The following is a 51,279-nucleotide window of genomic DNA, read 5'->3' as shown; positions in this document are numbered from 1 at the left end:
GGATTTCTCCAACCATGAGATGTACTGCGCGGGTCATTTCTTTGAGGCTGTTGATGCATATACCCGTTACAGAGAAGGAATCGGCAAGCCGGATTATAGCCTCTATGTAGCTGGTAAGAGATTTGCGGATGAAATTGTATCACTCTTTGGACCAGATGGAGAGCGTCATGAAGTACCGGGACATGAAGAAGTGGAACTCGGTCTGATTAAGATTGCTAAGCTGGTTGAAGAATATGAAGGCGAAGGAGCTGGCGACAAGTATGTGGAGACGGCACAGCTTTTCATCGACAGACGTGGAGAAAACTCTTCGCTCCGTGACAGCGGATACTATGGCGGTACATATTCTCAGGACAGGACGGCATTTGCAAACGAGACAAGTGCAGTTGGGCATTCCGTACGTGCAATGTATTTCTATACAGGAGCAACGGATGTAGCAGCGCTTCTTCCGGATGACAATGAGACCAAACAAACCTATATGAACACCCTCAGTACCATCTGGGATGCGGTAGAAAACCGCAAGACTTATATTACAGGCGGTATTGGTACGACAGCTCCAAGTTCAGACTCCGAAGGCTTTGGCGATGACTACGTTCTTCCGAACGATCAGTCCTACTGTGAGATCTGTGCAGCAATCGGTTCTGCAAACTGGAACCAGAGAATGAACCTTCTGTACGAAGATGCAAAATATGCAGATGTGGTAGAAAGAAACCTTTACAACTCTATCCTGGTTGGAACGAACCTGGATGGTAACCGGTTCTATTATTCCACACTTCTGGAAGTTGAAAGCGGAAATGCAAGAAGTGAATGGTTTGGATGTGCATGCTGCCCACCGAACCTGATGAGAACGATTGCAAAATTAAGCGAATATATGTATACCGTACATGGGGATAAACTGTATGTGAACCAGTATATCGGAAGCGACGGTTCTGTCAATGTGGATGGCACAGAGGTTGCGATCACACAGGAAACAAACTATCCATGGGAAGGCTCTGTAAAGATGACGGTAGATCCGGCAGCGGATAAGGCATTTGCAATGAAGATTCGTATCCCGGGATGGATTGATGAGCAGGAGAATAAGACTGTTACAATTAAGGTAAATGATACGGAAGTAACAGGCGAAAAAGAAAATGGTTATGTGACGGTCGACCGTACCTGGAAAAAAGGTGATGTTGTGACAATCGAGATGCCGATGGAAGTACGTAAGACAGAGGCAGATCCGCATGTAACAACGAATGAAGGACGGATCGTATTAGAGCGCGGACCAATCGTATATTGTATGGAAAAAGCAGGCAATGCACAGATGAATGAAGACATTGAGGAGTTCAGCCCTCTGAACTTCGTAATTCCGAGAGCATCTGAGCTGAAAGCTGAGTACAAGGAAGACCTTCTGGACGGTGTTGTAGAGATTACCGGCGACGTGATGTATGACGACGGAAGTGTGAATGGAAAGCTTGCGAAACTCCAGGCAGTTCCATACTATGCATGGAATAACCGTGGAGATGACGGCGTAGAGGGGCAGAACAGTTCCAGCCAGATGTTAATCTGGACAACAGCGACGGATGAAGAAATTTCAGATCTGATGATTACCGGCGGTATGCCGATTACCCCGAAAGAGAAGACAACCTTAACAGCGGAGCTTACTTCCGGAGAAGCGAAGTCCTATCAGTGGGAAATCGTATCCGGTGACAGCCTTGAAATTGTCAGTGGTGCAGACGCTGCCACAGTAACAATCAAAGGTCTTGCAGTTGGAAAAACTACTCTTAAGGTTACGGTAACAACGGCAGATGGCAAAACTCTGACAGATGAAACGGAGTTTGAAGTAGAAGAGAAGAAAGATCCGCGAGAGAATAATGTGGCTCCGAAGGCAACTCCTTCTGCAACATTTGTGAATCCGTATCTGGATCGGAATACAGCACCAAAGAAGGTGATTGACGGTACGCTGGCAGATGGACCTTCCATGACATGGAATACCTACTCAATGAGTGGCGATACCGATACGATTACGCTGACATGGGATCAGGAATACGATCTTTACGGAATGCGTGTAATGTGGTGGTCTGACAACGGCGGCGTGAAATTCCCGCAATCCTGTAAAGCAGAGTACTATGATGCTGAGACGGATTCCTGGGTTGAGCTTACCGATATGACAGATGAAACCGGTGCGGCAATTACATCTGTAGGCGTAAAATATGGTACAGAGACAGAGACTTCCAATAATGAGTCCAGCTTTATCAATGGAAATAACCGTTACTGGAATGTTGCAACATTTACAGAGCCAATTAAAACGACGAAAATTCGACTGACTCCTACCAGAAATGGTTCAGGTTCCACCGGTTTTGGTATTGGCGAGTGGGAAGTATTTGGCGAAGTGTCTGGCTCTGTTGATGAGGCGGAATTAGAATCCATTACGGTTACACCTCCGACAAAGACGGAGTATACGGTGGGTGAAGAACTTGTTCTTGACGGAATGAAGGTGACCGCTAACTATAGCGACGACACAACAAAGGACGTTGCAGTTGCGGATTGTAAAGTAAGCGGCTATGACAAGACCAAGGTTGGCGATCAGACAGTAACAGTAACATATGAAGGAAAGACAGCAACCTTTAAGGTTACAGTGAAGGAAGCAGCGAAACCAGATGATACAGACAAGAAGGAACTTGAGACGGCAGTTAAAAATGCAATTCCGGATACGGAGAAAGCTAAGTATTCAGCAGAAAGCTGGGCAGCTTATGAAGAAGCTTTGAAGAAGGCAGAAGAAGTATTAGCGAAAGAAGATGCAACACAGCAAGAAATCGATGATGCAGTTGCTGCACTTGACAAAGCATCAAAGGCTCTTCAGGCAAAAGGACTTCCATACGAAGACGTGGTAGAAAGTGACTGGTTCTACGATGAAGTGGCTTACAACTACTACGAAGAGATTATGACAGGTATGGATCCGACGCATTTTGGACCATACGTTGTTCTTCCACGTGCACAGTTTGCAACGATTCTCCACAGAATTGAAGGAAAACCGGCTGCAGAGTATACGAACAGATTTCCGGATGTACCGGATGAACAGTTCTATTCAACGGCAGTTCTTTGGGCGGCAGATGCGAAGATCATTACCGGTTACACAGATTCCGGTTACTTTGGAACGAATGATCCGATTACCCGTGAGCAGATGGTAACCATGATGTACCGTTATGCGGAATACAAGGGATATGAATCCAAAGACCCGACCGATATCAGTGCATTTACAGACGCCGATAAAGTAACAGAATTTGCGGAAAAGGCAATGAAGTGGGCAGTAGCCAACGGAATTATTGCCGGCAAAGAAAATGAAGACGGATCCTATCGTCTTGACCCACAGGGCGATACAAGCCGTGCAGAATGTGCGATTATTATCGAGAGATTTATGAAGACATTCGAAGAGTAAATAGAATGTACGAAAGACCAGTATTCAGGAGCGGGATAATCCCGCTCCTGAATATTTTAGTATGGGAAAAGGATGCAGTAAAACAAAAAAATTATAGTGGAAGATTTTATTGGAATGTGATATAATATTTAAGATTGTGAGCAGGAATAGTATATCCGAGACCACTGAAATGTGTATTTGCCGGAAAATATATGTTTCAGTAGTTTCGGGGGGATTCCTGCGGCGCAGGAATGAATTTATTAAGAAGGAGAAAGCTATGTATAAAAAGTATGAGATGGAATTAGCCGGAAGAACTCTTCGTGTAGATGTTGGAAGAGTTGCGAAACAGGCAAATGGAGCTGTTCTTATGCATTATGGCGACACGACTGTGCTCTGTACTGCAACAGCATCGGAAAAACCGAGGGAAGGAATTGATTTCTTCCCGTTAAGTGTAGAATATAATGAAAGATTATATGCAGTCGGAAAGATTCCGGGAGGATTTAATAAGCGGGAAGGAAAGGCATCTGAGAATGCAATTCTTACGGATCGGGTAATCGACCGTCCGATGCGTCCGCTGTTCCCGAAGGATTACCGCAATGATGTTACCTTGGAAAATCTGGTTCTTTCTGTGGATCAGGATTGTTCACCGGAACTTACGGCTATGCTGGGTTCTGCGATTGCTACGTGTATTTCAGATATTCCGTTTGATGGTCCGATTTCTACAACGCAGGTAGGCCTGGTAGAAGGAGAATTTGTATTTAATCCGACAGCGGCACAGAAAGAAGCATCTGACCTTGCCCTGACGGTTGCTTCCACCAGAGAGAAGGTTATTATGATTGAGGCAGGGGCGAATGAAGTACCGGAGGCACAGATGATAGATGCGATTTTCGCTGCTCATGAAGTGAATCAGAAGGTAATCGAATTTATTGATACTATTGTTGCAGAGTGTGGTAAAAAGAAACATGAATATATCAGCTTTGCGGTTCCGGAAGAGTTGTTTGATGCAATCAAGGAGATTGTTCCTCCTGCGGAGATGGAAGAAGCCGTATTTACAGATGAGAAGCAGGTGCGTGAAGAAAATATCCGTAAGATTACAGAAAGGCTTGAAGAGGCATTTGCAGACAAGGAAGAGTGGCTTGAGAAGCTTGGAGAGGCAGTATATCAATATCAGAAGAAGACGGTGCGTAAGATGATTCTTAAGGATCACAAACGTCCGGATGGAAGGGCAATCGATCAGATTCGTCCGTTGGCGGCGGAAGTTGATCTGATTCCGAGAGTTCATGGTTCTGCAATGTTTACCCGTGGACAGACGCAGATTTGTAATATTGCGACGCTGGCTCCGCTGGCTGAGGCGCAGAAGCTTGATGGACTGGATGAATCAGAGACATCCAAGAGATATATGCACCACTATAATTTCCCGTCCTATTCCGTAGGGGAGACGAGACCGTCCAGAGGACCGGGACGCCGTGAAATCGGGCATGGAGCTTTGGCTGAGAGAGCTTTGGTTCCGGTTCTTCCGAGTGAAGCAGAGTTCCCGTATGCAATCCGTACAGTATCTGAGACTTTTGAGTCCAATGGTTCTACTTCTCAGGCAAGTGTTTGTGCATCTTCTATGTCATTGATGGCTGCAGGTGTGCCGATTAAGGCGGCAGTTGCAGGTATTTCCGCTGGCCTGGTGACAGGGGAGACGGACGATGATTATCTGGTACTTACAGATATTCAGGGATTGGAAGATTTCTTTGGAGATATGGATTTTAAAGTAGCAGGTACGCACAAAGGAATTACGGCAATCCAGATGGATATTAAGATCCACGGTCTTACGCGGCCGATTATTGAAGAAGCAATTGCAGCAACCAAGAAGGCAAGAACTTACATTTTGGACGAGGTTATGGCGAAGGCGATCGCAGAGCCGAGACCGGAAGTCGGACCGTACGCACCGAAGATTATTCAGATGCAGATTGATCCACAGAAGATTGGCGATGTTGTTGGACAGCGTGGAAAGACAATCAATGCCATCATCGAGGAGACGGGTGTGAAAATTGACATTACTGACGATGGGGCAGTCTCCATCTGCGGCGTGGAAGCAGAGAGCATGGAGCGCGCAAAGAAATTGATTCAGATTATCGTGACAGACTTTGAAGCAGGCATGGTTCTGGAAGGTAAGGTTGTAAGTATTAAGGAATTCGGAGCTTTCCTTGAATTTGCTCCGGGTAAAGAGGGAATGGTACACATTTCCAAGATTTCCAGGCAGAGAATTAAGCAGGTGGAGGATGTTCTGACACTGGGTGATGTTGTGAAGGTTGTCTGCCTTGGCAAGGACAAAATGGGACGTCTGTCATTCAGCATGAAGGATGTAGCAGAATAGAAAGCACGGCCGGATACAGAGCAAAATGCAGTTGTGTATATTGTGAAAGTAAATCAGGGATGTAGGAAAGTATTGCTTTGCTACGTCCCTTTTTAATGCATATTTTTCTATCTGTTACATACATATGTTTTAAGAGGTGGACAAAGATGGAAAGAAATAAGGTTTTGAAAGTGCTGCCGGGTTCTGTCCGGCTGTTGATTGAGAAAGAAAATCTTCAGTATGAGTATTTGCAGGAGATTAAGCTCCGTACAGGGCAGCCGCTGATTTTGAAGTATAAGGGGAATGAAATTATACCCGGGAAGGCAAAGGAACGTCCTTACATTGTTTCAGCAGCAGATGTCAGGGAAACGATGGATTATGTCAGCAATTATTCGTTGTATGCGTATGAAGAAGAAATGCGTCAGGGGTTTATTACGATTGAAGGCGGACACAGGGTAGGGATGACGGGGCAGGCGATACTGGAGGAGGGAAAGGTGAAAAATTTAAAGTATGTTTCGTCTTTGAATATCCGTATGGCTCATGAAGTGCTTGGGTGTGCAGATGGTGTTTTTCCCTACATTACTTACAACAGGCAGCTTGCCCATACACTAATTATTTCACCGCCCGGTTGTGGGAAAACAACGCTTTTAAGGGACATGGTGCGCCAGATTTCCAACGGGAATGATTGGATCAGCGGAATGTCGGTCGGGGTGGTAGATGAACGCTCGGAGATTGGAGGAAGTTATATGGGGGTGTCCCAGAATCATCTGGGGATGCGGACAGATGTGCTGGATTGCTGCCCGAAAGCGGAAGGAATGATTATGCTGATCCGTTCTATGGGCCCCCAAGTAGTAGCAGTGGATGAAATTGGCGCATCAGAAGATGTACATGCCATTGAATATGCAATGTACTGTGGCTGCAAGTTGCTTGCCACTGCGCATGGAGCGTCTCTGGAAGAGATAAAGAAGAAACCACACCTCGGGCGTATGGTGGAGGAGCGAAGGTTTGAGAGATACATTGTGCTTGGAAATGTGGGGCAGGTAGGAGAAATACGGGGAATTTATGACGAAGCAGGCAGAGAGATAAGAAAATGACGAAGATAATAGGCAGTATCATGATTATTGCGGCGGCTTCACTGCTGGGATGGAAAAAGGCGGCAGATGTGGACAGAACTTATGAAGAATTGCAGTATATCCAAAGACTTTTGTATCTTTTGCAGAGTGAGGTTTCGTACTCCAGAGCCTTTCTTGCAGAAGCATTTTTCAATCTTTCACACAACGCAAGAGAACCATATCAGGCGTGGATGAGACAACTTTCCTATTGTATGGAAAGCCGCAGCGAAGGGGAGTTTGAAGCAATCTGGAACCGGACAATCAGCCAGTATCTGCAGGGAAGTTATCTGCCGGAACGGGAAATAGAGCATTTACGAGAATTGGGGAAGTATCTTGGAAATGCGGATATCAGAACACAGGTAAGGCATATCGAACTACTGGAAGAGCAGATAGGGATAGCAATGAAAGAAATGCAGGAAGAATTGCGGACGAAGAAAAAGCTATATTATTGTCTGGGAGTTACGGGCGGTATTTTCCTCGCAATTATTCTGATATAAGAATGTAAGGAGGTAGCATGAGTGTTAATCTGATTTTTAAAATAGCGGCGGTGGGAATTCTTGTATCGGTGCTTAGCCAGGTTCTAAAGCATAGCGGAAGAGAAGAACAGGCTTTTCTTACAAGCTTTGCAGGCCTTCTTTTAGTGTTGTTCTGGATTGTTCCATACATTTATGAGTTGTTTGATTCTATCAGACAATTATTTTCTTTGTAGACGGAAAAGAGGGGTGCAGGTTGAGCGTAATGCAAATCGGACTGTTGGGAATTGCCGGAGTGCTCATGGCAGTACAGTTCAAAAGTGGAAAATCAGAATATGGAATTTATATCAGTATTGGGTTAAGTCTGCTTGTATTCTTTTCCATTGTCAGCAAGTTAAAGGTTATTTTGGATGTTGTAAGGCAGATTGGGGAAACCATTCATTTGAATACTGCTTATGTGGGGATGCTGATGAAGATGTTGGGGATTGCATATGTGGCAGAATTTTCTTCGGGGATTTGTAAGGATGCCGGATATCAGACCATAGCTTCCCAGATAGAAATATTCAGTAAGCTGGCAATCCTGGTAATGGGAATGCCTGTGATTTTGGCACTTTTGGAAATGATAGGAGAATTTCTTTCATGAGAAGAAAAAGAGTATTGTCTGCGACAATGATGATTCTTGGAATTTGGCTGTTGGCAGGGTTATGTGCGGCGGCGTCAGACTCAGAAGAAGAACCTGGTTATATGGAAAATATAGAAGAATCTCTTATGGAAGAATTTGATTTTCAGGAAATTGAAGAAGTGCTGGATGAGCTGTTCCCGGAGGAAAAGCTGAGCTTTCGCGAGACAGTACTTACCTTTATGAATGGAGACATACAGGAAGGATTGGATATGGCGAAACGCCTGATAAAAGATCAGTTTACTTATGCTTTTCGGGTAAATAAAAACAATTTGATACATATCCTATTAATTGTGGTTGTAGCGGCAGTGTTTACGAATTTTTCCAGTGTGTTTCAGAATAAGCAGATATCGGAAATCAGTTTTTATGTATTATATCTGCTATTGATTGCCCTCTGTCTCCGCTCTTTTCAGGCCTCCGTAGACTGGGTAAGTGATGGAATTGGTGCCCTCATCGATTTTATGAAAGTATTGGGTCCGGTTTACTTTGTGGCAGTCGCAATCGCAAAAGGCAGTGTGACATCTGCAGCATTTTACAATCTTATGCTGTTGGTAATTTTTGTGGCAGAGTTATTTGTCCTGAAGTTTCTGGTGCCCTGTGTACATGTTTATATTATGGTGAAGGTACTGAATTTCTTGTCCGGGGAAGATTATTTATCGAAGTTTGCCGAACTGATTGAAATGGTAATTACCTGGACTTTGAAGACAATGCTGGCATGTATGGCCGGGCTTCAGTTTATCCAGGGGTTGATTGCTCCGGCCATTGATGCGGTCAAACGAAGTGTACTGACAAAAGGAGTGGAAGCGATACCGGGAGTCGGTGATGCAATCGGCGGGGTGACGGAGGTAGTACTGGGGACAGCAGTGCTTGTGAAGAACAGTATTGGCGTTGCAGGAATGTTAATCTGTGTTTTGCTTTGTGTAGGACCGGTGATCCAGATGGCGGTTATGGCACTCATGTATAAGCTGTCGGCAGCGTTGGCGCAGCCTGTTTCTGACAAAAGGCTGGTGAACTGTATGGAAAGTGTGGGAGAAGGCTGTCGGCTGCTTCTGCGGATGTTATTTACAGTGGGAGTTCTTTTCCTGCTTACGATTGCCATAGCGGCTGCCGCCGCGGGAAAGGGATAAAGATGTTTGATTATATTTATGAATGGGTGAGAAACATTGCCTGTTATATGGTGCTGGTGACTGCATTTATTCAGATTGTGCCGGGAAATGATTATAAGAAATATATCCGCTTTTTTACGGGAATCATATTGATAATTCTTCTTATGACGCCGGTTCTTAAGCTTTTGGGGATGGGGAGTGGGTTCTGGGATATTTATGAGGGAAAGGCATATGAAGAACAGCGACGGGAAATGGAAGAAGCAGCAGAATTATGGAATAATCTGGAAATATCAGAATATGTAGCAGATCCGGAAAAATTTACGGAAGAAGACGATATACAGATTGAGGTGGGGGAAATCAGCATTGGACATTAAATGGAATCCGAAAACGGGGAAGAAGATGATAGAGAAAATCATGGCAAAGGATCGCCTGGTAATTCTTCTGCTGGCAGGGATTCTGCTGGTGGTGATAGCCCTTCCCTCTGGCAGAAAAAATGATGACGGCACAGAGGATGCCATTGATGAGACGGCACAGGAGATATCTGTTTCGGAGCAGGGAGATGTATATGCGGCGTATATGGAAAGACATCTGGCAAATGTGCTGTCCAAGGTGGAGGGAGTAGGGAATGTAAAGGTTATGATTACATTTAAAACTTCTGCAGAGAAAGTGGTGGAAAAAGATAGGGAGACAAGTGGCGAATCGGTGAAGGAAGAGGACAGCCAGGGTGGAAGCCGTACCACTGTCAATAATTCTTCCAGTGAATCAACGGTATATGTAGGGGAGAATGGCAGTATGTCAGAGAGCAGCACGGGACAGAATCCCTATGTCATTAAGGAAATAAGTCCGAAAATAGAGGGCGTGGTGGTGATTGCAGAAGGTGGGGATAATCCTGTGGTGATTCAGGATATTAGTGAGGCAGTTCAAGCATTATTTGATGTAGACACGCATAAAATTAAAATAATGAAATTGAATCAAAAATAGGCAGGAGGATGAACAGTGAAACGTATATTTCGGAAGAACCAGGTGATTATTGGAGCATTGGCCGTTATGATAGCGGTGGCGGGGTACTTAAACTACTCAGGACGAATATTTGGAAGCAGCGATGATGCTGCGCAGACCAGCGGAGAACTGGCAAATAAGGAACTTTTGGACATATCGGAAGATGATCTGACGGAAACATCCGGTGATATAGTGAGTCAGGATAGTGAAGCGGCGGATGGCACAGTGGAAGGGACACCGGGAGAGGCAGTGCTTACCAGCGGGGATGCCAGCGCGGTAGTTGCGGAGGCGAAGGTGACGAGGGAACAGGTGCGGGCGAAGAACAAGGAATCCCTGATGGAAATCATTGATAATGAAAATTTAAGTGATGCGCAGAAAGAAGATGCGGTAAACCAGATGATAGCCATGACAGATCTGGCAGAAAAGGAAGCGGCGGCAGAGACCCTGCTCTCATCAAAAGGATTCTCGGAGACGGTGGTAAGTCTGACGGCGGACAGCGCGGATGTGGTAGTCAATGCATCGGAGCTTAGCGATGCGAACCGGGCGCAGATTGAAGATATTATTTCCAGGAAAACGGGGATTGCGGCAGAAAATATAGTGATTACTCCGGTATATGCAGAAGAAAAATAAGATAAAACCGTAAGATAAAAGAAGAACAGTTTGAATAGCTGTTCTTTTTTTGTTATAATAAATTGATTATGCGTAAGAATAGAAGATGCAGGAGTGTTTGATTATGTCAGAGATAACGAAGGAAATAAAAGAACAGATCAATAAAAGAAGGACGTTTGCAATCATATCTCATCCTGATGCAGGTAAGACTACCCTGACGGAAAAGTTCCTTCTGTATGGCGGGGCAATTAACCAGGCAGGAAGTGTAAAAGGAAAAGCTACCGCCAGACATGCGGTGTCAGACTGGATGGAGATTGAGAAGGAAAGAGGAATTTCCGTAACATCCTCTGTGCTGCAGTTTAACTATGGGGGTTATTGTATTAATATCCTGGATACGCCGGGACATCAGGATTTTTCGGAGGATACCTACCGCACACTTATGGCGGCGGATTCTGCTGTGATGGTAATTGATGCGTCAAAAGGAGTAGAGGCGCAGACCCGGAAACTGTTTAAAGTATGTACCATGCGGCATATCCCGATTTTTACTTTTATTAATAAGATGGACCGGGAGGCAATGGATACTTTTGAACTTCTGGATGATATTGAAAATGAGCTGGGGATTGCTACTTGTCCGGTCAACTGGCCGATTGGTTCCGGTAAGAACTTTAAAGGAGTGTACGACAGAGCGACAAAGGAAATCGAACTGTTTTCCGATACGAAAAAGGGGACTACCCAAGGACAGGTTAAGAAGGTTCCGCTTGGTGATCCGGAAGTGACGTGGCTGATTGATGAATCCCAGAGACTGCAGTTGATGGAAGAAATCGAATTGCAGGACGGAGCCGGAGCTGAGTTTGACCAGGAATTGGTAAGCAAGGGAGAGTTGTCTCCGGTCTTTTTTGGTTCTGCTCTTACCAATTTTGGGGTGGAGACTTTTCTGGAGCATTTCCTGAAAATGACGACATCTCCTCTTCCAAGAATTTCTGACCAGGGAGAAATTGACCCCATGAAAGAGGAAGCGTTTTCTGCTTTTGTATTTAAGATTCAGGCAAATATGAATAAGGCGCATCGTGACCGGATTGCGTTTATGCGAATTTGTTCAGGTGCTTTTGAGGCGGGGATGGAAGTGTTCCATATCCAAGGAGGCAAGAAGGTCCGGCTGTCGCAGCCGCAGCAGATGATGGCGAGTGAGCGCAAGATGATTGACAGAGCTTATGGAGGCGATATTATTGGTGTGTTTGATCCGGGGATTTTTTCTATAGGAGATACCCTTACTACATCGGCGAAAAAATATGCCTATGAAGGCATACCGACATTTGCGCCGGAGCATTTTGCAAGGGTACGCCAGGTAGATACGATGAAGAGAAAGCAGTTCATCAAGGGGATTAACCAGATTGCACAGGAGGGCGCAATTCAGATTTTCCAGGAATACAATACCGGTATGGAAGAGATTATCGTGGGCGTTGTAGGAGTACTGCAGTTTGACGTGCTCAAGTACCGTCTGGAGAATGAATACAATGTGGAAATCCGTATGGACAGCCTGCCTTATGAGCATATCCGATGGATTGAGAATGAAGAAATCAATCTGGATAAGCTGGTGGGGACTTCCGATATGAAGAAGATTAAGGATTTAAAAGGAAGACCGCTTCTGCTCTTTGTAAATGACTGGAGTGTCCGTATGACGCTGGAGAGGAATGAAGGACTCATTCTGTCAGAGTTCGGAAAGGCATAAAAGGCTTTGCAATCGTATATAAATTTGGTATAATAGTCGAAAAGAGCAGAAAGAATAATCGAGAAAAGCGAGGTTAAGATTATGGGAAAAGAAGAAAGAAATACTTATACAATAAAAGCAGATGAAAATCTCGGTGAAGTGAAGATTGCAGATGAAGTAGTTGCGATCATCGCAGGCCTTGCAGCTATGGAGGTGGATGGTGTCGCTTCTATGTCAGGGAATACCACACGGGAGATTATCGGAAAGCTGGGCATGAAGAATTTGTCAAAAGGAGTAAAGGTAGACGTTCTGGAAGGGATTGTGACAGTGTCTCTGAAGCTGACCCTGAAATATGGATACAGCATTGTTGAAGTATCCGGCAAAGTACAGGAGAAGGTGAAGGCAGCAATTGAGAATATGACCGGACTTACGGTTGCAGACGTGAATATCCGGGTTGCCGGAGTGGACGTACCGGAGGAAGCATAAGTGAAGAGATCAGAATTAAGAGAACATATCTTTAAGGTGTTGTTTGGATTGGAATTTGTTTCGCCGGAAGAGATGCCCGGGCAGCTCCAGCTTTATTTTGGACAACTCGAAGATATAAAAGAGAAGGACAGAGCGTACATTCAGACGAAAGCGCTGGCAGTGGCAGAACATTTGGAGGATATAGACGCGCTTCTGAATGCCAGTACGACTGGATGGAAGACAGGAAGGATGAACAAAGTAGACCTTACGATTTTAAGGCTTGCAGTTTATGAGATGAAATGGGATGACGATGTGCCGGTTTCAGTAGCCATCAATGAAGCAGTTGTGCTGGCAAAGCAATTTGGCGGCGATGACAGCTCTGCTTTTGTAAATGGCGTGCTGGCGAAAATCGTGTAATAGGCGAAGAAAAGGTAAGGATTTGGGTATGGCAGGCAATGTATATACCGTCGGACAGGTGAATGCTTATATTAAAAATATGTTTGCACAGGACTTCATGATGAACCATATCTATGTGAAGGGTGAAGTCTCTAACTGCAAATACCATACATCAGGACATATATATTTTTCACTGAAGGATGAGTCTGGATTGATTGCCTGCGTGATGTTCGCGGGGCAGCGAGGCGGACTCTCTTTTCGTATGTGTGAAGGACAGCAGGTTATTGTGTTCGGCACGGTAGGCGTCTATGAACGGGGCGGATCCTACCAGCTTTATGCAAAAGAGATCCGTTTAGACGGGGAAGGTGTGCTCTATGAACGGTTTCAGGCGCTGAAAAGGGAGCTGGAAGAGATGGGAATGTTTGCTCCCGAATATAAAAAGCCGATTCCGCAGTTCGCACGACGGGTAGGCGTGGTGACGGCTCCCACGGGCGCTGCCGTCCGTGATATTATGAACATCAGCAGGAGAAGAAATCCTTTCGTGCAGTTAATCCTTTATCCGGCGCAGGTGCAGGGCGAAGGCGCGAAAGAAAGTATTGTCCGCGGAATCCGTATGCTGGAGCAGCAGCAAGTGGATGTTATCATTGTAGGAAGAGGCGGCGGTTCTATTGAGGATCTGTGGGTGTTTAATGAAGAAGCGGTGGCGAGGGCTATATTTGAGTGTCAGATTCCGGTTATTTCAGCGGTTGGCCATGAGACGGATACGACTATTGCAGACTTTGTGGCGGATCTGCGTGCTCCGACGCCTTCGGCGGCAGCAGAGCTTGCAGTTTGGGATTATCAAATTGTTCGCAGTACGATGCAGGAATACCGGCGAAAGCTGGGACAGAGAATGCAGCAGAAGCTTCAGATAGAAAGGATGCGTCTCGCAGGATATCAGACGAAACTGAAATATCTGCATCCCGGCAATAAGGTCAGGGAGCAGAGACAGCGGACAGTGGAGCTGGAGGATGCTCTGCGCCAGCTTATGGATCAGAAGATCCTTGTGGCAAGACACAGATTGGCGCTTGACATGGAGAAGATGAAAGGCCTTTCTCCCATCGGGAAGCTGAACCGGGGATATTCCTATGTAGAAGGCGGAAATGACGGTGAAAAGCATGTGATTAAAAGTATCGGGCAGGTGCAGAAGGAAGAAATTCTGTCTGTCTATGTGACGGATGGAATTATCTATGCAGCGGTGACTGGAGTGAAGGAGGAACGGCATGGAAGAGAAGAATAGCCTGAATGATAAAGAACAGTCTCTGGATGAAGCATTTGGGGAACTGGAGCAAGTGATTTCCAGAATGGAAGGAGAAGTATCATTGGAGGAATCCTTTCGCCTTTACCATAAGGGAATGGATATGCTGAAAGTATGTAATGAAAAGATAGATAAAGTAGAAAAAAAGATGCTGGTGATGGATGAGGAAGGAGAATTGCATGAATTCTAGAGATAGTTATGCGGTTTTGCGTGAGAAAAAAACGGCAGAGATAGAAGCAGTTTTAAGAAATTACCTTCCCCAAAAAGAAGGCTGCCAAAAGATTATAATGGAGGCGATGGAATATAGCCTGATGGCGGGAGGGAAGAGACTGCGTCCCATGTTGATGGGGGAGACTTACCGTCTGTTTGGAGGAGAAGGGAAGATAATTGAGCCATTTATGGCGGCGATTGAGATGATACATACCTATTCTCTTGTGCACGATGATCTTCCGGCTATGGATAATGATGATTACCGGAGAGGCAGAAAGACGACCCATGTTGTGTATGGGGAAGATATGGGAATCCTCGCCGGGGACGCTCTTCTTAACTATGCTTTTGAGACAGTGTCAAAAGCATTTGAACTTTACCCGGAGAAAAGTGCGGCTGCCGGAAAAGCATTTGGTATATTGGCGCGCAAGGCGGGAATCTATGGTATGATTGGCGGACAGGTTGTGGATGTGAAAGAGACAGGCCATAGAATTGGAAAAGAGATTCTGGATTTTATCTATGATCTAAAGACAGGGGCGCTGATAGAGTCTGCGATGATGACAGGAGCCGTGCTTGCGGAAGCTTCGGATGAAGATGTCAGGAAGGTGGAACAGATTGCGAAGAAAATAGGACTGGCATTCCAGATTCAGGATGATATTTTGGATGTTACCAGTACTGCGGAAGTTCTGGGAAAACCAATCCACAGTGATGAAAAGAATGAGAAGACAACGTATGTGACTTTACTTGGAATTGAAGAATCGGAGAAAATCGTAGAGCGGGAATCAGAAGAAGCAATTGCGCTGCTTAAGAGCCTGCCGGGGGAAAATGATTATCTGGAATGGCTGGTTAAGGAGCTGATTCACAGGAAAAAATAAGGAGTCCTTATTATGTTGGAACGGATACAGAAGGCGAATGATATCAAAGAACTGAATTATGATGAGATGGAAGTCCTGGCGGGGGAAATCCGGGAGTTCCTGATAGAGAAAATCAGCAGGACCGGAGGCCATCTTGCTTCTAATCTTGGAGTTGTGGAGCTTACTATGGCGATGCATAAAGTATTTACCCTGCCCCAGGACAGAATTATCTGGGATGTGGGACATCAGGCCTATACCCATAAGCTTCTGACAGGAAGGAAAGAAGGATTTGACGGTCTGCGCAAATATGGCGGAATGAGTGGTTTTCCAAAGCGTGCAGAAAGTGAATGCGATGCATTTGATACCGGTCACAGCTCCACCTCCATTTCTGCCGGGCTTGGATATGTACAGGCGAGAGAATTGCGGGGGGAGGATTATAATGTCGTTTCCGTAATCGGGGATGGCTCCCTGACTGGCGGCATGGCGTATGAAGCTTTGAATAATGCGGCTCCGCTGAAAGCAAATTTTATTATTGTGCTGAATGACAATCATATGTCTATTTCTGAAAATGTAGGCGGAATGTCAAAATACCTTGCTAAGCTCAGAACGGCAGATGTTTATACGGGACTGAAAAAAGGCGTTACCTATGCCCTTCATCAGATTCCGGTAGCAGGAGACAGGATAATTGAACAGATCCGTAAGACGAAGAGCAGCATTAAGCAGCTGGTGGTTCCGGGGATGTTTTTTGAAGATATGGGGATTACCTATCTGGGACCGGTCAAGGGGCATGACATCCGGATGCTGTGCCGGGCGTTTGAAGAGGCAAAGAAGGTAGAAGGTCCGGTTCTTCTGCATGTGTTGACGAAAAAAGGAAAGGGTTATAAGCCTGCAGAGAGGGAGCCGGCAAAATTTCATGGGACAGGTCCTTTCCATATTGCCACAGGAGAAGCAAAAGCCGGAAGCGGCAAGGATACTTATACGGATGTGTTTTCAAAGGTAATTTGTGATATTGGAAGGAAAGATCATGAAGTAGCAGTGATTACAGCGGCAATGGCAGATGGAACCGGGCTTGCTGAATTTAAGAAGCATTATCCGGCAAGGTTTTTTGACGTGGGAATCGCAGAAGCCCATGGAGTGACATTTGCGGCGGGACTTGCGGCAGGCGGAATGAAGCCTGTCTTTGCGGTATATTCCTCTTTTCTGCAGCGTGGATATGACCAGATTATCCATGATGTGGCGCTTCAGAAACTTCCGGTAGTATTTGCCATTGACCGGGCAGGACTGGTGGGAAGCGACGGAGAGACCCACCAGGGTGTTTTTGATTTGTCTTATATGGGAAGTGTGCCCAATATGACGGTGATGTCGCCCAAGAATCGGTGGGAGCTTGCGGATATGCTGCGTTTTGCGGTGGGATTTAATGGTCCTGTCGCCCTTCGTTATCCAAGGGGAGAGGCATATGACGGTTTTGAAGAATATCGTGCTCCTGTTGTTTATGGGAAGAGTGAAATCATTTATGAAGAGGAAGATATTGCAATTTTAGTTGTAGGCCATATGTTTGAGGAGGCTGTGAAGGTCAGGCGTGCTTTGAAAGAAACGGGCTATAACTGCAGTCTGATTAATGCAAGATTTGTTAAGCCGGTTGATACAAAGATGCTGGAAGAACTGGCAAAGAATCATAAGTTGTTTGTGACAGTAGAGGAAAATGTACGGTGCGGCGGTTTTGGTGAGCGGGTGCAGGGATATGTGTCTGAAAAGAGGCTTCCTGTTTCTGTCCTTAGTCTGGCACTGCCGGATGACTATATTGAACACGGAAGCGTGGAAGTACTCAGAAGAGAAGTCCTGCTGGATGCTGCGTCCATGACGAAGCAGATTATTGCAAGATATACAATGTTATAGGAGTGGATATGAAAGAACGGTTAGATGTATTGTTGGTGAAAAGAAACCTGGCGGAATCCAGAGAGAAGGCGAAGGCAATTATTATGTCCGGCTGTGTGTTTGTAGAAGGGCAGAGGGAAGATAAGGCGGGAACCACATTTTCTGATGAAGTGTCTATTGAGATTAAGGGACATACCCTTCCTTACGTCAGCAGAGGAGGCCTGAAACTGGAGAAGGCAATGGATAAATTTGAGGTGGATGTAAAAGACAAGGTCTGTACGGATGTAGGAGCATCCACAGGCGGATTTACTGACTGTATGCTTCAGAATGGGGCGAAAAAAGTCTATGCGATTGATGTGGGAAGGGGACAGCTTGCATGGAAACTCCGTCAGGATGAAAGAGTCATCTGTATGGAAAAGACGAATATCCGTTATGTGACGCCGGAAGATCTGGGTGAGCCGATTGATTTTTCGTCCATTGATGTATCCTTTATTTCACTGACAAAGGTGTTAGAGCCCATACGAAATTACCTGAGAGAACAGGGGCAGGTTGTGGCGCTGATTAAGCCTCAATTCGAGGCAGGGCGCGAAAAGGTCGGCAAGAAAGGCGTAGTGCGTGAAGAAAGTACCCATGTGGAGGTAATTGAGAAAGTAAAGGATTATGCCTGTTCGATTGGATTTAAAATCCTGGATCTGTCTTTTTCGCCGGTCAAAGGACCGGAAGGCAATATAGAATATTTAATACATCTGGAAAAGTGTGATCCGAAAGAGCGGTTTATCAGCGAAAAGATCCAAGTCAGGCAGACGGTAAGGGAAGCTTTTGATACATTGAATAAATAGACAGAGGGTTAGGAATAATGGAACGGTTTTTTATTGTTACGAACGACGGGAAGGATATCGGCGGACGGGTAACCGCAAAGGTGAAACACCTTTTGGAAGAACAGGGAAAGACCTGTATCCTCTGTGAGAAGGATGAGGATAAAAAGATTGTGAAGGAGAAAGTTCCGGCAGAGATTGATTGTGCGATTGTGATCGGTGGAGACGGGACTTTGATTGAAGTGGCAAGGATGCTGAGGAGAGAGATTCCGATCCTTGGGATTAATATGGGGACGCTGGGCTATCTTACCGAGGTGGAGGTGTCCGGCGTGGAACAGGCGGTTTGTCAGATGCTTGCGGATCATTATACGATTGAGAACAGAATGATGCTTCAGGCAGAGTTTGAAGACGGAAGCAGGGATATTGCCCTGAACGATATCGTAGTATCCAGGAAAAATGGACTCCGGCTGATTCATTTTGATATTTATGTGAATGGATCTTTCCTGAATTCTTATGAGGCGGATGGAGTGATTCTATCTACACCTACCGGTTCCACCGCCTACAATCTGTCAGCGGGGGGACCTGTGGTAGAACCAACGGCATCCTTGATTGTGATTACCCCAATCTGTTCTCATTCTTTGAATACCAGCAGTATCGTGTTGTCATCAGAAGATGAGATCGTGATATTGATTGGCGAGGGAAGGAATGGAAGGACAGAAGAAGTTTATATTACATTTGATGGTGCAGATATGGTAGAATTAAAAACAGGGCAGAAGCTGACGGTTCATAAGTCCGAATCTATTACACAGCTTATGAAGCTGAACGGACTCAGCTTTTTGGAAATACTGCACAGGAAAATGAAGGGAAATTAGTACGATGAAGATTAACCGACATGCGAAAATTATAGAATTGATTAATAAATATCATATTGAGACACAAGAAGAGCTGGCAGATTATCTGAACGAAGAAGGTTTTAAGGTAACACAGGCCACCGTATCCAGAGATATCAGGGATTTAAAGCTTACGAAGGTTCCGACAGATGGCGGCAGGCAAAAGTATGCCATACATCAGACGGCAGAGACGGAGATGAGTGACAAATATATCCGTGTTCTGAAAGATGGGTATGTTTCTATGGACATGGCGCAAAATATTCTGGTAATTAAGACGGTAGCAGGTATGGCTATGGCAGTTTGTGCGGCAATTGATTCCATGAAATGGAATGAAGTGGTTGGAAGCATTGCGGGGGATGATACCATTATGTGTGCAATCCGAAGTGCGGATGATACGATAAAAGTGATGGATAAAATCAGTAAAATTATTTTGTGATATAGACAGGAGATATTATGCTGCAGAGTTTACATGTGAAGAATCTGGCATTGATAGAAGAGATTGAGGTTGATTTTGGGCAGGGACTTAATATACTGACCGGAGAGACGGGGGCAGGAAAATCAATTATTCTTGGCTCTGTCAACTTGGCGCTGGGAGGACGGTACACGAAGGATATTCTGCGTAAAGGCGCAAAATATGGTTTTGTGGAACTTACATTTTCCCTGGAGAATAAAAAACAGATACGCAAGCTTGAAGAGTTGGATATATTTCCGGAAGACGGAATGGTGGTTTTGAATCGTAGGTTGATGGAAGGAAGAAGTGTCAGCAAAATTAATGGAGAGACGGTTTCTATGGCTCAGCTTAAGGAAGCAGCGGGAATTTTGATTGATATTCACGGACAGCATGAGCATCAGTCGCTTCTGTATAAAAAACACCAAATGGAAATTCTGGATGCATTTTCAAGGGAATATATTCAGGAGATGCTGGAGAAGGTAAGGGAAGCTTTTGAGACATACAAGCGTCTGAAGAATGAGTGGAAGCTGGCGAATACAGAAGAATCTGAGAGAGCGAAAGAAACGGATTTTCTGGAATTTGAGATTCAGGAAATCGAAAGCGCCGGCTTGAAAGAAGGGGAAGATGAAGTGTTGGAAGCAGAGTACCGCCGTATGGTAAATGCCAGGAAAATTGTGGAAAACATCGGGGAAGCATATGCATATACCGGGGGCTCAGGCGGGTCGGATGCCAGTGAGAGCATCAGCCGGGCAATCCGCTGCCTGTCCGATGCGGCACAATATGACGAAGAGGCACAGGTGCTGTATGGGCAGCTTGCGGAGATTGACGCTCTTTTGAATGATTTCAACAGGGATCTGGCGGATTACAGTGCTTCGATGGAATTTTCAGAAGAGGAATTCTATCAGACGGAAGAGCGTTTGAATGAAATAAACCGTTTGAAAACAAAATATGGTAATTCGGTAGCCGATATTCTTGCTTATTTGGAAGAAAAGCGAGAGCGGCTTTGCGTCTTGAAGGATTATGATACTTATCTGGAATCTTTAAAACAGCGTCTAAGTGAGACGGAAAGAATTCTTGCCCGTTATTGCCGGGAATTAAGCAGTATTCGGAAGGAGCAGGGCAGAATATTGACAGAATCTATCTGTAACGGACTGAAAGATTTGAACTTTATGGATGTGAAGTTTGAAATCCGGTTTGAAGAACTTGCAGAGTACACGGCTCGTGGAAAAGATGATGTGGAATTTTTGATTTCTATGAATCCGGGTGAACCGGTGAAGCCGCTGGCGGAGGTGGCGTCCGGAGGTGAACTTTCCAGAATTATGCTGGCAATCAAGGCTGTGATGGCAGACAGGGATGAGATTGAGACTTTGATTTTTGACGAAATTGATGTGGGAATCAGTGGAAGGACTGCGCAGAAAGTTTCAGAAAAGATGGCGCTGATTGGCAGAACCCATCAGGTTATCTGCATTACTCACCTTGCACAGATTGCGGCGATGGCAGATCGGCATTATGCTATTGAGAAGACGGTGGATGACGGAGTAACCAGGACGGGAATCCGGGAACTTTCGGAAGAAGAATCCGTTGGCGAGCTTGCAAGAATCCTGGGCGGCGCACAGATTACTGAGACGGTGTTAAACAGTGCGCGGGAAATGAAGAAGCTGGCGCAAAATACAAAATAATATTGTGTAAAAATAAAAAAAAATCACATACTAAAACAGATACGAAGAAAGTATCTGTTTTTTTGTTCTGTGAAAATAGTGTTCCCATAGAACAAGATTTTATATTCAGGATGTGAAAGGAACGGTTGTTATGAAAAGATACTGGTATAAACGGATTTTGATTATGGTTTTGGTATTTGCGGTCAGTGTAGGCGGAGGATATTATTTAATCCAATATAAGCAAGAAACTTTGAACAAAGAGGTGAGCGTCAATACCAGCGGTACAATGGTAATTCCCGGCGGAATGCCTGTTGGCATTTATCTGGAAACGGAGGGCGTACTGGTGTTGGGGACGGATAAGATTAAGGCTGAAGATGGCATGGAGTATGAGCCGGCGGCACATTTGGTAAAGGAAGGGGATTATATCGTCGGTATGGATGAGGAAGAGATCCATAATAAAACGGAATTAATTGAAATGGTTGATAAACTGGAAGATGAAGACGTGGTATTGAAGGTAAAGCGTCATGAACAGTTCATTGATATCCGGATTCAGGCAGTTAAGTGCAGTACAGATGGCTATAAATTGGGAATCTGGGTACGTGATAATGCACAGGGGTTGGGGACAATTACCTATTTGAATGCAGACAGTACCTTTGGGGCGCTGGGGCATGGAATCCATGATGTAGATACCAGTGAGCTTCTGGATATTTCAGGAGGGACTCTGTACACTACCAGTATTCGCGATATTCAGAAGGGGACGGACGGAGTCCCGGGTGGGATGGAAGGTATTATTGTGTATAATAATTACAATATGCTGGGAACGGTTACAAAGAATACAGAAGAAGGAATTTACGGGACGGTTGAGAGAGTGGAAGCATTGTTTTCCGGGGTGGATCCGGTGGAAGTGGCATCTGCGGAAGAAATACGGGAAGGAGAAGCATCCATCCGCTGTACGGTAGACGGAAAGCTGAAGGAATATAAAATTCGTATTACAAATATTGACAAAAACGCGAAAGAGGCGAATAAAGCATTGGAAATCCAGGTGACGGATGAAGAACTCCTGGATGCAACAGGAGGAATTGTGCAGGGAATGAGCGGTTCACCGATTTTGCAGGATGGAAAACTGGTGGGAGCTGTGACCCATGTATTTGTAAATGATCCCTCCAGAGGCTATGGAATTTTTGCAGAGACTATGCTAAAAAGGTCGAATGAATAGAAAAATAGTGTCGAATGAGAGAAGAATTCGGAAAACAGGTCGAAGGGTGTCAGCTTTTTACGACTTGAATTTCTTGATTTGGAATATGACGAATCATATAATTGTGTTTGACGAGTTTTTAGTGAAAAAGGAGGAGGAACATAAAAATGGGAGAAATAAGTGTGGCGTTAGCCGACGATAACGAAAGAATTCTGGAATTGCTTGGCGAAATTATAAGCAGTGACAGAGACCTGAATCTTGTTGGAAAGGCAAACAATGGAGAGGAAATATGTAAGGTAATCAGGGAAAAAGAGCCGGATGTTGTCTTGTTGGATTTGATTATGCCGAAAATGGACGGGCTAAGTGTGATGGATGCGGTCGAGAATGATAAAACACTTAAGAAACATCCGAATTTTATCGTTGTTACGGCCGTAGGGCAAGAGCGGATTACAGAAGATGCGTTCAATAAAGGGGCGCATTATTATGTAATGAAACCATTTCATAACGATATTATTTTAAGCTACATTAAAAGCGCCAGCAAAGGCAGACATAAAATGCCGGTGCCCGGTTCATGCGGTGAAGATGCAGAAGAGGAAAATGAAGTGAGCATGGAGAACAGGGTGACGGATATGATTCATGAGATTGGAATTCCGGCACACATTAAGGGATACCACTATCTGAGAGATGCAATTATGATGGCTGTCGAGGATATGGATGTACTGAATGCAGTGACAAAAGTGTTGTATCCCACCGTGGCTAAAAAACATCAGACGACAGCAAGCCGTGTAGAAAGGGCTATCAGGCATGCCATTGAAGTGGCATGGAGCAGAGGAAAATTAGATACATTAGATGAACTATTTGGCTATACAGTAAGCAATGGGAAAGGGAAGCCTACAAATTCAGAGTTCATCGCATTGATTGCGGATACGCTAAGATTGGAATATAAAAACAGATAAGACTTTCCTTCTGGCGAAAAATGCGGTATAATATCTCTATATCGTGTCGTGAGAATGGGAGGAAATTTTATGAAGCAAATACTTTTTGCAACTTCAGAAGCAGTTCCGTTTATTAAAACGGGCGGTCTGGCAGACGTAGCAGGGTCGCTGCCTAAATATTTTGATAAAGAGAAATACGATGTCAGAGTTATGCTGCCGAAGTATATGTGCATGAAAGAGGAATGGAGAGATCAGTTAGAGTATGTAACACATTTTTACATGGATTTGAATTGGAGAACAGAGTACGTAGGAATTCTGAAAATGGAGTACGAAGGAATTACGTTCTATTTTATAGATAATGAGTACTATTTCAGTGGATGGGCTCCATATGGAGAGGTTTTTGGAGATGTTGAAAAGTTCGCGTTTTTCTCCAAAGCTGTCTTAAGCGCCCTGCCTGTAATAGAGTTCAGGCCGGATATTATCCATTGTCACGACTGGCAGACCGGACTGATACCGGTGTATCTGGATAATTTCCGTTATGGTAATGAGTATTACCGCGGAATTAAGACGATTATGACGATTCATAATCTGAAATTCCAGGGAACCTGGGAGGTGAACCGGATTCAGAATATTACGGGGCTTCCGCCTTATTATTTTACTTCGGACAAGCTGGAAGCTTATGGCGATGCCAATTACCTGAAGGGCGGTATTGTATATGCAGACAAGGTTACTACAGTAAGCAATACGTATGCAGAAGAGATTAAGACGCCGTTTTATGGAGAGAGGCTGGACGGACTTATGAATGCTCGTGCTAACTGCCTGACTGGCATTGTGAATGGAATTGATTATGGTGATTTCAATCCGGAGACAGATAAATACATCTTTAAGAATTATACGGTTTCTAATTTCAGGAAAGAGAAAATCAAGAATAAGACGGCGCTGCAGGAAGAGCTTGGACTTGAACAGAATCCGAAGACTATGCTGATTGGTATTGTTTCCCGCCTGACGGATCAGAAGGGATTTGATTTGATTGCACATGTAATGGACGAGATGTGTCAGGACTCTGTCCAGTTTGCAGTGCTTGGAACGGGAGAAGAAAGATATGAGAATATGTTCCGTCATTTTGCATGGAAATATCCGGGTAAGGTGTCGGCGAATATCTATTATTCTGAGCCGGTGTCTCATAAAATATATGCGGGATGCGATGCATTTCTGATGCCGTCATTGTTTGAACCATGCGGACTCAGCCAGTTAATGAGTCTTCGTTATGGTACCGTTCCGATTGTGCGCGAGACCGGAGGGCTGAAAGATACGGTAGAGCCATATAATGAATTTGAGAAGACGGGAACCGGATTCAGCTTCTCGAATTATAACGCGCATGAAATGCTGGGAACTGTGCGTTATGCACAAAGCATCTATTACGACAAGAAGAGAGACTGGAATAAGATTGTAGAACGAGGGATGCAGAAAGATTTTTCATGGAAGAATTCTGCAAAGCAGTATGAAGAATTATATGATAACCTGTAAAATAAAGAATACAAAAGAGCAGCTTAAGGAGAGACAAGAAAGAGAATGAAAATCAAAGACGTATTAAAAGATAACAAAGTACATATATCATTTGAAGTGTTTCCGCCGAAGACGGAGGCCGCTTACGACAGCGTGCTTTCGGCAACAGAGAAGATTGCGTCGCTTAAGCCCGCGTTTATCAGTGTGACCTATGGAGCGGGGGGAGGAACCAGCAAGAATACGGTAAAGATTGCATCGAAGATTAAGGAAGATTTCGGAGTACCGAGTCTTGCACATTTGACTTGTGTATCTTCTACAAAGGAAGAAGTACACCAGGTGATAGACAGGCTGAAAGAGAATGGAATTGAGAATATACTTGCACTTAGAGGCGACATACCGAAGAGTACAGAATTTCCGCTTCCGAATCATTATAAATATGCGTATGAATTGATTGAGGATATCAAGGCGCAGGGAGATTTCTGCATCGGTGCTGCATGCTATCCGGAAGGGCATGTGGAGACAGAGCATAAGAAAGATGATATCCGTCATCTGAAACAGAAAGTGGACTGCGGCGTGGATTTCCTGACAACACAGATGTTTTTTGATAACAGTATTCTCTATAATTTTTTGTATAGAATACGGGAACAGGGGATTACCATTCCCGTTTTGCCAGGTATTATGCCGGTTACAAATGGGAAACAGGTGAAAAGGATCTGTGAGCTTTCAGGAACCATATTGCCGGAGCGTTTCCGGGCGATTGTGGATCATTTTGGAGAGAATCCTGAGGCTATGAAGCAGGCGGGAATAGCATATGCTACAGATCAGATTATTGATTTGATTGCCAATGGAATCCAGTGTATTCACGTTTATTCTATGAATAAACCGGAAGTGGCAGGGGCCATTATGAATAATCTGTCGGAAATACTAAAGGCATAGGAGCGAAGGATGAATAAGGAAACGAAGGAAGCTATTCGTTACCTGGGATATGGAAAACATGCGGTAGATGATCATGTATATGCGATGCTTGACGAGTGCTTTCGGGAGCTTGCGGATGTGGCGCAGAAGAGAATCATCTATCGCATTTTTGAATTGTCCCGGGAGAAGGACGGAAGTCTGCGTATAGGGAAAATGCATATTGTAAGTAAGAATTTAAGCAAAAATATGAAGGGATGTTCTGAGGTGATTGTTCTGGGTGCTACCTTGGGTGTGGGTGTGGATATGCTGATGAAACGATATTCCCTCACAGATATGGCAAGGGCAGTAATCTGTCAGGCTGCTGCTGCCGCCATGTTGGAAGAGTTTCTGGATGAGAAACAGCGTGAGATAGCTGAGAAGCTGGCCGGAGAGGGAAAGTATCTGCGGCCGAGGTTTAGCCCGGGATACGGAGACTTTGGAATTGAGCATCAGGGAGTGCTGCTTGCAATGCTTGATGCCGCCAAGACGATTGGACTTACAATGACGGACGGTTGTATGCTTACACCCATGAAATCTGTAACGGCAGTAATCGGAGTAAGTGAGACAGAAGCCCCCTGCCATATAAAAGGCTGCGAATTGTGTGATAAAACAGATTGTATCTATCGGAGGAACGAAGAATGCTAAGAGACAGACTTGGGAAAGAATTATTATTTTTTGACGGCGGAATGGGAACGCTTCTTCAGGCAAAAGGACTTTTGCCAGGGGAACTTCCGGAAATATGGAATCTGGAACACGCAGAAGCGGTGGTGGAAATCCACAGAAAGTATTTTGAAGCCGGGAGCGATATTATATTGACGAACACTTTTGGAGCGAATGCTTTGAAGTTTCACAGTCGAGAGTATGGACTTAAGGAGATTGTGACAGCGGCGATTGAGAATGCGCGAAAAGGAGCAGAGCAGGGCGTGCGCGATGGAAGGGAAGTTTACGTGGCGCTGGATATTGGTCCCACCGGGAAACTTTTACAGCCTATGGGAGATCTGTCGTTTGAAAAGGCTTATGAGGCTTTTGCAGAGGCAGTGAAATATGGAGAGGAAGCGGGAGCTGACTTAATCCATATAGAAACCATGAGTGACACCTATGAGATGAAGGCGGCGGTCCTTGCGGCAAAGGAAAATACGACGCTTCCTGTATTTGCAACAATGATTTTTGATGAGAAAGGAAAGCTGCTTACCGGTGGGGATGTTCCCGCAGTTGTCGCCATGCTGGAAGGTCTTAGAGTAGATGCTTTGGGCATTAACTGTGGACTGGGACCGGAGCAGATGCTTCCGATTCTGGAGCAGATCCTGGCGGTTACGTCACTTCCTGTCATTGTGAAGCCAAATGCGGGACTTCCCAAGCAGAAGGACGGAGTGACCTATTATGATGTAACGCCGGAAGACTTCGCGCAGACAATGAAAAGGATTGTGGAGACGGGGGCATGTTTAATCGGGGGATGCTGCGGAACGACGCCGGAGCATATTTTCAGGATGACGGAAGCCTGCAGAAAGATTCCTGTAAAAACTCCGGTGAAGAAAACGGATACCATCGTATCTTCTTATGGCAGGGCGGTGGTAATCGGAGATAAACCGGTGATTATAGGAGAGCGGATCAATCCAACCGGAAAGAAGCGGATGAAGCAGGCTTTAAAAGACCACGATATGGATTATCTCTTGAAAGAGGCGATTACCCAGCAGGACAAAGGCGCCCATATTCTGGACGTTAACGTAGGACTTCCGGATATAGATGAGGTGGCGATGATGCAGGAGGCGGTGAAAGAACTGCAGAGTATTACCAGCCTTCCACTGCAGATTGATACGGTAGACATTGAAGCGATGGAAGCGGCCATGCGCATTTATAATGGTAAGCCCATGGTAAATTCAGTGAACGGTAAGAAAGAATCCATGGAAGCAGTATTCCCTTTGATTCAGAAATACGGCGGTGTGGTAATCGGACTTACCATTGACGAAGAGGGAATTCCACAGACAGCCAACGGCCGTCTTAAAATAGCAGAGAAAATTATAGCAGAAGCTGCAAAATACGGCATTGATAAAAAAGATATTGTAATAGATGTTCTTGCCATGACTATAAGTTCTGACCCGGAAGGAGCAAAAACCACATTGGAGGCGCTGCGTCTGGTAAGGGACAAACTGGGAGTGAGGACGGTGCTGGGTGTATCTAACATTTCTTTTGGACTCCCATACAGACCTGCTATAAACGCTAATTTTTATACAATGGCGATGCAGAACGGATTGAGCGCCGGAATTATCAATCCGTCTTCGGAAGATATGATGCGTTCTTATTATTCTTTCTGTGCGCTGATGAATTATGACGAAAATTTTACGGCATACATTGAACGGTATGGGAGCCAGGTCCCGGCTGCCGCGCCCACGGTGGGAGGACAGAGCAAAATCAGCCTGAAGGAAGCAATTGAACGGGGACTGAAGGAGGAAGCGCACCAACTAACCGCTGAGCTTGTGAAGGAAGAAGCCCCCCTTTCTATTATTAACACACAGTTAATCCCTGCGCTTGATGTGGTAGGAAAGGGCTTTGAGAAAGGAACAGTATTCCTCCCGCAGCTTCTTATGAGTGCCGATGCTGCAAAACAGGCATTTGCCGTGTTGAAAGAGGTTTTAGCCAAGAGTGATTATACGGAAGAGAAGAAAGATAAGATTATTTTGGCTACTGTAAAGGGGGATATCCACGATATCGGAAAAAATATCGTAAAGGTTCTTCTTGAAAATTACAGTTTTGATGTGATTGATTTGGGGAAAGATGTAGCACCGGAGAAGATTGTGGAAACGGCAGTGGAGCAGAAGGTGAAATTGGTAGGGTTAAGTGCACTGATGACGACAACCGTGACCAGTATGGAGGAGACTATCAGACAGCTTAGAAAGGCAAAGCCGGACTGCCTTGTGATGGTGGGCGGAGCTGTTCTCAATCAGGAATATGCAGATATGATAGGCGCGGATTTCTATGGAAAAGATGCGATGCAATCTGTCCATTATGCACAGAAGGTTTTTGGAAAAGGAAATTAAGTTGACATGGTTTTGTCAATTCAGTATATTTAATATATAAGAAAGGAATTTAGGAGGAAAGGACCTATGATGAGAGGACTGGATACGACTGTCAGAAAATTAAGAAGGCAGGTATTTGAGGAAGTTGCAAGATTGGGGTTTCATGCAAATGAGGAGACGTTGTGTGATGATATGGAAGCGATTCCATATAAGATGGTGAATGATGAGACAAGATACAGGGAGAGCGTATATCGTGCCCGTGCGGTCGTAAGAGAGCGGCTGCGCCTTGCGATGGGACTTTCGCTGCGTCCGGAGGACAAGCCGGTTCATCTTACTGCCGGTGTAGAATCAAGCAATATTTCTGACAAGTATTATGAACCGCCGCTTATGCAGGTGATTCCTTCCGCTTGTGAGGCGTGTGAGGAGAAGGGGTACGAAGTCAGTAACATGTGTAAAGGGTGCCTTGCGCATCCTTGTATGGAGGTCTGTCCGAAAGGGGCTATTTCCATGGTGAATGGCCGTTCCTACATAGATCAGACCAAATGTATTAAGTGTGGGAAATGTAAATCAGCATGTCCGTATGATGCTATTTCACAGAAGACCCGTCCCTGTGCCAAAGCATGCGGCGTGGGAGCGATTGAGACAGATAATATGGGGCGTGCACATATTAATAATGACAAATGTGTATCTTGCGGCATGTGTATGGTAAACTGTCCGTTTGGCGCTATTTCTGATAAATCTCAGATTTTCCAGCTTGCCCGTGCGCTTAGTGAAGGTGATGAGATTATTGCAGAGATTGCACCTGCGTTTGTGGGACAGTTCGGGGATAATATTACCCCCAGAAATTTGAAGGCAGCTCTTCGTGAACTTGGATTTGCGGAAATGTATGAGGTCGCATTAGGAGCAGATATCGGGGCGATTTCTGAGGCACATCATTATGTAGAGAAGGTGACTACCGGAGAACTTCCGTTCTTGCTTACTTCCTGCTGCCCATCCTGGGCGATGATGGCGAAGAAATTCTTCCCGGATATGATTGACCAGATTTCCCAGGAACTGACGCCTATGGTTGCTACTGCGCGTACCATTAAGAAAGAGCATCCGAATGCCCGCGTTGTATTTATAGGACCTTGTGCGGCGAAAAAACTGGAAGCAATGAGAAGAACAGTAAGGAGCGATGTGGATTTTGTCATTACTTTTGAAGAACTACAGGCGATGTTCGATGCGAAGGATATCAATCTGGAAGAATATGAGGCAGAATCTTCCTTCCATAACGCGACAGGGGCAGGCCGTGGATATGCGGTAGCAGGCGGCGTGGCAGATGCAATTGAGAAATGTATCCATGAGTATTATCCGGATGTGGAGGTCAATGTGGAGCATGCAGAAGGATTGGCAGAGTGCCGGAAGACTCTTATGCTTGCGAAGGCAGGAAAGATGAACGGCTGTCTGATTGAAGGAATGGGCTGCCCGGGCGGATGCGTAGCCGGAGCCGGAACCAATATTCCGGTACCGAAGGCACAGAAAAAGATTAAAGACTTTGTAAAAGCGTCCACGAAATCTCTTCCGCCGAAGGAATTAGCCGAGATTGAATTGAAGTAAACAGCCTGAAAACCAATAAGGAAGCTGTTTGCCCGCCGTTGACAAACGGCGGGCTTATCTTTATAATAAAAAGATAGTCGAATTTTGAGGAGGACGTTATGCAGAAATACGGAGTAAATGAATTGAGAAGAATGTTCCTTGAATTCTTTGAAAGCAAGGAACATCTGGCAATGAAAAGCTTTTCCCTGGTGCCTCACAACGACAAAAGTCTGTTGTTGATTAATTCCGGTATGGCACCGCTGAAACCATATTTTACCGGACAGGAGATTCCGCCGAAAAAGAGAGTGACTACCTGTCAGAAGTGTATCCGTACAGGGGATATCGAGAATGTCGGAAAGACAGCACGCCACGGTACTTTTTTCGAAATGCTGGGAAATTTCTCGTTTGGGGATTATTTTAAAAAAGAGGCAATTGCCTGGACGTGGGAATTCCTGACGGAAGTGGTAGGACTTGATCCGGACAGATTATATCCATCTGTATATGAGGATGATGATGAAGCATGGGATATCTGGAATAAAGATATTGGGATTCCGGAAGAGCGGATTTTCCGTTTTGGAAAGGAAGATAATTTCTGGGAACATGGTTCCGGCCCCTGCGGCCCCTGTTCAGAGGTATATTATGACCGTGGAGAGAAGTACGGCTGTGGAAAACCGGGGTGTACGGTAGGCTGTGACTGCGACCGTTACATGGAAATCTGGAATAATGTATTTACCCAGTTTGATAACGACGGTCATAATCATTATACGGAATTGGAACAGAAAAATATTGATACCGGCATGGGGTTAGAGCGTCTGGCATGTATCGTGCAGGATGTAGAATCTATGTTTGACATTGATACGCTTCATGCTCTGCGTGAACATGTGTGCCGTCTTGCCGGAGTAGAATACGGCAAGGATTACGATACGGATGTGTCTATCCGTGTGATTACCGACCATATTCGTTCCGTTACATTTATGGTATCGGATGGAATTATGCCGTCCAACAGCGGACGCGGGTATGTGCTTCGCCGTCTGTTAAGGAGAGCCTGCCGCCATGGAAGACTGCTTGGCATTCAGGGAGAATTCCTTGTAACACTTGCCACGACCGTGATTGAAGGATCAAAGGATGGCTATCCGGAGCTGGAAGAGAAGAAGGATTTTATCTTTAAGGTCATCACTAAAGAGGAAGAACAGTTCAATAAGACAATCGACCAGGGTCTTTCCATCCTTGCAGGTATGGAAGCAGAGATGGAGAAAAAAGGAGAGAAGGTATTGTCAGGAGAGGAAGCCTTCCGTCTGTATGATACCTATGGGTTCCCTGTAGACCTTACCAAAGAGATTTTGGAAGAAAAAGGTATGCAGATTGATGAAGAAGGCTTTCAGGCGGCTGCGAAGGCACAGCGGGATACTTCAAAAGGTACATTCGGCGAACATAGTTATAGCGGCACGGATGCTACGGTATATGATGAGATCGACCCTTCTGTAACAAGCAGGTTTGTAGGATATGAAACTTTGACACATGAGTCTAAGATTACAGTTGTTACTACGGAAAAAGAGATTGTAGAAGCTCTCTCCGACGGAGAAAGAGGAACTATCTTTGTAGAGGAAACTCCTTTTTATGCAACCAGCGGCGGACAAGAAGCGGATAATGGCGTAATTACGACAGCAGAAGGTGAATTCCGGGTAGAGGATACGGTAAAAGCTGCTGGCGGTAAAATCGGCCATGTAGGCTGTGTGGTATCCGGAATGATAAAAACCGGAGATACGGCAGTGTTGAAAGTGGATGAAGAAAAGCGTGCCCTTTCTGCAAGGAACCACAGCGCTACCCATCTGCTTCAGGCAGCTTTGCGCATCGTGCTTGGCAGCCATGTAGAGCAGGCAGGTTCCTCTGTAAATGAGAACAGGCTTCGTTTTGATTTTACCCATTTTTCTGCGCTGACGGAAGAAGAAATCAAAAAAGTCGAGACGATTGTCAACGAAAATATAGCAAAATGTCTCCCTGTAAAGGCAGAAAACATGCCGATTGAAGAGGCAAGGAAGACAGGAGCGGCGGCTCTGTTCGGAGAAAAATACGGGGATATTGTCCGGGTTGTAAGTATGGGAGATGTCTCAAAAGAATTCTGCGGCGGTACTCACGTAGAGAATACAGGTGTTATTACGGCGTTTAAAATTATCTCTGAGACAGGCGTATCTGCAGGCGTGCGCAGAATAGAGGCTCTGACATCCAAAGGGCTTTTGCAGTATTATGACGAGCTGGAGCAGGAGATGAAGGATACTTCCCGTCTTGTGAAAGCATCTGCAGGCAGGCTGACAGAAAAGATTACCCACCTTCTTTCCGAAAATAAAGCGCTGCACAGCGAAGTGGAAAGCCTGAAGAGTAAACTTGCCAAAGATGCGATGGGTGATGTTATGAACCAGGTTACAGAAGTAAAAGGTGTAAAACTTCTTGCCGTGAAGGTAGAAGGCATCGACATGAACGGACTGCGCGATCTGGGCGATCAGATGAAAGAGAAGCTTGGGGAAGGCGTGGTTGTGATTGCATCTGCTGGCGAAGGCAAGGTCAACCTTATGGCTACAGCGACACAGGGAGCAATGGAAAAAGGAGCCCACGCCGGTAATCTGATTAAGGAGGTCGCTTCCCTTGTGGGCGGCGGCGGCGGCGGACGGCCGAATATGGCGCAGGCAGGAGGAAAGAACCCTGCAGGAATTGAAGATGCCCTTGCGAAAGCAAAAGAAGTATTAGAGAATCAGATTGCATAGAAAAAATAATGAAAAATCATTGACGCGGGGAAAATATGTGGTATAATCGTATGTAGTGCAATAAATATACCCGAACAGTCGTATGATGCACAATATAGGGCTGGAGGGGAGGTTAGGTGTGAGACTATGTCAAATGTAATCGTTAAAGAAAACGAGACGTTGGACAGCGCTTTACGCAGATTCAAAAGAAACTGTGCAAAGGCTGGGATTCAGCAGGAGATTCGCAAGAGAGAACATTACGAAAAACCAAGTGTTAGACGTAAAAAGAAATCTGAAGCTGCAAGAAAACGTAAATATAATTAATCATGTGCAAAAATAGAGTGTTGAAGAAACACTCTATTTTTATAATATAAGAATTTAAAAATTTTCAAAAAAGGTATTGACGGGAGAAGTTTCCGGGTATATACTATGAACCGTAGAAGGCAAGGGTGCCACGCATGAGATGCGTGACACCTTTTTTTATTTTAACAAAAAGGAGAGGGATAGATATGAAACTGAAAGATACTGGACTGACAGCCAAAGAATTAAAAGATATGGTTAAAAAATATATGGTGGAGACCTATCCGAGATATGACTTTATTGCAGAACGTGCAGAGGGAATGTATCTGTATGATGAAAAAGGAGAGGCATATCTGGATTTCTACGGCGGTGTTGCTGTAAATAGTCCAGGTAACAGGAATCCCAAAGTAGTAGCGGCCGTAAAGGATCAGATGGATGATATCATGCATACGTTTAATTATCCATATACGGTACCTCAGGCGCTGCTTTCTAAGAAAATTTGTGATACCATTGGAATGGATAAGATCTTTTATCAGAATTCAGGAACAGAAGCGAACGAGTGTATGATTAAGATGGCAAGAAAGTACGGCATCGACAACTATGGACCGGACAGATATGAAATTATTACCGCAAAAGAAGGGTTCCATGGAAGAACATTTGGTTCTATGTCTGCAACAGGACAGCCGGATTCTGCAATCCACAAAGGTTTTGGACCGATGGTTCCCGGATTTGTTTATGCAGAATATAACAACTTGGAAGATTTTGTATCCAAGGTTACAAAGAATACAATCGCAATTATGATAGAGCCCGTACAGGGCGAAGGCGGAGTTCATCCGGCAACACAGGAATTTATGGAAGGACTCAGGAAGCTTTGTGATGACAATGATATGCTTTTGCTTCTTGATGAAGTTCAGACCGGATGGGGACGTACAGGCGCTCCGATGGCATATATGGGATATGGTGTAAAACCGGACGCTGTTTCTATGGCGAAGGCTATGGGAGGCGGAATGCCGATTGGAGCATGCTGTGCAAGGAAAGAAGTGGCGGCAGCTCTTGGTGCCGGAACACATGGATCTACTTACGGCGGACATCCGGTTGCATGTGCAGCAGCACTTGCTTCTGTGTCTGAGATTTTAGATAACCACTTGAGTGAAAATGCAAAAGAAGTGGGAGCCTATTTTGTAGAGAAGCTGGCAAAGCTTCCGCATGTGGTAGAAGCAAGAGGACGCGGTCTGCTGGTAGGATGTGAATATGACATCCCAATTGCTATGGATGTAAAATGGAATACATTTAAGCGCCATGCTTTAATTACAGCAATTGGTGACAATATCAATAGAATGATTCCGCCTCTTACCGCTACCAAGGAAGACGTGGATCAGGTAGTAGAGATTATGAAGGCAGCTATCGAAGAAGCCGTAAAAAAAGCACAGGCAGCATAGAATATTATTCAAATACAAGACGTTTACATTTCGGTGTGAGCGTCTTTTTCATTTCCTGATACAGGCGGGAGATTGGCAGCCCTACTACGTTATTATAATCACCGTGGATTTCCTTTACATGGACGGCAAAAGGTCCCTGGATGCCATAGGCTCCAGCCTTGTCCATAGGGTCTTTTGTTTCGATATATGCCTCAATCTCCTGCCGTGAGAGAGGATAAAAGGTTACGTCAGTACGAACCGCAAAGGTACGGGTGTGCTTTATGCCTTTTTCGGTGGTAATCAGGGCAACTCCGGTATATACCTGGTGCGTGCGGTCGGACAGCATGGATAGCATGTCGAAAGCGTCGTTTTCATCTTTGGGCTTGCCAAGGATTTCGTCCCGGTATGCAACTACTGTATCGGCTCCGATGATGGTACAATTATTTTCTGTGTGGCAGAGATAGACATCTTCCGCTTTTTGCAGTGCAAGCTCTATGACAACTTCGGAGGGTATGGTTTTTGTGATTTTTTCTTCTATGCCGGAAGGGATAACTTCAAAGTCAAATCCGGCAAGGGACAGTAATTCTTTTCTTCTTGGGGAGGCGGATGCCAAAATATATTTCATTCGTGTGTACCTCTTTTCTTTTTTATAGGATTGAATTATAATAACCATTATAAAACAAAATGAAGTCGGAGGGAATACCTATGTATATAAGTGATATTGTAACGACTGTTCCGGACGATGTAAAAGAACGTGTTCCGCTGGAACAGGAAGTATATAAAGTGTTTACGAAGCTGGGCATACCATTCTGGCGGGTGGATAATGAACCGGCATCTTCTATGGAGGAGTGCTCGGATATCGGAAAAGTATTGGGTGCACCTGTGAGAAAGGATGTATTTTTGTGTAATCAGAAGAAGACCAGCTTCTTTCTGCTTGTAATGCCGGAGGAAAAGGCGTTTGATACCGCTTCTTTCAGTAAAAAGCTGGGAGTCTCCCATATGTCTTTTGCCTCACCGGAACATATGTGGGAGCATCTGGGGACGAAACCGGGTTCTGCCAGTGTGGTAGGGCTTTTGAATGACAAGGATGATTATGTTCAATTAATTATTGATAAGGAAGTGGCAGAGCAGGAATGGTTTGTATGTAATACAGGAATCAATACTACCCACCTGAAGTTTAAAACCCGGGATCTCCTTAAAAAGTTCCTTCCCTACACACATCACAGACCAAGAATTGTTGATTTATAAAGCGGATTGGGGTGAGTTATTTGTATAAATTAAGCAAAGAAGAACTGGAAGAAAGATTGAAAGGGCGTGTCCGTGGAGAGGTGTTGGATCTATCCGATCTGGAGTTTGACGATATGGATCTGTCGAGAAAGGATCTTTCTTATATTAAATTTGATTTATGTATGTTTCAAAATGTGGTTTTTGACGGAGCGGACCTTACAGGATCCAGTATTATGAATGCTGGTTTGGATGGGTGCTCTCTCAGAAAAGTGATTTTTGAAAATGCGAATCTGTATGGGGCGTGTATGAGGGGGTGTGATATGACTGGCTGCAATATCAAAGGTGCCAATCTTTTTGCGGCAGTACTGGAGCATGCGGTATTGGACGATATTGTGTCAGATGAGAATACGCAGTGGTTTCGGATGCACTGCCCGGAGACCGGACCGATCCTTGGCTACAAGAAATGTGTCAACGACCGGCTGGTACAGCTTCTGATTCCGGCAGATGCCAAGCGTACATCGGCGACCCTGCCTTCCTGCAGATGTAATAAAGCAAAGGTGCTTACCATTAAGAGTTTTGATTCTACAGAGGAATTTGATGAAGCTTGGTCTCTGGTAGATGAAAACTTTGTGTACCGGAAAGGGCAGTGGGTAGAAGTGAAGGATTTCAATGAAGACCGGTGGATGGATTCCACTACGGGAATCCATTTCTGGATGACCCGGGAAGAGGCCATCGGGTATTAGGATTTCACGTTTATTCCGTTGACCTCCACTTCGCTGTCAACAGGAATGACAAGGCATTTTCTACCGTCGATTTCTCTGATTTCTACCAGGTCTGCCCGTTCCGGATTTACATTGATTACAATCTCCGGAGTTTTGATGTTGAATTTTCGTGTGCTTGCGATGTTGGAGACAAGGAGCGTGCTCTTTTCTCCAACAGCTTCATCATAATCTTTATCAAAGGACTCCAGATTTTCTTCCGCCACGCCGCTTACGGATAGGAGACGGCGCATATCTTTTTTATCCAGGGCGAAAGAATCCAGACTTTCTTTATTTTCTTCTATCATCTCATTCAGGTTTTCATGGATAGATTTCACTATTTCATAATTACAGCTTTCTCCCAGGGTATCACTGAGGATTGTATGGAAGGAATCCTTCTGTGTACCTGCGGACATGACTTCATTGCAGCCTAAGACTTGTTCTACAAAATAATCCTGAAGTTCCTCAGGCTTTTTAGAATAGTAGAGCAGGTTGTGAAGGTCGCTGCTCCTGTCATTGAAAGCGGGGAATAAAAAGCCTGTGGCAGGTTCTCCTACGATCCAGTCGCGGATGCGGTCTTCGATTGCATTTTTCTCTGCATTATAGCAAAGGCCCGCCTTTGAGAGACTTACAGGACAGATACTGCACAAGATAAAGTCGTACACAGTGTCAGATGCATCAAACATCTCCATCCCGTCGGATGCACGCCCGGGGACATCGTAGGCGGCATGAATGAGGAGAATCAGATAATGTTCTCCAAAATCATAGCTCTCTACTACTTTATCGTAGAATTCCGACAGAAGGATATCGTCGGTCAGCTTGCTGTTTTTAAGCTGTAATAGGAAATCTTGTGTGCCTCCTTTGAATTCCTGATCTAACGGAAATCCCATGTTGAGGAGATTCTTCCCTACGGTGCCGGACAGGGTTTTTTTGAAAATGTCGAAGTATTTAAATTCTTCTTCCTCAGGAAGAGACAGGAATGCTTCTTTAAATTCCAGCTTTTTTTCCTTGTCGCCATCAACGTAACATCCGCAGATGCGGGTGATGGCACAGTTCTGTGGGCTGAATTGCTTACGGATTTCTAATATTTCTTTTTTATTCATATGTAAAACCTCTTTCACGAATATACTGTTTTTTATCTTATCACAACGAAAATGGATATGCCAGTCATATTTTCTTAAACATCATATTACACTAGTAGTAATCGATACGGTATGGAGAGTTGCCGATGAGACGTTTTCTGGCACTGATACTTTGTGTAATGCTGTGTGCGCAACCTGTAATGGCAGCAGATAATTATGGAATCGCATATGAAGAAGAGACAACAGAGCAAGAAACGATAGAAGGGAACGTGGAAGAAAGTACAGAAGAGAAGCAGACGGGAGGGGTAGAGATATCCGCACCGTCTGCTATTTTAATGGAGGCTTCTACCGGAACTGTCATTTACGAGAAAGATGCCGACACTCAGCGTCCGCCGGCAAGTGTTACCAAGATCATGACGCTTTTACTGATCTTTGATGCACTTGAAGAAGGAAAAATCGGACTGGAGGATGAGGTGACAACCTCCGAACATGCGGCATCCATGGGTGGTTCTCAGGTGTTTCTGGAAGCCGGAGAGACGCAGACGGTAGAAACAATGATAAAGTGTATTGCGGTTGCCAGCGCTAACGACGCCTGTGTGGCGATGGCAGAGTATGTGTGGGGCAGCGAGGAAGAATTTGTAAATCATATGAACGAACGTGCGGCCGGACTTGGAATGGAGCATACGCATTTTGTAAACTGCTGTGGGCTGGACACGGAAGGACATCTGACGACAGCAAGGGACATTGCGCTTATGTCGCAGGAAATGGTTACCAAATATCCGCAGATTGAAAACTATTCTATGATTTGGATGGAAAATATTACACATACGACAAATAAAGGTTCCAGTGAATTCGGACTTGCGAATACCAATAAGTTGGTACGGCAGTATGAGTATACGACCGGATTGAAAACAGGGTCTACCGGAGAGGCGAAATTCTGTGTCTCTGCTACTGCCAGGAAAAACGATATAGATTTGATTGCGGTTATCATGGCTGCGCCGGATTCTAAGATGCGGTTTCAGGATGCCAGAACTCTTTTGGATTATGGGTTTGGCAAATGTATGAAATACATAGATGATGGAAGCGGACGGCTTGACCCGGTCCCGGTTGCATCAGGTGAAGAAAAGGAAGTTCCGGTAAAACAGGCGGAACCATTTCAGTATATTGATGTGGAAGGGGCGGATTTAAGTAAGATAGAAAAAAAGATCATTACGCAGGGTGATGTGGCTGCTCCAGTTAAAGAAGGAGATAAGGTGGGAGAAGTTGTCTATTCTATCAATGGGACGAAAATAGGAAGTGTGGCTATTGTGGCGACGGTCGGTGTTAAAAAAATGAGTTATAAAAAGGCGGTAGAGAATGCATTAGAAGTTCTGTTTCTGTAATTGTAATAAATTGACAGGATTTTACGGAAGGAATTGTTATAAAGTGTGGAATATTAACAAGAATAGATTGACACCTGTCTCTAAATTATTTAAAATTAAACATAGGTATATATTTATGGAAATACCTTCTATAATGATTAAAGGATAGGTGAGTAACGATGTACATGGACGACTACAAACGCTGGGCTGATGCTGACCTGGAGGATGCTGACCTGACAGCAGAACTGAAGGAAATCGCCGGTAAGGAAGAAGAGATTAAGGAACGGTTCGCGGTTTCTCTGAAGTTTGGTACTGCAGGCCTCAGAGGTGTGCTGGGCGCCGGTTCCAACCGTATGAATATTTATGTTGTACGCCAGGCAACGCAGGGACTGGCAAACTGGGTGAAAACACAGGGAGGCAATCAACTGGTTGCAATCAGTTATGACAGCCGTATTAAGAGTGATGTGTTTGCTAAGACAGCAGCGTGTGTTCTTGCGGCAAATGGGATTAAAGTCCGCATTTACGACGCTCTTATGCCGGTTCCGGCGTTGAGTTTTGCAACCCGTTATTATGAGGCAAATGCCGGCATTATGGTTACGGCGTCTCATAACCCGGCAAAATACAACGGATATAAGGCATATGGCCCGGACGGCTGCCAGATGACGGATGAGGCAGCAGATATTGTGTATGCAGAGATTCAGAAGACAGATATCCTTGAAGGTGCTAAGATGATGAGCTTTGAAGAGGGAATGGAAGCAGGTCTGATCGCCTATGTGGGAGATGATTGTAAAGAAGCTCTTTACGCTGCGATTGAAGCGCGCAGCGTCCGCCCGGGACTTTGCAAGACGGCGGGGCTGAAGTTAGTATATTCTCCGCTTAACGGCAGCGGCCTGGTTCCGGTTACCCGTGTTCTGAATGACATTGGTATTGATGATATTACGATTGTTCCGGAGCAGCAGTATCCGGACGGCAACTTCCCTACATGCCCATATCCGAACCCGGAGATTTTCGAGGCATTGAAATTAGGTCTTGAACTGGCAGAGAAGTCAGGAGCGGATCTGATGTTGGCTACCGATCCGGATGCTGACCGTGTAGGTATTGCAATTAAGTGCCCGGATGGCTCCTATGAGCTGGTATCCGGCAATGAGGTTGGAGTCCTTCTGTTAGATTATATCTGTGCGGGCCGGATTGAGAATGGCACGATGCCGGAGAATCCGGTTGCAGTAAAATCTATCGTATCCACGCCGCTTGCAGATGCGGTAGCTGCACATTATGGTGTAGAACTCAGAAGTGTTCTGACCGGCTTCAAGTGGATTGGAGACCAGATTGCCACTCTGGAGGCGGCGGGAGAAGTAGACCGCTTTATCTTTGGATTTGAGGAAAGCTATGGCTACCTGGCAGGACCATATGTACGTGATAAAGATGCGATTATCGGTTCTATGTTAATTTGTGAGATGGCAGCATACTACCGCAGTATCGGTTCTTCCATTAAGCAGCGCCTGGAAGAGATTTATGCACAGTACGGACGTTACCTGAATAAGGTTGACAGCTTTGAGTTCCCGGGTCTGTCCGGTATGGATAAGATGGCAGGAATTATGGAAGAGTTGCGTAAGAATCCGCCGACAGAGATTGGCGGTTATACGGTAGTGAAAGTTACAGACTTTAAGAAACCGGAAGAGACAGGACTTCCGGCGGCGAATGTCCTGATTTATGATCTGGAAGGCGGAGCAGCGGTTATCGTTCGTCCGTCCGGTACAGAGCCAAAGATTAAGACATACTTTACGACATTGGGAAAAGACCTGGCAGAGGCACAGGCTCAGAAGGATAAACTGGCAGAAGCTCTGAAACCAATACTGGCATAGGCTGATATAGAAACTGAGAATAAAAGTAGACATCCGGATAGAAAATTGCCGATACTGATATCGGGGTATTTATATTTCAATGTTTCAGTGTTTACATTCATAAGAGATGCAGTACTGAACCGGGCGCAAGGTTTTAAAGTGATTTAGAGTTTTAAGTTCAGATATAACAAAAGAACCAGGGTGTATCAAGCCCTGGTTCTTTTGCAATCTAGAGTTTTGCAATCGGAAACATTAAATCGGGGTTGTAAGAACTCTTAATTTTGTTTCCGATAATACTGTAACACAGGGTGAAGAGGTTTTCTATGTTCATCCTTGACAGAAAAAAAGTGAAAAATTGTCCCCTCGGGATAAAGTGGGAAAGCAGAAGATGTGGTAGAATGCAAAAAGAGTGACAGAAGGGCAGGAGATAAAAATGGCGGTGGAGTTAAATAGGCTTTATAAGGAAATCTATGCAGATTACGGTCTTATAGGAACTGTGACGGCAGGCAGGATTTTATGCTATGAAGAAATCGGCGTCTACCAAATACTTGCAGACAGAAAAGACGAACAGATATATCAGGCATTTGTTGAAAAAACGCTGGGGAAGCTTATCGAGTATGATAGGAAGAATGGAACAGATTATCTGAAACTTCTGGATGCTTTTTTTCAATGTGAGTGTAATTTGACGAGGACTGCGGAACACCTTTTTTTTCATAAAAATACTTTGAAGTACAAAATGAATGCAGTCAGAGAGATTTTAAAATGTGATATTACCGCGAATGAGAATAGGTTGAATATTATGCTTTCGCTGGCAATTCTTCGGATGGGAAAAGGCTAAGAAACCTTTTCCCATTCTTCCTTTATCAGGACAAATGCCTGGTTATACCAGTTCTGCGATTCTTGAGACTCCTACATATATTTCAGATATTTTATACCAGGTTTTATAGTCTGTGATTCCGGTTTGCGGAAGCCCGAAAACAGATTGAAATTTTCTTACAGATGCTTCTGTTGCAGGACCATAGATTCCATCAGCGGTGATTTTCGGAATGGCAGGGTATGCTCCGGCAATAACATTTAGCTGCTCCTGCATCTGAAGCACCTTTTGCCCGGTGGAACCCCGCTCCAGGTTATATCCCGGCCAGGAAGAAGGAATGCCGGAGATTGCCTCGGCGGTGTTGATGTACATATCATCGCCATAATAGTAGCGCAGGATTTCGATGGGCGTATAGCCTTGTTCTCCCAGGGACATGGATCCCCACTGGGTCATCCAGTTCGGGCATTGCACTCGTCTGCCGTCGCAATACTGGGTGAGGATAGGCTGACGGACATTCGGACGTGACAGGTAGGAAGCGAACAGTTCGTCTACGATGACAGAAATGGTGTCATAGAAATTCCGTTCCGGTATCCATTTATGGTCAAAGGCAGTAGAGGAAGTGATGGTGAAATCATAGCCCTGGTTCCTGTACCATTCCGTATATACCCGGTTTAAGGTAAAGGACATGATGGCAAGGACATTTGCCCGGATCGTGTCGGCTGGCCAGGTGGCGTAAATCTCACTGGACGCCACATTTTTGATATAATCCTTATATTTGACGTAGTAATTCTGCGCCGTGCTGTCACGGGGGCTGCCGTCATGTACTACGATGTATTCCGGGACAACTACGCGGCTTAGAACGATTTCACCTGTTTCCCGTGTCGGCTTAATCTCATCTTCCGGGATTTTTTCCGGGTAATTTCCATATAGAGTATGCGCAGGGATTACAAAGGTTTCCTCATCCATGCCGGTTTCATCCGAAGGGCGGAGCTGTACATTTTGTAAGGCGGTAACGTCTGAGAGGATTTCCGTTCCGGCGATTGTGACAGGTTCAAAGCCGGGAGCAGAGATCTGAAGCGTATACTCGGCGTAAGGCTGTATTTCATTTTCGGGATTTAGACTGTACTCTAAAGGAGGGGCGTCCAATTCGATGGTTTCTGTCTGACCGGAGCTGTCAGTGGTGAGCTGTTCCAACTGGCTTTCCGGAACGCCGGTGTAAGAAATGTTGATGGTTGCGTCTGCAACAGGGAAAGCGGTTATCTCCGAAACAATATTAATCTGCAGGCGCCCTTTGTCCGGAGTATCCCGGAGAGAAGGATTGGTTGCATTCATATAGTGACCTCGTAGATTTCTATTACAATTATTGTATGCTGTGAAATTTATATTGTGAAAATGGGATATATTACATATAATGAAAGCAGCGGTATTATTAAATTGGAAAAGGAGACAGATGTGGGAAGACGGCAGAACGGCAGAAAGCAGCGGGGCTGTGTGACCGCTTTTTTGAGTATTATATTGGCAATTGGCTGTGTACTGCTTATCGGGATACAGGGAATGTCCTGGATTAGCAGAATTCCCTGGGGGCAGATGGAAGCGTGGATACAAAAGCTTCCGTGGACACAGGAAATAACAGAGCAGTCAGAGGTGAAGGAGGAACAGGAGACAGTGCCATTTCAGAAGGTGACTGTCCATGAGGGAAGCCTTGAGGATAAATTTTATTATCAGCAGCTTTCTGAAAATGAAAAAAGCTGTTATAAGGAGATTCTTCAGGGAGTGAAGGATGAAGCGGAGGAAATATATGTACACAGCAGTGATGCGGACCGGGTCAACCAATTGTTTCTATATATTATAAAGGACTTTCCGGAACTGTTCTGGTGTGATGGGAGCGGAAGTGCATCGGCTTATCGGAATGAAGGATATACAATTCTTACACCGGTTTATGCGGGGACGCCCCAGGAGCGGCAGCAGCGAAGAGCGCAGATTGAAGCGAAGGTGAATGAATGTCTGGAAGGGATTTCTTATGCAGCTTCTGATTACGAGAAGATATTATATGTATATGAGTATATTGTGGATACAGTAGAGTATGATGAGACAGCAGCAGAGAACCAGAATATATACAGCGTGTTTGTAGGCGGACGCTCAGTCTGCGCCGGGTATGCCAGGGCAACCCAGTACCTTCTGGAACAGTTGGGAGTGTTCTGTACTTACGTGACTGGTACGGTGGAAGGCAGCGGGTCACATGCCTGGAACCTGGTTCGGTGCGAGGGAGAATATTACTATGTAGATACCACATGGGGTGATCCGGTATACAGGCAGGCGGAAGGAACGGATGTACCGGAGTGGGAGAATATTAATTATGATTATATGTGCTGTGGAGACAGTGAGATATTTAAAACTCATACTCTGGATGATGGGATAGAAGTCCCTGCTTGCACGAATATAAAGTGGAATTATTACGTGGTAAATGGCATGTATTATGATTCTTATGATGAAGAAACTATCCTGAACGCCATGAATGAAGTGATTGGAAGTAAGGGAAACCCGGTGACTTTAAAATTTGCATCTGAAGAGGTATATGAGCAGGCGAAAGACGGGGTGCTTAACGACCTGGTGGGGCGGGCGGCACAGAACCTTTGCAGGATGTACGGACTTATGCAGGCGGAGTATTATTATCAGGACAATCCGGAGCTTTGTAAAATTACAATTTACTGGAAGTATGAATAAGAAAGTCTGTGCATGGAAAATATAGATTTGCAGTTGTAAATTATACCAAAATGTAGTATAATCATTTCAATTTGTGGAGACATGAATTGCGAGGAATGTAAATGCAAAGGGGCAGTTGTGGGAGCACATACTGCCTTTTTTAAGGAAATTTATTGAAGGGATAAGGTGAATATATGAGAGCATTTCTAATACTAGAAGACGGGACTGTTTTTTCCGGAACCAGTATTGGTTCAGAAAAGGATATGATTAGTGAAATTGTTTTTAACACCTCAATGACAGGATATTTAGAGGTGTTGACTGACCCTTCTTATGCCGGACAGGCTGTGGTTATGACTTATCCGTTAATTGGTAATTATGGAATTACACCGGATATGGAATCCAAAAAAGCTTGGCCGGATGGATATATTGTAAGAGAATTGTCCAGGATGCCGAGTAATTTCCGGTGTGAAGGTACGATTCAGGATTTTCTAAAAAAGCAGGATATTCCGGGAATTGCGGGGATCGATACCCGTGCTCTTACAAAGATATTGAGGGAAAAGGGTACGATGAATGGTATGATTACCACAAATGAGAATTACAATCTGGAAGAAATTCTGCCAAAACTTCAGGCATATAAAGTCGGAGATGTGGTATCAAAAGTGACTTGTGAAGAAAAATATGTCTTAGAAGGCAATGGGCCAAGAGTTGCGCTGATGGATTTTGGAGCAAAGAATAACATTGCCAAATCTTTAAATCAAAGAGGGTGTGAAGTTACCGTTTATCCGGCACACACAGCCGCCGAAGAAGTCATTGCATCAGATCCGGACGGAATTATGTTATCGAATGGGCCTGGTGATCCGGAAACATGCGTATCTATCATCAAAGAAATCAAGAAATTATATGACACGAATATTCCCATTTTTGCGATCTGCTTGGGACATCAGCTGATGGCTCTTGCCAATGGCGGTAAGACTTATAAGTTAAAATATGGACACCGGGGTGGAAATCATCCTGTGAAGGATTTAAGCAATAACCGCGTTTATATTTCTTCACAGAACCATGGGTATGCGGTAGATGGAGCCAGCATGGATCCGGCAGTAGCAAGAGAAGCGTTTGTAAATGTGAACGACGGAACGAACGAAGGTCTTTCCTATGTGGGGAAAAATATTTTTACGGTGCAGTTCCATCCGGAAGCATGTCCGGGACCACAGGATTCAGGTTACTTGTTTGACAGATTTATGGATATGATGAAAGGAGCTAAATAATGCCTAGGAATAAAGAAATCAAGAAAGTATTGGTGATTGGTTCCGGTCCTATCGTTATCGGTCAGGCGGCGGAATTTGATTATGCAGGAACACAGGCATGTCGTTCCTTGAAGGAGGAAGGCCTGGAAGTTGTCCTTCTCAATTCCAATCCGGCAACCATTATGACGGATAAGGATATTGCAGACCGTGTTTATATTGAGCCATTGACGGTAGAAGTGGTGGAGCAGCTTATTCTGAAGGAACGGCCGGACAGTGTGCTGCCGACCCTTGGCGGCCAGGCGGCGCTGAATCTGGCAATGGAACTGGATGAAAGAGGATTTTTAAAAGAGAATCACGTCCGGCTGATCGGAACGACTTCGGAGACGATTAAGAAGGCAGAAGACCGTCTGGAGTTCAAGAAGACGATGGAGAAGATTGGCGAGCCTTGTGCTGCATCCTTGGTGGTGGAGAATGTAGAAGATGGAATCACTTTTGCTGAGAGTATTGGCTATCCGGTGGTTTTGCGTCCTGCCTATACCCTTGGCGGAAGCGGCGGCGGAATTGCCCATAACCGGGGGCAGTTAATGGAAATCCTGGAAAACGGTCTGCGTCTTTCCCGTGTGGGACAGGTTCTGGTCGAGCGCTGTATCGCAGGATGGAAAGAAATCGAGTACGAAGTGATGCGTGACAGTAATGGAAATTGTATTACTGTATGTAATATGGAAAATATTGATCCGGTAGGGGTTCATACGGGAGACAGTATTGTTGTCGCACCATCCCAGACGCTGGGGGATAAGGAATATCAGATGCTTCGGACTTCCGCACTGAATATTATCAGTGAGCTGAACATTACCGGCGGATGTAACGTACAGTATGCGCTTCATCCGGAAACTTTTGAGTATTGTGTAATTGAGGTGAATCCCCGTGTCAGCCGTTCTTCTGCGCTGGCATCTAAGGCGACAGGTTATCCGATTGCTAAGGTTGCCGCGAAGATTGCCCTTGGCTATACCTTGGATGAGATTAAGAACGCAGTTACGCAGAAGACTTATGCAAGCTTTGAGCCTATGCTGGATTACTGTGTAGTGAAGATTCCAAGGCTTCCTTTTGATAAATTCATCAGTGCGAAGCGTACATTGACGACGCAGATGAAGGCAACCGGAGAGGTTATGAGTATCTGCGACAACTTTGAAGGCGCGCTTATGAAGGCAATCCGTTCTCTGGAGCAGCACGTAGACAGCCTGATGTCCTATGATTTCTCAGACTTATCGGAAGAGGAACTTCTGGAGAAGCTGGAGATTGTAGATGACCGCCGGATCTGGATGATTGCAGAGGCGATAAGGAAAGGAATTTCTTACGAGAAAATCCATGATATTACTAAAATTGATCTATGGTTCATTGATAAGATTGCGATTCTCGTTGAGATGGAGCAGAAACTTCAGAATACGCCGCTTTCGGAAGAACTTTTAAAGGAAGCGAAGCGGATGGAATTCCCGGATCATGTAATTGCGAAGCTTACCGGGAATTCAGAGCGGCAGATCCATGACATGCGGCACGCATATGGCATTACCGCTTCTTATAAAATGGTAGACACTTGTGCGGCAGAGTTTGCAGCAGCGACGCCCTATTATTATTCTGTGTTCGGAAGTGAAAATGAAGCAGAAGAAAACCATGATAAAAAGAAGGTTCTGGTGCTTGGCTCCGGTCCGATCCGTATCGGCCAGGGAATTGAGTTTGACTTCTGTTCTGTACATTGTACCTGGACATTTGCCAAAGAAGGATATGAGACGATTATTGTAAATAATAATCCGGAGACGGTAAGTACAGACTTTGATATTGCAGATAAATTATATTTTGAGCCGCTGACACCGGAAGATGTAGAAAGCATTGTAGATCTGGAAAAGCCGGATGGAGCGGTGGTGCAGTTCGGCGGACAGACAGCGATTAAGCTGACCGAGGCGCTTATGAAGATGGGCGTGCCGATTCTGGGAACATCAGCAGAAAATGTAGATGCGGCGGAAGACCGGGAATTGTTTGACGAAATCCTGGAAAAATGCGGAATTCCAAGACCGACAGGAGGAACCGTATTTACAGCGGAAGAGGCGAAGGAGGTAGCGAACCGTCTGGGGTATCCGGTTCTGGTAAGACCTTCCTATGTACTTGGCGGCCAGGGAATGCAAATTGCAATTAACGATCACGATATTGATGAATTTATCGGAATCATTAACCGAATCGCACAAGACCATCCGATTCTGGTAGATAAGTATCTGCAGGGAAAGGAAATAGAAGTAGATGCGGTATGCGATGGAGAGGATATCCTTATTCCGGGTATCATGGAGCATATTGAGCGTGCCGGAATTCATTCCGGAGACAGTATTTCTGTGTATCCGGCGCAGAGTATTTCTGAGAAGACGAAGCGTACCATCGAAGATTATACAAAGAAGCTTGCCCGGTCTCTTCACGTAATTGGATTAATTAATATCCAGTTTATCGTATGTGGCGAAGAAGTGTACGTAATTGAAGTGAATCCGAGATCCAGCCGTACCGTGCCATATATCAGCAAGGTGACAGGTATCCCGATTGTGCCGCTGGCAACAAAAGTAATCATCGGCCATAAGATTAAGGAACTTGGCTATACTCCGGGACTGCAGAAGGAAGCCGATTATTTTGCAATTAAGATGCCGGTATTCTCTTTTGAAAAAATTCGTGGAGCAGATATCAGCCTTGGCCCTGAGATGAAATCTACCGGTGAGTGCCTGGGTATTGCAAGAACCTTTGATGAAGCGCTCTATAAGGCATTCCTTGGGGCAGGGATTCAGCTGCCTAAACATAAGAATATGATTATGACGGTAAGGGATGAAGACAAGCCGGAAGCAGTGGAAATCGGACGTCGTTTTACACAGATCGGCTACCGGATTTTCGCTACGAGAGGTACAGCAGAAGCGCTGAAAGAGGGCGGCGTAAAGGCAATTGCAGTAAATAAGATCGAACAGGAATCTCCGAACCTGATGGATCTGATCCTGGGACACAAGATAGATTTGGTTATTGACACGCCTCCGCAGGGAGCAGATCGTTCCAGAGACGGTTTTGTCATCCGCAGGAATGCCATTGAGACAGGAGTAAATGTGCTGACTGCCATTGATACGGCGAAGGCATTGATTACCAGTCTTGAGAATACGGATATTAAGAAGCTGACCTTGATTGATATTGCGACAATATAGTGAGGAAACATTATGGGAAAAAGAGTTTGGAAAAGGATATTGGCGATTTGCCTTTGTATGGCAATCATTTTGGGAAATGTTATGGTGACAAAGGCGGCGTCCAATCCCTATCCGGAATGGCAGACAATTAATGGCGTTACAACCAGGAGATGTACCTGGTATGCGTGGAAGCTTACCTATGAAAGAACCGGCATTGCCCTGCCCGGTCTGGGGAATGGAGGGCAGTGGTATGACAATGCGAGAAATGCAGGATATTCCGTCGGTAGTACGGCGGTTGCCAATTGCCTTGCCGTGTGGACAGATTCAGACTTGGGACATGTGGGATATGTGGATTATGTGAATTCTAATGGGACGATGCATGTGCTGGAGGGTGGTAGGACAGACTGCCTGGGTACCGGCGGTATTGGAGAGATTACAATTTCAAGTACAGTAGGTTCTACCCGTTCAGGCGGGACACAGACCTTAAAAGGATTTGTTTATCTTGGGAATGCACCCAAATGGTACAGTTCCATGACTCCGGTAAATATTGGCGATGATGTTTATGCTCATTTAATAAAAAATAGTACGTGGAATCACCTGGGCGCTGTAGATAACAATGTTCAGCTGGTAGCTGCGGGACAGGCAGATGGTTCCGATGTGTGGCATTTCGTCCGGCAGTCAGATGGATCATATGTTATTTATAACTGTAAAGACAGCACTAAGGTCCTAGATGTAAACAATGCGGCAAGCGCTTCGGGAACAAATGTCGGTTTGTGTACAAAATGGGGAGATAACAACGGAGCGCAGAAGTGGTATATATACGGGCCGTGGAGTGGAGAATATATCCTGAAACCCCAATGCTCGGACGCCGTGCTTGATGTATCTAATAATGGAAGCGCTATAGGGACGAATGTGCAGATTTGGACTTATAATAATAGTGCGGCGCAGCAGATGGCTCTGTATCCGGCTGCAAAGGCGGAAGCCAGTACACTTTCTGTTACACCGGGAAGCAGTACCGAGCCTACAACATTTAGTTGGACAAAAGGGAAAAATGCGAATACATATAATGTAAATATTGAAACAGGTTCACCGGGACAGATGCATACTTACAAGGAAGTATGGAATCTGCAGGATACTTTCTATCAAATTACACTTCCGGAGGGGTATTATGAGGTCTGTGTATATGGCTGCAATTCTTTTAGCTACAGTGGCAGCAATGTTGTGAAATTCAACGTGCAAAAAGGAAAGGAACCGGAACCCGTTCCCGACCCGGAGCCGGAACCGGACACGCCGGTAGGACTTCCATATGTAGACGTGGCAGAAGGTGACTGGTTCTACGATGGAGCATACTACAACTACTTTGCAGGAACTATGACGGGTACAGATCCTACACATTTCGCTCCATACGCAACGCTGGTACGTGCGCAGTTTGCAACCATCCTTCACAGAATTGAAGGAAAATCGGATGTAGCTTATACGAACAGGTTCCCGGATGTACCGGATGGACAGTTCTATTCAACGGCAGTTCTCTGGGCGGCAGAGGCGAAAGTTGTTACCGGATATACAGACTCCGGCTATTTTGGAACGAATGATCCGATTACCCGTGAGCAGATGGTAACCATGATGTACCGCTATGCGAATTATATGAAGTATGAATCCGGAGAACCGACAGACATCAGTAAATTTACGGATGCCGGAAAGGTATCAGAATTCGCAGAAGACGCTATGAAGTGGGCAGTAGGAAATGGAATCATTGAAGGAAAAGAAAATGAAGACAACTCCTGGCGTCTTGACCCGCAGGGCAATACGAGCCGTGCAGAATGCGCAATTATTATTATGCGCTTTTTGGAGAAATACAAAAAATAAATAAAGATACCGGAGAGAGAACTGTTAATTTACGACAGTTCTTTCTTTTTGCTTTTTTGTGTAAAAAGATTATTATTTTAATGAAATTCAGCAAATTTTAAAATATTTAGAATTGACAATAAAATCAGAGGTAGGGTGCATATTCCGCAAGAACTGCGCATCCGTTCCAGAGGAACGGAGCGCCATTCCGCTTCAAACTGAGCAAAGCTCAGCAGGTTG

43 protein-coding genes are annotated in these 51,279 nt (G+C 45.0%); 40 read left to right on the top strand and 3 right to left on the bottom strand.

Going from position 1 to position 51,279, the window contains the following annotated elements; all coding sequences use genetic code 11:
* The 31 genes from OCV99_RS13300 to OCV99_RS13150 all read left to right on the top strand — a co-directional run.
* Positions 1-3,415, top strand: a 3,415-nt coding sequence (locus tag OCV99_RS13300; RefSeq protein ID WP_262575675.1) for a beta-L-arabinofuranosidase domain-containing protein, incomplete at its 5' end; no start/stop codon positions are given.
* Between the two features lie 256 nt (positions 3,416-3,671).
* Positions 3,672-5,759, top strand: coding sequence for a polyribonucleotide nucleotidyltransferase (locus OCV99_RS13295; RefSeq protein ID WP_158371218.1), 2,088 nt, complete (start codon positions 3,672-3,674; stop codon positions 5,757-5,759).
* A 146-nt stretch (positions 5,760-5,905) separates the two neighbouring features.
* On the top strand, positions 5,906-6,832 hold the full coding sequence (spoIIIAA, locus tag OCV99_RS13290; RefSeq protein WP_158371217.1) for a stage III sporulation protein AA: 927 nt from the start codon (positions 5,906-5,908) through the stop codon (positions 6,830-6,832).
* Positions 6,829-7,347: a stage III sporulation protein AB gene (locus tag OCV99_RS13285; RefSeq protein WP_158371215.1), complete on the top strand. Its 519-nt coding sequence runs from the start codon at positions 6,829-6,831 to the stop codon at positions 7,345-7,347. Before spoIIIAA ends, OCV99_RS13285 begins: the two co-directional genes overlap by 4 nt.
* Positions 7,348-7,364: 17 nt before the next feature.
* A complete protein-coding gene (gene spoIIIAC, locus OCV99_RS13280) occupies positions 7,365-7,559 on the top strand; it encodes a stage III sporulation protein AC (RefSeq protein WP_158371213.1) in 195 nt (64 codons plus the stop codon).
* Between the two features lie 20 nt (positions 7,560-7,579).
* Complete coding sequence (locus tag OCV99_RS13275; RefSeq protein ID WP_158371212.1) at positions 7,580-7,966, top strand: SpoIIIAC/SpoIIIAD family protein; 387 nt, start codon at positions 7,580-7,582, stop codon at positions 7,964-7,966.
* Complete coding sequence (locus OCV99_RS13270) at positions 7,963-9,129, top strand: stage III sporulation protein AE (protein WP_158371209.1); 1,167 nt, start codon at positions 7,963-7,965, stop codon at positions 9,127-9,129. Before OCV99_RS13275 ends, OCV99_RS13270 begins: the two co-directional genes overlap by 4 nt.
* Before the next feature lie 2 nt (positions 9,130-9,131).
* Positions 9,132-9,482, top strand: a complete 351-nt coding sequence (locus tag OCV99_RS13265; RefSeq protein ID WP_158371207.1) for a stage III sporulation protein AF — start codon at positions 9,132-9,134, stop codon at positions 9,480-9,482.
* Positions 9,472-10,089 (top strand): stage III sporulation protein AG, encoded by a 618-nt coding sequence (locus tag OCV99_RS13260; protein WP_227191809.1) that lies wholly within the window; start codon positions 9,472-9,474, stop codon positions 10,087-10,089. The genes OCV99_RS13265 and OCV99_RS13260 overlap by 11 nt, the downstream gene beginning before the upstream one ends.
* A 15-nt stretch (positions 10,090-10,104) precedes the next feature.
* A complete protein-coding gene (locus tag OCV99_RS13255; protein ID WP_158371205.1) occupies positions 10,105-10,737 on the top strand; it encodes a SpoIIIAH-like family protein in 633 nt (210 codons plus the stop codon).
* Positions 10,738-10,840: 103 nt separating this feature from the next.
* Complete coding sequence (locus OCV99_RS13250) at positions 10,841-12,445, top strand: peptide chain release factor 3 (protein ID WP_158371204.1); 1,605 nt, start codon at positions 10,841-10,843, stop codon at positions 12,443-12,445.
* Between the two features lie 81 nt (positions 12,446-12,526).
* A complete protein-coding gene (locus OCV99_RS13245; RefSeq protein WP_158371202.1) occupies positions 12,527-12,910 on the top strand; it encodes an Asp23/Gls24 family envelope stress response protein in 384 nt (127 codons plus the stop codon).
* On the top strand, positions 12,911-13,306 hold the full coding sequence (nusB, locus tag OCV99_RS13240; protein WP_158371200.1) for a transcription antitermination factor NusB: 396 nt from the start codon (positions 12,911-12,913) through the stop codon (positions 13,304-13,306).
* Positions 13,307-13,334: 28 nt separating this feature from the next.
* Positions 13,335-14,564: an exodeoxyribonuclease VII large subunit gene (gene xseA, locus OCV99_RS13235; protein WP_158371198.1), complete on the top strand. Its 1,230-nt coding sequence runs from the start codon at positions 13,335-13,337 to the stop codon at positions 14,562-14,564.
* On the top strand, positions 14,548-14,772 hold the full coding sequence (xseB, locus tag OCV99_RS13230) for an exodeoxyribonuclease VII small subunit (protein WP_158371196.1): 225 nt from the start codon (positions 14,548-14,550) through the stop codon (positions 14,770-14,772). The genes xseA and xseB overlap by 17 nt, the downstream gene beginning before the upstream one ends.
* A complete protein-coding gene (locus OCV99_RS13225) occupies positions 14,762-15,664 on the top strand; it encodes a polyprenyl synthetase family protein (protein WP_158371195.1) in 903 nt (300 codons plus the stop codon). The genes xseB and OCV99_RS13225 overlap by 11 nt, the downstream gene beginning before the upstream one ends.
* Positions 15,665-15,676: 12 nt before the next feature.
* Positions 15,677-17,539, top strand: coding sequence for a 1-deoxy-D-xylulose-5-phosphate synthase (gene dxs / locus OCV99_RS13220; protein WP_158371193.1), 1,863 nt, complete (start codon positions 15,677-15,679; stop codon positions 17,537-17,539).
* 8 nt (positions 17,540-17,547) lie between these two features.
* Positions 17,548-18,357, top strand: coding sequence for a TlyA family RNA methyltransferase (locus OCV99_RS13215; protein WP_158371191.1), 810 nt, complete (start codon positions 17,548-17,550; stop codon positions 18,355-18,357).
* A 17-nt stretch (positions 18,358-18,374) separates the two neighbouring features.
* Complete coding sequence (locus OCV99_RS13210; RefSeq protein WP_158371190.1) at positions 18,375-19,205, top strand: NAD(+)/NADH kinase; 831 nt, start codon at positions 18,375-18,377, stop codon at positions 19,203-19,205.
* 4 nt (positions 19,206-19,209) lie between these two features.
* Positions 19,210-19,659 (top strand): arginine repressor, encoded by a 450-nt coding sequence (gene argR / locus OCV99_RS13205; protein WP_158371188.1) that lies wholly within the window; start codon positions 19,210-19,212, stop codon positions 19,657-19,659.
* Positions 19,660-19,676: 17 nt separating this feature from the next.
* Positions 19,677-21,353: a DNA repair protein RecN gene (recN, locus tag OCV99_RS13200; protein WP_158371187.1), complete on the top strand. Its 1,677-nt coding sequence runs from the start codon at positions 19,677-19,679 to the stop codon at positions 21,351-21,353.
* A 130-nt stretch (positions 21,354-21,483) separates the two neighbouring features.
* Positions 21,484-22,548 carry a SpoIVB peptidase gene (spoIVB, locus tag OCV99_RS13195; RefSeq protein WP_158371185.1) on the top strand — a complete coding sequence of 355 codons (1,065 nt, stop codon included), beginning with the start codon at positions 21,484-21,486 and terminating at the stop codon, positions 22,546-22,548.
* 146 nt (positions 22,549-22,694) lie between these two features.
* Positions 22,695-23,483 carry a sporulation transcription factor Spo0A gene (spo0A, locus tag OCV99_RS13190; RefSeq protein WP_158371183.1) on the top strand — a complete coding sequence of 263 codons (789 nt, stop codon included), beginning with the start codon at positions 22,695-22,697 and terminating at the stop codon, positions 23,481-23,483.
* Positions 23,484-23,552: 69 nt separating this feature from the next.
* On the top strand, positions 23,553-24,989 hold the full coding sequence (glgA, locus tag OCV99_RS13185; RefSeq protein WP_158371180.1) for a glycogen synthase GlgA: 1,437 nt from the start codon (positions 23,553-23,555) through the stop codon (positions 24,987-24,989).
* Between the two features lie 45 nt (positions 24,990-25,034).
* Positions 25,035-25,904 (top strand): methylenetetrahydrofolate reductase [NAD(P)H], encoded by an 870-nt coding sequence (gene metF / locus OCV99_RS13180; RefSeq protein WP_158371178.1) that lies wholly within the window; start codon positions 25,035-25,037, stop codon positions 25,902-25,904.
* 9 nt (positions 25,905-25,913) lie between these two features.
* Positions 25,914-26,567 carry a vitamin B12 dependent-methionine synthase activation domain-containing protein gene (locus tag OCV99_RS13175; RefSeq protein WP_158371177.1) on the top strand — a complete coding sequence of 218 codons (654 nt, stop codon included), beginning with the start codon at positions 25,914-25,916 and terminating at the stop codon, positions 26,565-26,567.
* Positions 26,561-28,957, top strand: coding sequence for a homocysteine S-methyltransferase family protein (locus OCV99_RS13170; protein ID WP_158371175.1), 2,397 nt, complete (start codon positions 26,561-26,563; stop codon positions 28,955-28,957). Before OCV99_RS13175 ends, OCV99_RS13170 begins: the two co-directional genes overlap by 7 nt.
* Before the next feature lie 66 nt (positions 28,958-29,023).
* Positions 29,024-30,532, top strand: a complete 1,509-nt coding sequence (locus OCV99_RS13165) for a 4Fe-4S dicluster domain-containing protein (RefSeq protein WP_158371173.1) — start codon at positions 29,024-29,026, stop codon at positions 30,530-30,532.
* A gap of 98 nt (positions 30,533-30,630) precedes the next feature.
* Positions 30,631-33,270, top strand: a complete 2,640-nt coding sequence (gene alaS / locus OCV99_RS13160; RefSeq protein ID WP_158371171.1) for an alanine--tRNA ligase — start codon at positions 30,631-30,633, stop codon at positions 33,268-33,270.
* A 126-nt stretch (positions 33,271-33,396) separates the two neighbouring features.
* The gene (gene rpsU / locus OCV99_RS13155) at positions 33,397-33,573 is read left to right on the top strand and encodes a 30S ribosomal protein S21 (RefSeq protein WP_004054229.1); all 177 of its coding nucleotides are present in this window, start codon (positions 33,397-33,399) and stop codon (positions 33,571-33,573) included.
* Between the two features lie 185 nt (positions 33,574-33,758).
* Positions 33,759-34,988 carry an aspartate aminotransferase family protein gene (locus OCV99_RS13150; protein WP_158371169.1) on the top strand — a complete coding sequence of 410 codons (1,230 nt, stop codon included), beginning with the start codon at positions 33,759-33,761 and terminating at the stop codon, positions 34,986-34,988.
* 4 nt (positions 34,989-34,992) lie between these two features.
* Here OCV99_RS13150 and OCV99_RS13145 read toward each other — a convergent pair whose 3' ends face one another.
* Entirely contained in the window at positions 34,993-35,592 is a 600-nt protein-coding gene (locus OCV99_RS13145) for a Maf family protein (RefSeq protein WP_158371167.1), read from the bottom strand.
* Between the two features lie 80 nt (positions 35,593-35,672).
* On the opposite strand from OCV99_RS13145, the gene OCV99_RS13140 reads away from it, so the two are divergent.
* Both OCV99_RS13140 and OCV99_RS13135 read left to right on the top strand, forming a co-directional pair.
* Positions 35,673-36,215 (top strand): prolyl-tRNA synthetase associated domain-containing protein, encoded by a 543-nt coding sequence (locus OCV99_RS13140; RefSeq protein WP_158371165.1) that lies wholly within the window; start codon positions 35,673-35,675, stop codon positions 36,213-36,215.
* A gap of 11 nt (positions 36,216-36,226) precedes the next feature.
* On the top strand, positions 36,227-36,937 hold the full coding sequence (locus OCV99_RS13135) for a pentapeptide repeat-containing protein (RefSeq protein WP_334307874.1): 711 nt from the start codon (positions 36,227-36,229) through the stop codon (positions 36,935-36,937).
* On the opposite strand, the gene OCV99_RS13130 is transcribed toward OCV99_RS13135, so the two are convergent.
* Positions 36,934-38,055, bottom strand: a complete 1,122-nt coding sequence (locus OCV99_RS13130) for a DUF4317 domain-containing protein (protein ID WP_158371162.1) — start codon at positions 38,053-38,055, stop codon at positions 36,934-36,936. The two genes, OCV99_RS13135 and OCV99_RS13130, sit on opposite strands and share 4 nt — an antisense overlap.
* 125 nt (positions 38,056-38,180) lie before the next feature.
* Between OCV99_RS13130 and OCV99_RS13125 the strand changes: the two genes are divergently transcribed.
* From OCV99_RS13125 to OCV99_RS13115, 3 genes are all read left to right on the top strand, one after another.
* Positions 38,181-39,416, top strand: coding sequence for a D-alanyl-D-alanine carboxypeptidase family protein (locus OCV99_RS13125; protein WP_158371160.1), 1,236 nt, complete (start codon positions 38,181-38,183; stop codon positions 39,414-39,416).
* Positions 39,417-39,574: 158 nt separating this feature from the next.
* Entirely contained in the window at positions 39,575-41,257 is a 1,683-nt protein-coding gene (locus OCV99_RS13120; RefSeq protein WP_158371158.1) for a phospho-sugar mutase, read from the top strand.
* A gap of 412 nt (positions 41,258-41,669) precedes the next feature.
* Positions 41,670-42,074 (top strand): helix-turn-helix domain-containing protein, encoded by a 405-nt coding sequence (locus OCV99_RS13115; RefSeq protein WP_158371157.1) that lies wholly within the window; start codon positions 41,670-41,672, stop codon positions 42,072-42,074.
* Between the two features lie 42 nt (positions 42,075-42,116).
* On the opposite strand, the gene OCV99_RS13110 is transcribed toward OCV99_RS13115, so the two are convergent.
* Positions 42,117-43,382 carry a peptidoglycan-binding protein gene (locus OCV99_RS13110; protein WP_158371155.1) on the bottom strand — a complete coding sequence of 422 codons (1,266 nt, stop codon included), beginning with the start codon at positions 43,380-43,382 and terminating at the stop codon, positions 42,117-42,119.
* A 60-nt stretch (positions 43,383-43,442) separates the two neighbouring features.
* Here OCV99_RS13110 and OCV99_RS13105 point away from each other — a divergent pair, with 60 nt between their 5' ends.
* From OCV99_RS13105 to OCV99_RS13090, 4 genes are all read left to right on the top strand, one after another.
* Positions 43,443-44,774: a transglutaminase domain-containing protein gene (locus OCV99_RS13105; RefSeq protein WP_158371153.1), complete on the top strand. Its 1,332-nt coding sequence runs from the start codon at positions 43,443-43,445 to the stop codon at positions 44,772-44,774.
* A gap of 173 nt (positions 44,775-44,947) precedes the next feature.
* Complete coding sequence (locus OCV99_RS13100; RefSeq protein WP_158371151.1) at positions 44,948-46,018, top strand: carbamoyl phosphate synthase small subunit; 1,071 nt, start codon at positions 44,948-44,950, stop codon at positions 46,016-46,018.
* Positions 46,018-49,215, top strand: coding sequence for a carbamoyl-phosphate synthase large subunit (gene carB / locus OCV99_RS13095; protein ID WP_158371150.1), 3,198 nt, complete (start codon positions 46,018-46,020; stop codon positions 49,213-49,215). The genes OCV99_RS13100 and carB overlap by 1 nt, the downstream gene beginning before the upstream one ends.
* A 12-nt stretch (positions 49,216-49,227) precedes the next feature.
* Entirely contained in the window at positions 49,228-51,060 is a 1,833-nt protein-coding gene (locus OCV99_RS13090) for an RICIN domain-containing protein (protein WP_158371148.1), read from the top strand.
* Positions 51,061-51,279: the final 219 nt, after the last annotated feature.

Source organism: Dorea acetigenes (assembly GCF_025567385.1).
GTDB lineage: Bacteria > Bacillota > Clostridia > Lachnospirales > Lachnospiraceae > Claveliimonas > Claveliimonas acetigenes.
The sequence above is the reverse complement of the archived record's forward strand: the minus strand, read 5'-3'. Positions and strand labels throughout refer to the sequence as shown.

Coding starts and splice junctions, on each gene's coding strand:
- xseA (WP_158371198.1), top strand. CDS start 13,335: ATGGCAGGCAATGTATATACCGTCGGACAGGTGAATGCTTATATTAAA.
- alaS (WP_158371171.1), top strand. CDS start 30,631: ATGCAGAAATACGGAGTAAATGAATTGAGAAGAATGTTCCTTGAATTC.
- OCV99_RS13125 (WP_158371160.1), top strand. CDS start 38,181: ATGAGACGTTTTCTGGCACTGATACTTTGTGTAATGCTGTGTGCGCAA.
- spoIIIAC (WP_158371213.1), top strand. CDS start 7,365: ATGAGTGTTAATCTGATTTTTAAAATAGCGGCGGTGGGAATTCTTGTA.
- OCV99_RS13150 (WP_158371169.1), top strand. CDS start 33,759: ATGAAACTGAAAGATACTGGACTGACAGCCAAAGAATTAAAAGATATG.
- carB (WP_158371150.1), top strand. CDS start 46,018: ATGCCTAGGAATAAAGAAATCAAGAAAGTATTGGTGATTGGTTCCGGT.
- OCV99_RS13245 (WP_158371202.1), top strand. CDS start 12,527: ATGGGAAAAGAAGAAAGAAATACTTATACAATAAAAGCAGATGAAAAT.
- OCV99_RS13165 (WP_158371173.1), top strand. CDS start 29,024: ATGATGAGAGGACTGGATACGACTGTCAGAAAATTAAGAAGGCAGGTA.
- xseB (WP_158371196.1), top strand. CDS start 14,548: ATGGAAGAGAAGAATAGCCTGAATGATAAAGAACAGTCTCTGGATGAA.
- glgA (WP_158371180.1), top strand. CDS start 23,553: ATGAAGCAAATACTTTTTGCAACTTCAGAAGCAGTTCCGTTTATTAAA.
- argR (WP_158371188.1), top strand. CDS start 19,210: ATGAAGATTAACCGACATGCGAAAATTATAGAATTGATTAATAAATAT.
- OCV99_RS13210 (WP_158371190.1), top strand. CDS start 18,375: ATGGAACGGTTTTTTATTGTTACGAACGACGGGAAGGATATCGGCGGA.
- OCV99_RS13090 (WP_158371148.1), top strand. CDS start 49,228: ATGGGAAAAAGAGTTTGGAAAAGGATATTGGCGATTTGCCTTTGTATG.
- OCV99_RS13270 (WP_158371209.1), top strand. CDS start 7,963: ATGAGAAGAAAAAGAGTATTGTCTGCGACAATGATGATTCTTGGAATT.
- OCV99_RS13130 (WP_158371162.1), bottom strand. CDS start 38,055: ATGAATAAAAAAGAAATATTAGAAATCCGTAAGCAATTCAGCCCACAG.
- OCV99_RS13225 (WP_158371195.1), top strand. CDS start 14,762: ATGAATTCTAGAGATAGTTATGCGGTTTTGCGTGAGAAAAAAACGGCA.
- metF (WP_158371178.1), top strand. CDS start 25,035: ATGAAAATCAAAGACGTATTAAAAGATAACAAAGTACATATATCATTT.
- OCV99_RS13285 (WP_158371215.1), top strand. CDS start 6,829: ATGACGAAGATAATAGGCAGTATCATGATTATTGCGGCGGCTTCACTG.
- rpsU (WP_004054229.1), top strand. CDS start 33,397: ATGTCAAATGTAATCGTTAAAGAAAACGAGACGTTGGACAGCGCTTTA.
- dxs (WP_158371193.1), top strand. CDS start 15,677: ATGTTGGAACGGATACAGAAGGCGAATGATATCAAAGAACTGAATTAT.
- OCV99_RS13115 (WP_158371157.1), top strand. CDS start 41,670: ATGGCGGTGGAGTTAAATAGGCTTTATAAGGAAATCTATGCAGATTAC.
- spoIIIAA (WP_158371217.1), top strand. CDS start 5,906: ATGGAAAGAAATAAGGTTTTGAAAGTGCTGCCGGGTTCTGTCCGGCTG.
- OCV99_RS13145 (WP_158371167.1), bottom strand. CDS start 35,592: ATGAAATATATTTTGGCATCCGCCTCCCCAAGAAGAAAAGAATTACTG.
- OCV99_RS13140 (WP_158371165.1), top strand. CDS start 35,673: ATGTATATAAGTGATATTGTAACGACTGTTCCGGACGATGTAAAAGAA.
- OCV99_RS13265 (WP_158371207.1), top strand. CDS start 9,132: ATGTTTGATTATATTTATGAATGGGTGAGAAACATTGCCTGTTATATG.
- spoIVB (WP_158371185.1), top strand. CDS start 21,484: ATGAAAAGATACTGGTATAAACGGATTTTGATTATGGTTTTGGTATTT.
- OCV99_RS13120 (WP_158371158.1), top strand. CDS start 39,575: ATGTACATGGACGACTACAAACGCTGGGCTGATGCTGACCTGGAGGAT.
- OCV99_RS13110 (WP_158371155.1), bottom strand. CDS start 43,382: ATGAATGCAACCAATCCTTCTCTCCGGGATACTCCGGACAAAGGGCGC.
- OCV99_RS13215 (WP_158371191.1), top strand. CDS start 17,548: ATGAAAGAACGGTTAGATGTATTGTTGGTGAAAAGAAACCTGGCGGAA.
- OCV99_RS13250 (WP_158371204.1), top strand. CDS start 10,841: ATGTCAGAGATAACGAAGGAAATAAAAGAACAGATCAATAAAAGAAGG.
- OCV99_RS13175 (WP_158371177.1), top strand. CDS start 25,914: ATGAATAAGGAAACGAAGGAAGCTATTCGTTACCTGGGATATGGAAAA.
- OCV99_RS13100 (WP_158371151.1), top strand. CDS start 44,948: ATGAGAGCATTTCTAATACTAGAAGACGGGACTGTTTTTTCCGGAACC.
- OCV99_RS13105 (WP_158371153.1), top strand. CDS start 43,443: ATGGGATATATTACATATAATGAAAGCAGCGGTATTATTAAATTGGAA.
- recN (WP_158371187.1), top strand. CDS start 19,677: ATGCTGCAGAGTTTACATGTGAAGAATCTGGCATTGATAGAAGAGATT.
- spo0A (WP_158371183.1), top strand. CDS start 22,695: ATGGGAGAAATAAGTGTGGCGTTAGCCGACGATAACGAAAGAATTCTG.
- OCV99_RS13295 (WP_158371218.1), top strand. CDS start 3,672: ATGTATAAAAAGTATGAGATGGAATTAGCCGGAAGAACTCTTCGTGTA.
- OCV99_RS13170 (WP_158371175.1), top strand. CDS start 26,561: ATGCTAAGAGACAGACTTGGGAAAGAATTATTATTTTTTGACGGCGGA.